The following is a 50,801-nucleotide window of genomic DNA, read 5'->3' as shown; positions in this document are numbered from 1 at the left end:
GAGCCTGCGACCTGAACCTGGTCGCGAGCGGCGGCGGCGCCAGCAAAAGCGACGGACGCGACGAGAGCCGCGACAGTGAGTTTAAGAGCTTTCATAAAAGTTCTCCCGGAATGGGCTTGTGTTGGTGTGCGCCAAGCGTTGCAGCGCTCTTCGCCGTCTCATCGGCTGCCCCTAGTTAGCCGCCGATGGCCACACCTTTTATGTCAGTTCGACGAAACATTTATGACATCTCATGTCATTGAAAATACTAAGAGAAAATGAACGGCCCCAGGTTTTCCCTCGTCAATATATCAAAACCGCACCGTAAAGGTCGTCCCTTTTCCCACCTCGGAATGGATGAGAAGGCGGGCGCGGTGGCGGGTGAGGATGTGCTTGACGATGGCAAGCCCCAAGCCGGTGCCCTTCTTCGAGCGGCTGGCCTCGACATTGACCCGATAAAACCGCTCGGTGATGCGGGGCACGTGCTCGGCGGGGATACCCGGCCCATAGTCGCGCACGATCACTTCGGCCTCCGTCCCCTCGCCGCCGCGCAGGGTCACGTCGACCTTCTTGCCTTCCTGGCCATATTTGCAGGCGTTCTCGACCAGGTTCTCGAAGACCTCGATCAACTCGTCGCGATCCCCCTTAACGACGACCGGATTCTCCGGCACTTCGAGCGAGACCGTGACATCGAGATCCCTTGCCAGCGGCAATAGGCTGTCGCGAACATGGCCGAGCAGCGGCACGAGATCGATCGGATCGTCCGGCGCGATGTGCGAGCGCAACTCCAGCCGCGAAAGTGACAGGAGATCGTCGACCAGCCGGCTCATGCGGGTGGCCTGCTCGTGCATGATGACGAAGAACCGCTCCTGTGCCTTCAAGTCGTTGCGCGCCGGGCCCTGCAAGGTCTCGATGAACCCGCGCAGTGACGCCAACGGTGTGCGCAGTTCGTGGCTGGCATTGGCGACGAAGTCGGAACGCATGCGGTCGATGCGCCGCGCCTGCGAGATATCGCGGTAGGTGATCAGGAAAATGCGGCGCGCAGGTCCTTCGCCGCCGATTTCCGCCGGGGCCACCCGCACGACGTAGACGGCATCGGACGGCAAGCGCTCGGTGTGCTCGATCTGGTTGGCCTTTCCGGTCGCCATGGTCTCGCGGACCATGTCGAGGATACCAGGCGAACGGATGCGCGCCGCCAGATAGGTGTTCGGTGGAATGGTGCCGAAGGCTTTCTCCGCGGCGACGTTCTGAAAGACGACGGTCTCGTCAGAGGCCACCACGATGACCGGCATATCGAGCGCGTTCAGCGCCGGTGCGAGCGGGTCGTTTGCCGGCCCCGCTGCAGCCACGGTCTTTGCCGGGCTCAGGATGACCGACGCCGGCGCGGTGCGATTGAGCAGCGCTGCAACCAGAACGATCCAGAAAGGCAGAACGATGAGGAAGTGAATGCCGGCGAAGGTCGCAAGGATGGCCAAAAGCAGGGTGAGGCTCAGCAACCAGCGTTCTGCTTTCAGTCGCGGCACCAGGTCCCGCCAGAACGCCTTCGAACCGTCCACCTCGACATCCTCATGAATCACTTCGTCTTCCTCCCGGACCTAAATGACCGAGAAATAGCGATGCTTCATGACATGATTTTCACGACCCGCTTGAATCCGCAATGCAATTGTGGCCTCTTCCAAAGAATTCGGGCCTCGCACGCCACCCGCTTTCGGTGAGGGGTTGAGGCCCACAAAGGTTGAAAACGCGCATGATCCTCCGATGATCGAAGCCGGTTTTCGGACCCGTGCGCCAAGCCGGAGGGGCGAGCACATGGCGTCAGGTGACAGCGCGGAAAACATCGAAACCCGCGCGGTGGAACTTTCGATCGGCGGCAAGAACCGTGTCTTCGACATCGACAATCCCGAGTTGCCGAAATGGATCGACGACGAGGCCTTTTCGTCCGACGACTACCCCTACAAGAAGAAGCTCGACGAAGACGAATATGCGGAGACACTGGAGGCCCTCCAGGTGGAACTGGTCAAGGTGCAGCTCTGGCAGCAAAAGACCGGTAAGCGCATGATGGCGCTGTTCGAAGGACGGGACGCCGCCGGCAAGGGCGGCGCGATCCACGCCACCATGGACAACCTCAACCCACGCTGGGCGCGCGTCGTGGCGCTGACCAAGCCGACCGAGACCGAGCATGGGCAATGGTATTTCCAACGCTATGTCGCGACCATGCCGACGGCGGGCGAGTTCGTGCTGTTCGACCGCTCCTGGTACAACCGGGCCGGCGTCGAGCCAGTCATGGGGTTCTGCACGCCCGATCAACACAAGCAGTTCCTCAAGCAGGCGCCGCGATTTGAGAAGATGATCGTGCACGAGGGAATCCAGTTCTTCAAATTCTGGATCAATATCGGCCGAGAAATGCAGCTCAAGCGTTTCCACGATCGCCGTCACGATCCGCTGAAGATCTGGAAACTGTCGCCGATGGACATCGCCGCGCTCAACAAGTGGGACGATTACACCGCCAAGCGTGACGAGATGCTGAAGGCGACCCACACGGACCACGCGCCTTGGACGGTCGTGCGCGGCAACGACAAGCGACGCGCGCGCATCAATCTCATCCGCCACATCCTGTCTTCGCTTGATTATGAAGGCAAAGACAAGGGCGCGATCGGCGAGATCGACGACAAGATTGTCGGCTCCGGGCCGGGCTTCCTAAAGTAGACGAGGCCCTCACGACCGCGGGGCTCAACCCCGCGCGCCGCCATTCGAAAACACCGCAATCTGGCGTGGCCTATTGCCCTGGCAGAACGCGGATGGCGTAGAGGGTGAGGCTCTTGCCTTCGCCGCTGATATCGCTGTTGATCACGATCTGGCCGGGCGAATTCGGCGCCAGGCTTCGGTCGAAGGTGATCTTGAACAACATGTCGAGCCGTTCGTCGTGCACCGTGAAACGGTGGCGGCCACATTCGCCGAGTGAGGAGAAATTGCACTCGACCGCAAACTCGGTAGTCTTGCCCGGCTGCGCCTGCACGGTCAGCGCCAATGTCGAGGTTTTACCCGAAAGCTGCGCCAGGACCTCGGCCGGGATCTCGATTGTGATGTCGCCTTCGGCTTCCCCGACCGACGAGGTCAACAGGACGCGCCGACCGCCCTCGTCATCCAGCGGCTCTGCCTTCGCGTTTGCTCCCGGAACAACTGAAGCCGTATTCGTCGGCGTGAAGACCTCCACCCAATCCCCGGTGAAGCCTTGCTGGGCGCCAAGCGTTTGCAGCCCGGCCGCGCCGTCGAAATCTTCCGAGGCAACTGATGCCGGCGGATTGGCGACATTCGTATCGCGCTCGGCGGCAGATTTCAGGAGATCGTTGGTTTGCACCCACCAGACGGCGGCCCCCACCGCTGCGGCGAGCGTGACAACAACCATGGTGAAGGACAGCAGCCGGCTGCGCTTGCGTCGGCGCTTGCGACCCGTGTCCCCGCGGACTTCGGGCGCGACACCGGCGGCTTCCGTCGTTTTCGCACCACTTTCGGTGGCGGCGCGCGTTGAGACCACCGGTCCGTCCCGGTCAGCGCGCAGACTGCCAAGCCCGCTGTCGCTTGCTTGCTGGCGGGGTGCGTCGCTCGCAAATCCCGGCTCGCGGCGACCGGTCGCCTGCGGTTGAGGCTGGGGCTTGGACTGAGGTTGAGATTGGGGCTGAGACTGAACTTGCGGCTCGACACGCGGCTGCGCGGATGCGCGCGCCTGCACAGCATCGTCGTGACTGGCGACTGGAGGCGCTGGCTGTCGGGCCCTCAGGGCCGCCCTCTCCTCCGTTTCGATCGCGTGAATGACCGCTTCCAGCCGATGCCGCTGCTGGGCGATGACGTTGCCGTCCTCGATCCCCTGTTTCTGCAACCCCGCTTCGAGCGCCTGACGGGCAGACTGGTAAATGCGCGCCCGCGTTTCCGCGTTGGCGCGATCGGAGCGCTCAAGCGCATTTCTGATCGCAGTCTCAAGTCCGCTCACATCAAATCCTTCTGTGTAGGCAGGGCTTTGGACCTGCCGGCATGCCGCAGCTGATCGGTACTCCTCGACTTGTCCGCAAGGGCCTAACGGTTAAATCTGGAGGCACGCCGTTGGTTTTGTTAACAATTGCGTAACCGCTGCTTTGAAAATCCGCAAGCCCGGCGGCCGTGTCGGCGGGCCAAGGCCGGGGAAAACGCCGCGCAGCGCCCGCGATTGGCGTGGGACCGCCGGCGACAAGACGGCCAAACCAGCACTTTGCAAGCCGCCAACTTGCTGCTATCTGTTTTGACGTTTACGCAAACGTCAAAATTTGATGCGACCAATCGAGGGATGGAGAAACCGATGCCGCTTCCGCCAATTCTTTCCGGAACGACGAGACTGCCGGTTGTCGGCGCGCCCCTGTTCATCATCTCCAATCCGCAGCTGACGATCGCCCAATGCAAGGCCGGCGTCATCGGCGCCTTCCCGGCACTCAACGCCCGCCCGCAATCGCAGCTCGACGAGTGGCTGGCCGAAATCACCGAAACGTTGGCCGATCACGACGCCAAGAACCCGACCCGGCGCGCGGCACCCTTTGCCGTCAACCAGATCGTGCACAAGTCCAACGCGCGGCTCGAACAGGACCTGATGCTCTGCATCAAGTACAAGGTTCCGGTCGTCATCTCCTCGCTTGGCGCCGTGCCCGAGGTCAACGCCGCCATCCATTCCTACGGAGGCATCGTGCTGCATGACGTCATCAACAACCGCCATGCCAATTCGGCGATCCGCAAGGGCGCCGACGGGCTGATCGCGGTCGCCGCCGGCGCCGGCGGCCATGCCGGCACGCTTTCTCCCTTTGCTTTGATCCAGGAAATCCGCTCCTGGTTCGACGGGCCGCTGCTTCTCTCCGGCGCGATCGCCACCGGCGGCGCGATCCTGGCGGCCCAGGCGATGGGCGCCGACATGGCCTATATCGGCTCGCCCTTCATCGCGACCGAGGAAGCCCGGGCCAGCGACGCCTACAAGCAGATGATCGTCGACAGCAACGCCGCCGATATCGTCTACTCCAACTACTTCACCGGCATTCACGGCAACTACCTGAAGCCTTCGATCACGGCGGCCGGCATGGATCCGGAACACCTGCCGGAAGCCGACCCTTCGAAGATGGACTTTGCCCAGGCGACCGAGGGCGCCAAGGCCTGGAAGGACATCTGGGGCTGCGGCCAGGGCATCGGCGCGGTCAAGGAAGTCACCTCCGTCGCCCGCATGGTCGACCGGCTCGAGCGCGAATACGACGCCGCCCGCACCCGCCTCGGCCTGCATGCCGCCCCCGCTCCGGCTGCCAACAAGGAATTTTCAAGTTCTCGCAACTGATGGCTTGAAATCTCGGCGCTTTGCGTTTATCAGCGCCTCACATTCGTTCCGCGGTCACCCGCGGAACCGCCTCAGGGCCGCTTTAGCTCAGTCGGTAGAGCACATCATTCGTAATGATGGGGTCACGTGTTCGAGTCACGTAAGCGGCACCATTTCCCTAACAGGGGACTGAGAACCCCACGGGGAATGTTGGCCCAAAACAACAGGCGCCTGACCGACAGAGACGGCATGAAGAACGCATACCGCAGCATCAGCTGACACGCACCGGCTGCCGTTACGCTTTAGCGCTAGCCTCAACAATGCTCGATATTACTGCCTTCATCCCCGCCGGTTGAAATCCGGCATCCACCATTTTGCTAACGATTAGATTTCTCAACGCCTCATATGGGATGGGAAGACGCTGATCGTCAACGAAGGCCTTAAGTATCTCGCGCCCCGGCAGCATTGCCTTCCACTGCCCATTGCCGAATGCCTGCTCGATTTCGGATTTCCACTCGTCCTGCATCGACAAGAGCGCATCTTTTGTCAACTCCCTCTTCGAAGTTGCCTCCAGGCGATCCAACGAGCGTTTGGCGGCCTCTGCAATTGGCCCCGCGATTTCCTCGGCGGCCGGATCAAAGCCCAAGTCGATACACCGCACCATGTGGGTATTAACGTATTCGCGCATACGATGCCGCAGAAGTTTCGAAACCACCTTCCTCGCAGACAGCCGCAACGCCTCAAGCGCGCCATCGGCGTCCAACCGTCTCGCTGGATCAACTGCGTTCACAGCCGACGCAACATAGTCATGCTCGAGCAGGTAATTCTCAATATGATAGACGTCCCATTGGTAGCGCCTGAGACCTTTGGGAGGCTCCTTGTTATCCGCATCCTTGTCGGTGATTGCGAAGAAGCGTATCGGCAAGTCGCCCTTTGTATATGCCCGATTGAGGACATCGTGGAGTGCTTCAACGCGCGCTTTGTTCGTTCCCGACAAGAGGTTAATCCCTGCAACTTCTTTGGCGAACAGTCGCGCGACGATGCCTTGATCAAAATCAGTGTCGCCCCCACCCTCAAATAGAATGGCTGTGCCATCGGGTTTGTAGGCTGCAAGGTCTCCGACGAGGTCGGCCATTGCTAAATCCAGGTCTTCAGAAGCCTTCAATTCGCGAAGCTGCCCCTTTCCACCGTCTTGTCCGCAGGGAAACATATGAAATACGTTGAAGCCGGGCTTGCCAACTGCCTCTCTAAGCAATGCATCCGAGTGCGTTACCAACCAGAGCTGGTTATTCAACGACTCCCCGAGATGCTTCCTGTAAAACTCAGGTAAATTGCGTATCAGACGCGGATTGAGATGAAGCTCCGGCTCATCTAGCAATATTATCGAATTATTTGGGGCAGAGCTCCTAATACGCAAATAACCGTATAATATTTCTTTCTCTCCAGAGGACAACTCATCTAGATCATGTACATTTCCATTGGCCGTTTTCACGGGAAACTCCACTCTCCCGTCCCTCGTTGGAGTGGGACCAAGAAATTCCTTGCCGGGAAAGAAAGTAGTGAAAAGCTCTTTCAGCGTTTCAGTGAGCCCACGCTCACTGGCATCCATCTGACCAGCTTTTTCCGCTAATAGTTCGCGAATAAATCCACTCGCCATCTCACTTTTGACGTTAGCGTATTTATTCGAGTAGTTGTAAAGAGCGTGCTGACTATAGGTCTGGCTATTCTGCTCCAGATTCAAATTGATACCCTGAACCAATTCGCGACCATAGTGCCTCTGAGCACCATGATAATCGATGACACCTAGGTCCTTTGGCCGGAAATTGCTGAAGATCGCCGACAGAAGACGCGACTGATTCAGCTGGAGCCTACCCCCAGGTTGCATTTCAACGTGTCCAATGACTGCTTCCTGTCCAAGCTCCGACAGCAGTTCTGGTAGCTGTTGCGCTACTTGCTCAGCTACTTCGGGCTGTCTCTCGCGAAACTGGGCCGCGAACATCGCCATTCGGTAACCACCCCACTGAAAAGCCTCAGGCAACAACATTCGCCAAACGCTTTCTTCTAACAGCGAGGCAGCGTTCGCATTAATGAAGGCCTTCTCGTTATCGCGGAGCTTGAAATAGCAATCGATCAGGACTGGCTTTTCAGGGTTATTGAAAAAACCCCGCAATTCTTCGCCGCGACTATTGGGGTTTACTTGAAACTCGCCAAACCAATTTTGCCATTCGTTCTGATGATATCCACCATAAACCGATTTTAGCAGTCGTATCGCATCAAAGACGCAAGATTTACCTGAACCATTTTGACCGGCGATAATGATAGTGTCACCTGCCCCGCGTACCTCAGCTTGCTCAATCCCACGAAAGTTCGAGATCAACAGAGTGTCGATGCGCAAAGTCAGGACTCCTTGATTATCAAGGCAAAAGTAGCTGACGAGCCACAATCAAGAAATGCTCAATTTAAGATAATCACAACTTTATCGCGCTCAACCTAAGCGCTTTGCACAATGTGAAAGGTGCCTCGAAGTTTTCGACGCAGCTCAAAAGAGAACAGTATTTAAGCGTTTCGACTTTCGACCTCGAACCGACAAGCTGAAACGGCGATATCAGCGACTCCGAGTAGGCTGCATAGCGATCACCACTAATCCAGCGGCAGGTTTGAGCATGATAACGGATACTCTGCGAACCTGCTCTCACAGCAGCAACAGCTTCTTCAGCACCGAAAACACTTCCTTGTAGGGCAGTCTCGTCGCGCCGGCGACAGCGAAGGGAATGAGGGCCGCTGCGGCGACCGGGATGACGGCATCGCGGCTGATGAGCATGGTCGAGAGTTTCTTGGTCGCATCGAACAGCTTGCCGGGGTCAGCGATCTCCTCGTCCGGCTCCGGGCCGGCATCGGCGGCGACATTGCGGCCGAGCACCTTGCGTTCGGCGGCACGTTGGAAGCGCGTCGCCTGTACGCCGAACATCAAGAGCCCGCTTTCCTTCAGTTTTGCGAGCGGCTTCGAGAAGGCCAACAAGGGATAGGCGAAGAAGGCGATGACGATGGCCAGCCACCCGCTCATGATCATGCTGAAGGTCGTCATCGACAGCGTTTCCTGCAGCAGATGCTTCATGACGGCGGCGGCGATCGCAGCGCTCATGCCGAAGACGAAGAACATGTAGGCGTTCGGATATTGCGACAGGAAGCCGAGCCCGCCCTTGCCATCGGGATGGGCTGCGACGAGACGAAGTTCCAGCTGGGCAATCTTTCGCAGGAGTTGCGCCCAGACGACGTGCCGCCAGACACCGCGCAGGAACAGGAAGACGAAGAACGGCAGGCTGACGCAAATCGACCACCAGCCGGCGGCGGTGATGTGGTTGCCCTCGGCCGTATGTTGAACGGCCCAGAACGACGCCTCGGTCGTGTGAAAGTTGAGGAACGAAAGCAGCGCGGCAAGTGCGGCGAACGCGAGGCAGACCAGTTCGGCCAAGCGCGAGTCACGCTGTTTCAGCGCCGCTGAAATGGCGCTCGCCGCCGCCGGCATCGACGTCGGCGCGATCAGCGGCGCGCGTGCAAACTGTCCGAGCTTGATGCGCAGACCGCGCTCGACCTGCTGTTCCGCCAGCACGAAGGCGGCAATCGCGATGAAGAACTTTGCCCACACGCCCGGATCCGTCAGATACGCACCCTGGCTGTGATCAAGCGACAAGCTGCCTGGCAAACCGAGCAGGAAAGGAATGCCCCAGGCAAGGGCAACGAAGAGCAAGGCCCGCTTGCCCGACTGTAGCGCATTGGCGCGCAACAGCTTCAGCCGGGCCTGCAGTTCGAAGAACGGACCACCGTGGGACGCAAGATATTCGGCGATCTTGCCTTGCCGGGCGGCCGGAGAGGCATCGGCCGTGTCACTGCCAGGCGTCTTGTCCGGGTCCGCGGCGCTCATGAACCTCAGTCCTCCACGACCTGCCAATTGTCGTTCGGGTTGAACTGGCGGATGCCTTGAGCGACGCTCTCGGTCTTGTCGCCGAGATCGGCCTGGTAGACCGTGCCGTTGCGGTTGACGACGAAGGTGTGAACGCCCGTCGCACCGTACCGCACCGGCCAGGCGACGAGCGCGAAGCCGGCGATCATGTTGCCGTTGATGATGTAGTCGAACTTGCCGCCGGCGATGTTGTCGCCCTGGCTCGTCAGCACACGGTAGCGATAGCCGAAATAGCCCTTGCCAGCCTGGGCCCTGGCGAGCACCGCGCCGTCGGCAAGCGCCTCGCCGGCAGGACTTGGCGACTGGCCGTCGGCAGCGGGCCAGTAAAGCCCGTCGGTCTTGCCCTCGCTGCTGATCAGCTTTTGCGCGTATTCGAGAACGCCGTCGCCGTCGTGATCCTCAAGCGCATACTCCTCCTGTGCTTCGACATAGGCACGGACGGTTGCGATGGTGTCGAGCTCGTTGCGCCCCACCAGGCGATTGGCGATCTCTTCAAGCCCGGTATAGGTGTCGAAGGCCCACTTGCCGTCGTCGCCCTTGGCGATCGGGAACGGGAAGGGCCAGAGCACGTCGCCGATCTCGAGCACCTTGCGGTTCTCGACGTCCTCGACCACCACCTTCTTCTTCACACCCGCCTGGATGTCGGCGTAGGCATCCATGACGCCGTCGCTCGCCTTGGCCTTGGCGGCATCGAGACCCACGAGATTGGCGAGCTTGTCGAAATCGCCGGAGCCAACGGCCGCCTTGAACGCGTCGATGGCCTGTTCGGGCGTGTCGAACACGGGCGGATCCGTCGGGGCTGCGTAGTCGGAAAGCGGCGTAGTCGGCTCTTGCGCCGAGACGGGTGCGGACGAACCTCCGGCAACGAAGGCCGCGGCGACCGAGGACAGGAGCAGATTGCGTACGATCTTGATCATTTTCATTCTCCTCCTTTGCTCTATCGATGCCGTCCGCCGCCGCCACCGCGATGGATCTCGCGGTGCGGCTGGCCACCGCCACGATGGCCGCCGCCGAGCGCCTGCCGGCCGCGGTCCGATTGGACCTTGGTCACCCGGCCGCTCTGCACCTGGCCAAGAGCCGACGGCTTGCCGCCGCCGCCACGCTCGATCTTGCCGCCCGGCTTCGGCTTGGCGATCTGGCGATCGCCTGAGGGCCTGGCGTTGCCGATCTTGTCGCCCGCAGGTCTCTGCTTGATCTGGTTGCCAGGCTTGCGGTCGCCAAGGTTCGCGTTGCCTCGTCCGATGTTTTCCCGCTGGCGCGCATCCACCTTGCTCTTGCGCACATCGTCTACCGAGATCCGGTTTGAAGCCCTGTTCGACACCGAACCAATCTGATCGGTGCGCACGGCTTTCGCCCGGTTGGAGATGTTGTTGCCCTTGACCGACTTGAAGTCCCGCTCCATCGAGGTGCGGTCGATCTTGTTGAACTGGTTCTTGTCGAAGCTGATTTTGCTGCGGTCGACATTCTTCCAGTCGATATCGTTGAACTTCACCTTGCCGTTGATGTTGTTGAAGCAATTGTTGCAATCGATGTCGATGTCGTTGCCGTTCCAGCGGCCGCCCCAGACGCCCCAATCGTCCCAGTCGACGACGGCGGCAAAGGCCGCACCGGTGACGACACCGGCAAAGAACGTCGCCGTCGGATAGTAGTAACTCGGATAGGGCTCGGGATAATAGGCGATCGGCGCCGGCTGGTAGCCCGGATCGTAAAGCATCTGCGGTTCGTATTGCGGAACGTAGATCTTTTCCGGGTTCGCCGCCTGGATCACGACATTGTCGTTCTCCTGTTTGACGACCACCTTGTCGTCCGACTTGATCACGCCGTCGGCAACGGCCTTGTCGCGCAGTTGCTGGATAGCGACCAGAACATCCTTCTGCTGGTACTCGAGCGCGTCGCCCAGAGCCTGCGTCCAGTCGAGATCGTCGCTCATCATCTTGACGATCTCTGGATAGTTCAACAGCGAAACGATGCTGCCGTCCCAGCTGTCCTTCGGCTTCAGGTCCTTTTTCGTCTTCGAATCTTCAAGGAAACGCTGCGCCTCGACGACCTGCAGCGGATAAAGCGACGCGGACGTCACCAGCGCCACGAGTTCGTCGGGGTAAAGCGCGATGCGAGCAACGAGCACCTCGAGTTCGTCTTCACTGAGCGGCTGGGGCGCTTCATCGGCAGGCGCCTCAGCGGTCGCCTGCTCCTGGGCGACGACGGCTGTCGTCGCGAATGAACCGCTGAGCAAGGCAAGCAGCGCCAATGTGGGCGCGCACAAGGAACGAGGTCGATGGAACATAGTCACTCCTCTGATCTGCAGCGTTGCTACAGTTTGCATAAGCAGAAACAAATGCAATCGAAAATCGCACGAACGCAGGAGTGCTCGCAGCATCAGCGTTTGCAAATCCTTGCCGAATTCTACCGTATTTCGGCAAGGCAATCGCCAGATTGATCTTATTCTGCCGGTTTTGGGAATATAAAGTCGCGGATACTGAACTATGACCCTGCAGGAGAACAGGTTGTTGCACCCCCCCGTCTGGCGCGGTCCGTCAACCGCTGGGGCGGCAATCGCGAAAACGCGGTCGGCATCGCTGCCGGCCGCTGGATCCGCCTGACCTCAGACCCCTCAGCAGTTACTTCAAGGCACCGTCGCCGCTGCGATCGGCGGTCTTGAAGTCGGCCATGACGCGATCGAGGAACTCTTTCTGGCTGACCTTGCCGTCACTGTTGGTGTCGGTGGCGGCAAACTGTTCAGCATTCAGCGCCTGCTTGGTCTCGTCGGGACTGAGGCTACCGTCCTTGTTCTTGTCCAGGTTGGCAAAGGCGGCCGTCATGAAGGTTTCGTATTCGGACCGGTCGACCGCCCCGTCCTTGTTGCTGTCGAGCGCACTCATCTGCCCCTGGTTCATGGTCGACGCCTGTTGCTGCGCAACCGCCGGCGCGACCTGGCAGAAAATAGCCAAGCTCAAAAGAACGATTTTTCTCATCCCGCACCTTCCACGATCAATAGTAGCGGCAGGTCAGCGCGTTACCGGCTGCCGCGCCAAGCGTCGCACCGCCGCCAACGGCCCAGAGTTGACCGGTTCCCGAACCGATGGTCGAGCCGATCAGGCCGCCGACGATCGCGCCGCCAACGGTTCCGGCGATGCAGCCGAATTCGTTGCCGGTCGGGCCCGACTTGGACACGTAGGCGGATTGGCACCCGGACAAGGCCAGGGCGCCGGCAAGAATGAGAGTTATGGTCTGCTTGCTCATTTTATCCTCCAATATGGCCGTCTGATTGCAATAGAGATCGGCGGAGGCGCCATTGAGTGGCGTCAAATGTAAATAAGCTTCGGAGTATGGCTCTCCAATGCGGAGAGACTGTTCTGATCGAGCTGAGTTCGCTCAAGGACTAATCGGGCATCCGGATAGAAAGGGTATCTGGACCGCGGCCGAATACTACCCCTGAGAGACAGTAATGACAACGTTCCACTTGGAAATCGGTTCCCGTCGATCGTCTTCGTTGGGTGAGACTCGATCGTGGGGCGATGTGGTTCGCCTCCGCCACGCCTTAGTTTTTTTTGGGGCTCCCGCGAAATATCGTCGTTTGCGCCAAGGCACCCGGCAACCTAGGTCTGCCTCGTCCTGTTGATCGCCCGTGCGCCTCTCCCCGACTTGTGGGCGTGCACCTGATGTACAGATCGAGAAAGAACACATCGAATGCATAGAATGACGTCAATCAGATTAGGCCTTGCTACTACAATCCTCGTATCGTCTGCAGCAACCGCGTTTGCCGCAAACGAGGAGAAGGCGCGCATAAGTGCTGCGGCCGACAAGGCGGTCCGCCCGATCATGCGCGAGCACAAGGTGCCGGGCATGGCAATCGCCGTCACCGTCAACGGTCGGCACTACTTCATGAATTACGGCGTCGGCTCCCGGGAAACGAAAGCGCCGGTCACCGAGGACACGCTGTTCGAACTGGGCTCGATCAGCAAGACCTTCGCCTCGACACTGGGGGTCTATGCGCAGGTCACCGGCAAGCTCTCCTTCGACGACCATCCGAGCAAATACATGCCCGCTCTTAAGGGCTCGGCGATTGACAAGGCGACGCTTCTCAATCTCGCCACCTATACGGCCGGCGGGCTGCCACTGCAGTTTCCAGATGCCGTCAAGAGTGACGCCGACATGGCTGCCTATTTCACCACCTTCAAGCCCGAAGCCGCCCCCGGAAAGAAGCGTCGCTATTCCAACCCGAGCATTGGTCTATTCGGCCACGTCGCGGCGCTGGCGATGGGCGGCGACTTCGGCAAGGTTCTCGAAACCGAGCTGTTCCCAAAGCTCGGCCTGAAGCAGAGCTATGTCACCGTTCCCAAGAGCGCGATGAGCAGCTACGCCTGGGGCTACGGCAAGGCGGACAAGCCGATCCGCGTCAATCCCGGCATGTTCGATGCGGAAGCCTATGGGGTAAAGTCATCGGCGGCCGACATGATACGCTTCGTCGAGGCCAATATCGATCCAACGCGGTTTGACACTACCGTTCGGCGTGCCATCGAGGGGACGCATGTCGGCTACTTTGACACGCGAAAGATGGTCCAGGGTCTTGGATGGGAGCAGTATCCCTATCCGGTCTCGTTAGAGAGGCTACTGGACGGAAACTCACGCACAATGGCACTAGATACCCACTCCGTCACCGCTCACAACCCGCCGAAACGTCCGGATGACGCAACGCTCTACAACAAGACCGGCTCAACCAACGGGTTCGGCGGCTACGTCGCCTTCGTGCCGGAAAAGAAGATTGGCGTCGTGATGCTGGCAAACCGGAACTTCCCCAACCCAGAGCGCATCAAGGCCGTTCACGCGATCCTTGCCGCCCTGGCTACCAACGCAGACTAGAGCGCCGGGCATTCATCCGAACGCACAAAAGATGCTCCCGGCATTCTGCTCAAGGCAAAACCGAATGTCGCGTTTCGATACACATCGAACGCGACATCCCTCCCTCTCAGCAACCTGGTCGCGAACCTTCAACCTCTGCCCGCTTGCATATTAGCTCCGAGTGTTGTCATCTTCCCTTCGCGAAAGCGCTGTGTGATGGGGCATGGGGTTGGGTATTCCGGGGACAGTCAATGCTTGAGTGGAGTTTGCGTACGTCCGCGTGCAGCACTGCAAGACGTGGAAATATGACAGTTTGCATGATCGCACTTCTGACAGTGCTCGCCGGTTGCGGCGGCCATGCAAAGGGGGTGATGGCGCCTGTCGCGCTCAGCGCTCCGGTCCCGGGCGCCTCCACGGTCGACATGCTTGTCGCGACCACACGTGAACCCTCGGGGGATCCGGCAACGCTGTTTTCCGGCGAACGCGATGCAAACACCTTCCTCACCGACGTCGCGGTCTCGATCCCGCCAGAGACGGTGCGCAAATCGGGCACGGTGCAATGGCCGAAGAAGCTGCCGCCGGATCCGGCCAAGGAATTCGCCGTCACGCGCGTGCGTGAACTCAGGACGCTCGATGAGGCCAAATCCTGGTTCGTGCAGCACGATGTCGGCGGCAATGCCTTCGTCTTCGTGCATGGCTTCAACAACCGCTACGAGGACTCGGTGTACAGGCTTGCGCAGATCGTCCATGACTCGGACGTCCAGGCAACGCCGGTCCTCTTTACCTGGCCGTCGCGCGCCAACGTGTTCGACTACAACTACGACAAGGAAAGCACGAATTATTCGCGCACGGCGCTTGAAGACATTCTGAAAAAGCTCTCCGATGCGCCGAAGGTCAAGAGCATCACCATTCTCGCCCATTCCATGGGCACCTGGCTGACGATGGAGTCGCTCAGGCAAATGGGCATTCGCGACGGCAACGTGCCGTCGAAGATCGAAAACGTCATCCTCGCCTCACCCGACATCGACCTCGACGTCTTTGCCAAGCAGTTCGTCGAGATGGGCAAGAAACGGCCGAAGTTCACGATCTTCGTTTCGCAGGACGACCGTGCATTGGCGCTTTCGAGCTTCATCTCGGGCGACGTCTCGCGCCTCGGCGCCATCGACCCGTCGGCAGAGCCCTACCGCAGCCAGCTGGAAAAGGCCGGCATCACCGCCATCGACCTGACAAAGGTGAAGTCCGAGGACGGTCTGCACCACGGAAAGTTCGCGGAAAGCCCCGAGATCGTCCAGCTCATCGGCACGCGGCTCGCGACCGGCCAGACGCTGACCGATTCCGACATTTCGGTCGGAACCGGCATCGCGGCGGTGGTCGCCGGCACGGCACGAAACGTAGGCAACGTGGCGGCTGTTACCGTTTCGGCGCCCGTGTCGATCCTCGAAAACCCGCAGCCCGCGAAAAAGAAGAAGGTCGTCGTCGGCGACACGTTGGCGACGGACATGCCAACGCCCGTCAAGATCAAGTGACAGACAGCCGCCGATGCCGATCGGCGGCTCAATCGTCGTCGCCGACGAAGCGGTAGCCGACGCCCGGCTCCGTGCGGATGATCTTCGGATCGGCCGGGTCGCGCTCGATCTTGCCGCGCAACTGCCCGATGAAGACGCGCAGGTAATGCAGGTCTTCGCCGTGCGCGACGCCCCAGACGGAGGTGAGCAGGGTCTTGTGGGTCACCACTCGGCCAGCGTGGTGCGCCAGCATGACCAGGAGGTCGTACTCCTTCGGCGTCAATCGCACCGGCTCACCATCCTTCGTCACCACGCGCCTGATCGTGTCGATCGCCACGCCGTCGGCCGAAAGTTGCGTCTGACCACCGTCCATCTGGACGCGGTGGCGAAGGGCCGTGCGGATGCGGGCGGTGAGTTCGCCGATGCCGAAGGGTTTTTCGATGTAGTCGTCCGCGCCGAGATCGAGGGCGGCGATCTTTTCACTTTCCCGATCGCGCGCCGACAGGATGATGATCGGCACCTGCGACCAGCCACGCAGGTTGGCGATGACTTCCTTGCCGTCCATATCCGGCAGTCCGAGATCGAGGATGACGAGATCCGGCGCCGTCGTTGCAGCCGCCTTCAATGCCTCAGCGCCGGTCATCGCTTCCAGCACGTCATAGCCGGCAGCGCTTAGCGCAGGCTTGAGGAAACGCTGGATCTGGGGTTCGTCGTCGACAACGAGGATGCGCTCCACGCTCATGCACGGTCCTTTTCGGATATTTCAGCTTTGGCGGCGGGAAAACGCATGGAAACACGCGTGCCGCGGCGCCTAAGCGCCGGGCTTTCCGCCTTGATCTGTCCACCCATGGCTTCGACGAAGCCCTTGGCGATCGAAAGCCCGAGACCCGTCCCCGGCGTGCGGCCATCCGCCTTGCCGCGGCGGAAGAATTTCTCGAAGACCTGCTCGAGATCCTTCGGCGGGATCCCCTTGCCGAGGTCGGTCACCGAGAGCACGAGGTCGTTGCCGTCGCAGCGCGCATAGATGCTGATCGGCTCGTCGCCACCATATTTGTTGGCGTTGTCGAGCAGGTTGAAAAGCACCTGGCCCAGAAGCACGCTGTCGCCGCGCATCAACGGCAGATCCGGCGCGATGCTGGTTTCGATCTCGCGCTCGGGGAAATACTTGCGCGCACGATCGACCGACGCACGCACGGCGTCGGCGACATCCACCCAGTCGCGCTTGGCGTTGACGGTGCCCGCCTCGATGCGGGTCATGTCGAGCAGGTTGGCGACGAAACGCGTCAGGCGTCCGCCTTCCTCCTCGATCGATTTCAGGAGGTCGTCGCGGCTTTCCGGCGGCATGCGGTCGCCGAGTTGACGCAGGCTGGTGACGGCGCCGGTGATGGTCGCAAGCGGGGTCCTCAGGTCATGCGAGATCGACGACAGGAGGGCTGCGCGAAAACGCTCGCCTTCAAGCTTTGCCGCCTGGTCGAGGCTTTCGCGCGACAGACGCGCCCGGTCGACGGCAATCGCCGTCTGGTCGAGGATTGCCGACAGCGCCCGCTCCTCGTTGATCTCGAGCGGCTTGTCCGCCTGGACAAAGCCGCAGACGCCGACGACGCCGTGCGGGCTCGTCAACGGGCGAAAATGGAACGGGCTGTTCGGCAAGGTGCCGGTGCCGTTACCGGCCGGCTCTCGCTTGTCCATCGCCCAGCGTGCCGCCATGACGTCGGTAACGTCGAGTTCGGTGTCCGGCGGCCAGGCCGCCTTCAGCTGCAGGTCCCCCTCCTCCGGCAGGAGCAGCGCCGAGCTGCGCTTCAAGGTTGACTGCATCTGCGTGACCGCCGCCCACAGAACATCGTCGGCCTTGGCGGTTCCGGAGAGCTTGCGCGAGAAATCGTAGAGTGCTTGCGTTGCCGCCGCGCGCTGGCGCGCCGTCTTTGCCTGTTCGCGCACCCGCGACGCCAGGCTCCCGGCAAGCGCCGCGGCGACCAGGAAGATGACGAGCGCAAAGACTTCGTGCGGCTCAGCGATGGTGAAGGTGCCGGTCGGCTTGATGAAGAAGAAGTTGTAGGCGAGCACCGAAAACAGCGCAGCCGCGATCGCCGAGATGTGCCCCGCATAAGTGGCCGACGCCAGCACCGCGAGCAGATAGAGCAGCGAGATATTTGGCAGGACGATGAAATGGCCGAGCAGCAGCCCGACTGCGCTCGACACGGTCACCGATCCTGCTGCGATCGCGACTGCGCGCGCGCTTCCCGGTGGCAGCTTCCTCTTGACCACGGATTTCCGCTTGGCGGGCACCGGCTCGCGATCGGTGACGAGATGGATACCGACCCCCGACACGCGCTCGGCCAAAGCGTCGGGAAGCGACTGACGAAACAGCCGCATCGGGAGCGGCTGCCGGCGCGCACCGATGACGATCTGCGTCACGTGCTCGCGACGGGCAAGCTTCAAGATCTCCTCGACGAAGTCGTTGCCGACTATACGGCGCGTTTCGGCGCCCAGCTGCTCGGCAAGACGGAACGTCTCGTCGAGCCGGCGCACATCCTCACCATCGCCGCTCTCGCGGTCGGCGCGTTCGATGAAGACGACGGTCCAGGGGGCGTTCAATCCCTCGGCTAGCCGGCTTGCCGTGCGCACGACCTTTTCGGAGAGCGGATCGGGGCCGATGCACACGAGCAACCGCTCGCCGCTTGCCCAGACGCCTTCGATGGCATTCTGCTTGAGGTAGTCGACCATCTGGTCGTCGACCCGGTCGGCGGTGCGGCGAAGCGCAAGCTCGCGCAACGCCGTCAGGTTGCCGAGCCGGAAGAAGCGGTCGGTGGCGCGTTTGGCGCTGTCGGGCAGGTAAACCTTGCCCTCCTTCAGCCGCTCGATCAGCTCGGCCGGAGGCAGGTCGACGAGCAGCACCTCGTCGGCGCGCTTCAGCACCGTGTCCGGCACCCGCTCGCGCACCGGAACGCCGGCGATCTGGGCAACGATATCAGAGAGGCTTTCGAGGTGCTGGATGTTGAGCGCCGTCCAGACGTCGATCCCGGCGGCGATCAGCTCCTCGATATCCTGGTAGCGCTTCGGGTGCCGGCTTTCGGCAGGGTTGCTGTGCGCAAGTTCGTCGACGACGATGATCTTGGGGCGGCGGCGAAGGGCGGCATCCAGATCGAACTCGGAAAGCACACGGCCGCGATGGTTGACATCGCGGCGCGGCAGAATTTCGAGGCCTTCAAGAAGGGCTGCAGTTTCGCTGCGCCCGTGAGTTTCAACCAGTCCGACGACGATATCGACACCGTCCTGCTTCAGACGACGGGCCCGGGTCAGCATCGCATAGGTCTTGCCGACGCCGGGGGCGGCGCCGAGGAAAACGGTCAGCTTTCCTCGACGGTCCTGCGCAGCAAGGGCCAGTAGCGCGTCTGGGTCTGGGCGACTTTTGGTGTCGCGATCACTGTCGGGCATGCATTGTCTCGGGCGTGTGGTCTCGGGCCTTGATCTTTAGGTGCGGGGCGCATCCAGGGCCAGGTTCAGTTCTAGCACATTGACACGCGGCTCGCCTACGACCCCAAGCAGCCGACCTTCGGTCGCCCTGGCGACCAAAGCCGTGACATCTGCCTCGCTCAAGCCGCGCGCCTTGGCGACGCGTGCGACCTGGGCTTCGGCAAAGGCCGGCGTGATATGCGGATCGAGGCCGGAGCCAGACGTCGTTGCCGCATCGGCCGGGATTTCCCCCGTGACGCCGGCCGCCTTCAGGAGCTCGACGTCGGCTGCGACACGATCCCTAAGCTTGACCGATGTCGTGCCGAGGTTGGAGCCGCTCGATGCGCCGGCATTGTAGGCCTCAGGCCCGGTCGCGGACGGACGCGGCCAGAAGTACTTGTCGGCGGTGAAGTTCTGGCCGATCAGTTCGGAACCGATCAGGGTGCCGTCCTTCTCGATGAGGCTGCCGTTTGCCTGCGCCGGCATCAGCACCTGCGACATGCCGGTGATGGCGAAGGGGTAGGCAAGCCCGGTGATGGCGGTGAGGAGCACGATCATCACGATGGCGGGACGAATTTGGTTCAGCATGGTTACACCAGATTGAGTGCGTTGACGGCAAGGTCGACGAGCTTGATGCCTGCGAAAGGCAGGAGAATGCCGCCGAGGCCGTAGACGAAGAGGTTGCGGCGCAGCAGTGCTGCGGCACCGACCGGCCGGTACTTGACGCCTTTCAGCGCCAGCGGGATCAGCGCAACGATGATCAATGCGTTGAAGATGACCGCCGACAGGATCGCCGATTGCGGCGAGGCAAGACCCATGACGTTGAGGGCTGCAAGCGCCGGATAGGTGGTGATGAACAAAGCCGGGATGATGGCGAAGTACTTGGCCACGTCGTTTGCGATAGAAAAGGTCGTCAGCGAGCCGCGCGTCATCAGCAGCTGCTTGCCGATCTCGACGATCTCGATGAGCTTCGTCGGGCTGGAATCGAGATCCACCATGTTGGCGGCCTCGCGGGCGGCCTGCGTGCCGGTCTGCATGGCGACGCCGACATCGGCCTGGGCGAGCGCCGGGGCGTCATTGGTGCCGTCGCCGCACATGGCGATCAGGCGGCCGCCCTGCTGCTCCCGACGGATATAGGCAAGCTTGTCCTCCGGCGTTGCTTCGGCGAGGAAATCGTCGACGCCGGCTTCGGACGCGATCGCCGCCGCCGTCACCGGGTTGTCGCCGGTGACCATGACGGTGCGGATGCCCATGGCGCGAAGGGCGGCAAAGCGCTCCTTGATGCCGGGCTTCACCACGTCCTTCAGATGGATGACGCCGAGCAGGCGCGGACCGTCAGCGACGGCGAGCGGCGTACCGCCGGTGCGCGCCACCTGATCGACGGCGCGGCGGAACTCGTTTGGCACGTTTTCGTCGCGGATGCCGGTGAACTTCAGGATCGAGTCGACCGCGCCCTTGCGCAGCCGGCGGCCACCGAAGTCGACGCCCGAAAGCCGTGTCTCGGCGGCAAACGGGATGACCGCGTCGATGCGGGTGGCGCCAACGGAGCTTGCGCCACCGCCGACAGCAAGCGCCACGACCTCGCCCTTGCCGGTTGCCGGCAACGAAACCTCAGGTGTTTGGCGGCCGAATTCACCGGTCGCAAGTGCTGCGATCGAGCGGCCCTCCGGCGTTTCATCAGCAAGGCTTGCGAGCAGTGCCGCGTCGGCGAGTTCCGCCTCCGTCACACCCGGAACCGGCATGAAATCGGCGGCCATACGGTTGCCGAAGGTGATCGTGCCCGTCTTGTCGAGCAGCAGCGTATCGACGTCGCCGGCCGCTTCGACGGCGCGGCCGGAGGTGGCAATCACGTTGAAGCGCACCAGTCGGTCCATGCCGGCGATGCCGATCGCCGAAAGCAGGCCACCGATGGTGGTCGGGATGAGCGTGACGAGCAGGGCGGCAAGCACTGTGACCGAGAGCACGGTGCCGGAATAGCCGGCAAGGCCCCAGAGCGTGACAACGGCCACGAGGAAGATCAGCGTCAGGCCCGAAAGCAGGATCGAGAGTGCGATCTCGTTCGGGGTCTTCTGGCGCTGGGCGCCTTCGATCAACGCAATCATACGGTCGACGAAGGTGTTGCCGGGCGCAACCGCGATCCGGACCTTGATCCAGTCGGAGAGCACCTGCGTGCCGCCGGTGACGGCCGAACGGTCGCCGCCGGATTCGCGAATGACAGGTGCGGATTCACCGGTGATGGCACTTTCATTGACCGATGCAACACCCTCGACGACTTCACCGTCGCCGGGGATCAGTTCGCCGGCTTCGACCAGCACGATGTCGCCCACCTTCAGCGAGGTTGCGGGGATCGTCTGGGTTTCGCGGCCTTCGGCAGAGACAAGCTTGCGGGCGGTCAGCTCGGACTTGGTGCGGCGCAGGCTGTCGGCCTGCGCCTTGCCGCGGCCTTCGGCAACGGCCTCGGCGAAGGTGGCAAAGAGCACCGTGAACCACAGCCAGGCGGCGATCTGCCCGGAAAAAAGCGGGCTGCCGGTACCGGTCGTGATGTCACGGATGAAAAACATCGTGACCACGGCGGCAACCACTTCGGTGACGAAGATCACCGGATTGCGCACGAGCTGGCGCGGGTCGAGTTTGACGAACGCCCCCTTGATAGCCGGCAGGAGGATGGCCGGGTCCAGAAGACTGGGAGCGACTGGTTTGGAAGACATGTGTCGAATTCCTTTAGAAGGTCTGACCGGCAAGCATCGAGAAATGCTCGACGATGGGACCGAGAGCGAGTGCCGGGAAGAACTGCAGCCCGCCGAGAATGAGGATGATGCCGACGAGCAGGCCGACGAAGAGCGGCGTGTCGGTCGGGAAGGTACCCTTGGAGGCCGGAACGCGGGTCTTCACGGCAATCGAGCCGGCGATCGCCATGACTGGAATGGCATAGGCGAAGCGGCCGAGCAGCATCGCGAGACCGAGCGTGGTGTTGTACCAGGGCGTGTTGCCGGTGAGGCCGCCGAAGGCCGAGCCGTTGTTGCCGGCGGCAGACGTGAAGGCATAGAGGATTTCCGACAGACCGTGCGGACCGGCAGTACCGACGCTTGCGACGGCGAAAGGCAACATGGCCGAGACCGCGGTGAAGCCGAGGATCGTCACCGGCAGGATGAGCACCGCGAACATCGCGTATTTCATCTCGCGGCTTTCGATCTTCTTGCCGAGCAGCTCCGGCGTGCGGCCGACCATCAGGCCGGCAACGAAGACGGCGAGGATCGCAAAGACCACCATGCCATAAAGTCCGGAGCCGACGCCGCCGGGCAGAACTTCGCCGAGCTGCATCAGGAACATCGGCACGAGACCGCCAAGGCCTGTGAGCGAGCCGTGCATGCCATTGACGCCACCGTCGGAGAGGCCGGTCGTAACCGCCGCATAAAGTGCGGTCATCGCCTGGCCGAAGCGGACTTCCTTGCCCTCCATGTTGCCCTGGGCAGCATCGAGACCAAATGCTGTCAGGATCGAATTGCCCTGCGCTTCCGCCCAGTAGATGACCGCGACGCCGGCAATGAGCAGGATGGCGGTAACGGCAATGAAGGCCCAGCCCTGGCGGCGGTTCCCGACCATCTGACCGAAGGTGTAGACCAGCGCCGCCGAGATCGACAGCATGGCGAAGATGTTGAGGTAGTTGGAAAACGCCGTCGGATTTTCGAACGGATGGGCGGCATTGACGTTGAAGAAACCGCCGCCATTGGTGCCGAGCTGCTTGATCGCCTCCTGGCTTGCGACCGGGCCGAGCGAAATCGTCTGCTTGGCGCCCTCGAGCGTGGTTGCGGTGAGGTCGGCGTTAAAGGTCTGCGGCAGGCCGGTCCAGACCATGGCGAGCGCCATGACGACAGCGATCGGCAAGAGCACATAGAGTGTGGCACGGGTCAGGTCGACCCAGAAGTTTCCGAGGGTCGATGCGTTCGAGCGCGCGAAGGCGCGGGTCACGGCGAGAGCGATGGCAATGCCGGTCGCAGCCGAGACGAAGTTGTGCACCGTGAGGCCGGCCATCTGGCTGAAATGGCTGAGTGTCGTTTCGCCGCCGTAGTTCTGCCAGTTGGTATTGGTGACAAAGCTGACCGCCGTGTTGAAGGCGAGGTCCGACGGCATGCCGGCAAACCCTTGAGGGTTCATCGGCAGGTAGGCCTGCAGCCGGAGGATCGCGTAAAGCGAGGCGAAGCCGGCGAGACTGAAGGCGAGCATCGACATTGTGTAGGCGAGCCAGCCCTGTTCCTTTTTCGGATCGACGCCAGCTGCGAGATAGAGGCCGTTCTCGACTGGAGCGAGGACGGGCGAAAAGATGTTGCGTTCACCGGAGAAGACCCGCGCCATGTAGAGCCCCAGCGGCTTGATGACGATCAGGACGGCGATGAAGAGGAGGCTGATCTGCAGCCACCCGATGATAGACATGAGGATTTCTCCGCTGGATCACAACGACTTTGGGCCGCGTGGGCCCAAACTCACTGTGACCGCTTCTGGTTGGCTAGAGCGTCAGAACCGTTCGGGGCGAACGAGGGTGACGACGAGATAGGCCGCAAGGGCGACGGCGACTGCGAGACCGATCAAGGCTTCGAACATGGCGCCCTCCCCTAAAGACGGCTCAGCGCGCGCGCATAGAGCGCAAACGCGACAAAGCCGCTCATGCCGGCGGCAAGGAAAAGAACATCGGACATGCAAATTCTCCGGACTGTTGAGGTCCGGATTTTGCATCCTTGGCGGGTCAATTATCGATTGGGATGGTCTGACGGGGGTGTAAGGAAAAGATAAGGACCGGCTCAGAGGTCTCCAGCGAAGCGGGCCGAGCCCGCTTCCCCCCGGCGACTGCGCACGCACGCGAGATCATCTTCCTGTTTCAGAGAAACAACGAAGTGATCGAGCCCCGCCACGTCTGGGCGGCCGTCAAGCTGTGGCCGAAGCCGCTCAGCCCTTGATGATGTGGTTGACCGTCGTCTCGGTCGGGGCGGTGACTTCGCGCATCCATTCGCGCCAGATGGCGACGAGCAGCGCCATCAGCACTGGACCGACGAAAAGGCCGAGGAAACCCATAGTCTTCACACCGCCGACGAGACCGAAGAAGGTCGGCAGGAAGGGCAGCTTGATCGGCCCGCCGACGAGGCGCGGGCGCAGGGTCTTGTCGACGATGAAGAGCTCGGTCGTGCCCCAGGCAAACAGCGCGATGCCGTGAACCGGCGAGCCGCTGGCAACGAGATAGACCGAGACCAGCGTGAAGCAGAGCGGTGCTCCACCGGGGATAAGCGCCATCAGGCCGGTAATGATGCCGAGCGTGACCGGCGACGGCACGCCGGCGAGCCAGTAGGCAACGCCGAGCACGATACCCTCGCCGATGGCGATGATGCCCATGCCGGTGACCGTCGAGCTGATCGTCATGGGCACGACGCGCGAGAGCCGCTCCCAACGCATCGGGAAGATGCGCTCGCCGAGGCGATCGAGCTGCCCGGAGAAGGACTGCCCGTCGCGGTAGACGAAGAACAGCGTGATCAGCATGAAGAGAAGCGTCAGGAAGGCGTGGAAGGTCGAAGCCCCGACGACGAGCACGCCGCGATAGATGTTGCCGATGTTGGAACCGCTGACGAGCTGGACGAGTTCGCCGAGCGCGCCCGGATGGCCGACATGCTTGACCCATTGCTCACCGAGCCAGACGCCGGCAACCGGAATGCCCGACAGCCATGCGGGCACGACGGCGCCGTTGGCATTGGTCTCGACGGCCCAGACCACCCAGTCGCGCACCTCGTCCACGGCGTAGACGGCCGCGATCGAAATCGGCACGACGATGAAGGAAACAACGCTGACGAGGGCGATCGTTGCTGCCAGCGTCCGGTTGCCGTTCACCGCGGCGAGCAGCCGGCGGTAGATCGGCCAGCTGGCAAAACCGATGACGACGGCAGCCAGGACCGGCACGACGAAACCGTGGAAGAAATAGACACCGGCCAGGAGAACGAAGACCAGCATCCAGCGCGCGGCCGTCATGGGACCGACGAGGGCATGGCGCGAAATCGCGGTCTGTCCGAGGAGCCGCGGCTCCACGGCAAAGTTTTCTCGTTCGCGATTGCCCAATTGCACCAATGATCCTCCGTCTTTCGACGAGCTTACAACAAACCCGAGGCCTTGCCAGCCTCTCAGGCGCCAAGCGCGGCCCTTTGCCCCTGCTTTACGGTAGTTTCAGGGCGATAACCGACGCTAGCGGCGGGACATGACAGAAAATTTAATGGGGTCCAAGTTCCCGCGGCTTTCTTTCCACCCTGGCGTCATTCCGCCGCAGGGTTCGCGCGCAGACGCTCAGGCTGGGCACGGTCGACGAAGACGGAGGCGAGGAAGATGCCGAAGCCGGCTACACCGAGGACCGCGCCAACGAGGCCCGTGGACGTCCAGCCGTAACCGGCGGCGATCGAGACGCCGCCAAGCCAGGCGCCAAGCGCATTGGCGAAATTGAAGGCCGAGTGGCTGAGGGCGGCCGCCAATGTCTGCGCCTCGCCCGCGACGTCCATCAGCCGCGTCTGCACGCCGGGCACCACCGCAAACCCGCCACCGATAAAGAGTACGTTGACGATCGCCATCCACGGATTGCCCATGGTGAAGTAGAAGAGCACATAGGCGAAGATGTTGAAGCCGATGGCGATGCCGATCGCCGGCATCAACGCCCAGTCAGCCAGCCGCGACCCGACAATGTTGCCAAGGATCATGCCTGCGCCGAAGACCGACAGCATGATCGGCACGTTGGCGAGCGAGACACCCGCCACGTCCGTCAGCGCCGGGGTGATGTAGCTGAAGACGGCGAACATCCCGCCACAACCGATGGCGCAGATGCCGAGCATCAGCCAGACCTGCAGCTTGCCGAGCGCGCCAAGCTCGCGAAGCGGCGTTGCCTTCGGGTTGCCCTTGTCCCTCGGCACGTAGGCGTAGGTCAGCGCCATGGTCAAAAGGCTTATTGCGCCGACGATTGCGAAAGCCGAACGCCAGCCGAGTGCCTGTCCGAACCAGGCGACGAGTGGCGTGCCGAAAAGGGTCGCGATCGTCAGGCCCATCATCACGCGGCCGACGGCGCGGGCCCGCTGGTTCGGCGCGGCAAGTCCTGCGGCGACCAAAGCGGCAACGCCGAAATAGGCGCCATGCGGCAGGCCGGCGAAGAAGCGCGCGGCGATCAATGTGTAGAAATCGGGCGCGACGGCGCTTGCCAGATTGCCGATGGCGAAGATCAGCATAAGCGCCAGGAGCACGCGGAAACGTGAGAAGGGGGCAGCAAGAACCGCAATCAGCGGCGCGCCGACAACAACGCCAAGCGCATAGGCGCTGATGACCGCGCCTGCCTGCGGCACCGAAACCGCGACATCGTCGGCCACCTGGGGAAGCAGCCCCATGATCGCGAATTCACCGGTGCCGATGCCGAACCCGCCGACGGCAAGCGCCACTTCAGCGGCAGATACACGCGACCGGCGCGGCGCAACGGCGGAGGAAAAGGCTTCGTCACACATGGGCTCACTCATGGGCAATGACCAGCGTCATCCGCCCACGCAGAGCGGAGAAAAATCTGGGGGAAATGTCGGCGGGCGTTGGCGTCAACCAACCGGGATATGCTGCAATGCAATACAGGGTTTTCCGGCGGCAGGCAAAGCTTTTGCGGTTCTCGTCATACTTTTTCGAGAACGCCATGGGCGGCGGTTAACCGTAAGCTCGGTTGACGTTTACGTCAAAGTTATATAATCCCGAATCTCAGCTTGAAGAGGTGTCGCAAAAGCATCATCTTCATCGGCGTGAGAAGATCGGGAGGGATTTTCTCGGGCCGCGAGCAGGCCAGCCTGTGGCGACCAGAGGGAGAGAGGTCATGGCGGAAGTCAGCACACAACAAGCGGGTATCAGCCCAGGCAAGATCTGGCTGCAATCCTATCCACCCGGAATAGCTGCCGACATCGGCCCCCTGCCCTACAAGTCGATCGGAGAGTTCTTCGACCACGCCGTTGCGCGCTATTCCAACCGCCCGGCCTTCACTTGCATGGGCAAGACGCTGACCTTTGCCGATCTCAACGCCGAATCGGCGAGGATCGGCGCATGGCTGCAGTCGATCGGTCTTGCCAAGGGCGACCGTGTGGCCGTGATGATGCCGAACATCCTGCAGAACCCGGTCATCGTCTACGGGATCCTCAGAGCCGGCTTCACGGTCGTCAACGTCAACCCGCTCTACACGCCACGCGAGTTGCAGCACCAGCTGATCGATTCCGGCGCCAAGGCGATCTTCGTTCTGGAAAACTTCGCCCATACGGTGCAACAGGTGGTCGACAAGACCTCGGTCAAGCACGTCGTGGTCGCGACCATGGGCGACATGCTCGGACTGAAGGGTGCGATCGTCAATCTGGTGGTTCGCCGGGTCAAGAAGCTGGTTCCGGCTTGGTCGATCCCCGGCCATCTCTCGTTCAAGACCGTGCTTGCCAAGGGCGGCCGCGTCAAGCTGACGAAGCCGAACGTTGCCGCCAGCGACGTCGCCTTCCTGCAATATACCGGCGGCACGACCGGGGTCTCGAAGGGCGCGACACTCACCCATTCCAACCTTCTGTCGAACATGGCGCAGATGGAGATCTGGTTCCAGACGGCGTTCCAATCGCGCGCACGCCCGGAAAATCTCGTCTTCATGTGCGCGCTGCCGCTCTACCACATCTTCGCGCTGACAGTGAATTCGCTGATGGGTCTTGCCACCGGCGGAAGCAACATCCTGATCCCCAATCCGCGCGACATTCCGGGCTTCGTCAAGGAGCTTGGCAAGCACAAGACCAACGTATTCCCGGGCCTCAACACGCTGTTCAACGCGCTGATGAACAATGCGGAGTTCCAGAAGCTCGATTTCTCCTCGCTGATGCTGACCTTCGGTGGCGGCATGGCCATCCAGCGGCCGGTCGCAGAGCGCTGGAAGCAGATGACCGGCTGCTCGATCGCCGAAGGCTACGGCCTGTCGGAGACCTCGCCGGTGGCAACCGCCAACATTCTCGACGCCACCGAGTTCACCGGCACCATCGGCATGCCGATCCCGTCCACCGACGTCGAGATCCGCGACGACCAGGGCAACACGCTGCCGATCGGCGAGGTCGGCGAGATCTGCATCCGTGGCCCGCAGGTGATGTCCGGCTATTGGCAGCGCCCCGATGAAACCGCCAAGGCGATTTCGCCCGACGGCTTCTTCCGCTCCGGCGACATCGGCTTCATGAATGCGGCCGGTTTCGTCAAGATCGTCGACCGCAAGAAGGACATGATCCTGGTTTCGGGCTTCAACGTCTTCCCGAACGAGATCGAGGAAGTGGCGATGACCCATCCCGGCATCCTCGAATGTGCGGCGATCGGTATTCCCGATGAGCACTCCGGGGAAGCGGTCAAGCTGTTCGTGGTGAAGAAGGATTCGTCGTTGACGGAAGAGGAAGTCAAGCGCCACTGCGCCGCCAACCTTACCAACTACAAGCGGCCGCGTTTCGTCGAGTTCCGCACCGAACTGCCGAAAAGCAATGTCGGCAAGATCCTGCGCAAGGACCTTCGCGGCTAAACTACTGCAAATTTCAAACGATTTAAAAAATCCTGAAAACCGCCGCTTTGGCGGTTTTCGAGACTTGATTTGAGCGGCTTAAAGCGAATAGCTACGCAGGCGATTGTCCGACACACCGTCCGACCAAGGAGTCCCGCGATGAAAGCGCTTGTCGACCAACTCAAAGCAACCGCCGCTGAGACCAACGCAACCGATATTCGCGCCGCTTTCGCCAGCGATGCCGGGCGCTTCCAGCGCTTCAGCACCACGCTTGGCGACATGCTGTTCGACTATTCGAAATGCGCCGTCAACGACAAGGTGCTCGATGGCCTGGAAGCGCTGGCCAAGGCCGCCAAGGTCGAGGAGAAGCGGGACGCGATGTTCCGCGGCGACATCATCAACATCACCGAGGAGCGCGCTGTGCTGCACACGGCGCTGCGCAACCGCGGCAACAGCCCGGTTCTGGTCGACGGCAAGGACGTGATGCCCGACGTCAATGGCGTTCTTTCCGCGATGGGCACCTTTGCCGACGGCATCCGCTCAGGCGCGCTCAAGGGTGCGACCGGCAAGAAGATTACCGATGTCATCAATATCGGCATCGGCGGCTCGGACCTCGGCCCGGTCATGGCGACGCTGGCGCTCGCTCCGTTCCATGACGGTCCGCGCCTGCACTTCGTCTCCAACATCGACGGTGCCCACATCGCCGACACGTTGAAGCTGGTCGATCCGGAAACCTCCCTCTTCATCGTCGCCTCGAAGACCTTCACCACCATCGAGACGATGACCAATGCCGCGACCGCGCGCGCCTTCATCGCCGGCAAGCTTGGCGAAGCGGCGGTCGGTCACCACTTCGCCGCCGTCTCGACCGCACTCGACAAGGTTGCTGCCTTCGGTATCGACCAGGCACGCGTCTTCGGCTTCTGGGACTGGGTCGGCGGCCGCTACTCGATCTGGTCGGCGATCGGCCTGCCGCTGATGATCGCCATCGGCAAGGAGAATTTCGGCCGCTTCCTCGACGGCGGCCACGCCATCGACGAACATTTCCGCACGGCGCCGATCCGTCAGAACATTCCGGTTCTGCTCGGCCTCATCGGCTTCTACCATCGCAACGTGCTCGGCTATCCGTCGCGTGCGATCCTGCCCTACGACCAGCGCCTGTCGCGCTTCCCCGCCTATCTGCAGCAGCTCGACATGGAATCGAACGGCAAGGCGGTGACGCTCGACAGCACGCCCGTGGAGTATTCGACCGGTCCGGTCGTTTGGGGCGAACCCGGTACCAATGGCCAGCACGCCTTCTACCAGCTCATCCACCAGGGCACGGACGTCATCCCTGCCGAGTTCATGATCGCCGCCAACGGCCACGAAAAGAACCTGCGCCATCAGCACGAGCTGTTGATCGCCAACTGCCTGGCGCAGTCCGAGGCGTTGATGAAGGGCCGCACGCTCAATGAAGCCAAGGCGCAGCTGACTGCCAAGGGCATCGCAGACGCCAAGGCCGACAAAATCGCGCCGCACCGCGTCTTCACCGGCAACCGCCCGTCGCTGACCATCGTCTACGATCAGCTCGATCCCTTCGCGCTCGGCCGCCTGATTGCGCTCTACGAGCACAGGGTCTTCGTCGAAGGCGCCCTCTTCAACATCAACTCCTTCGACCAGTGGGGCGTCGAGCTCGGCAAGGAACTGGCAACCGGCCTGCTGCCGGTGGTCGAAGGCAAGGAAAGCGCGGCAGGGCATGACAGCTCGACGGCGGGCCTCGTTGCGGCACTGCTGAAGGCAGCGCGCTAGAGAAAAGTCGCGGGAGGGAGACGCGGTTCACGCCTCCCTTCCCGTCAAATCGCGCAGGCCGGCAACGCCGTCACCTTCGCCGATTTAAGCCCCTGCATCAGGTCGTGGTTCGAAAGAAGCGGAAAATAGTCCGTACCCCGAGCAGCCTGCATCCAGGCATTGACCATGACCTTACGCCCGGCCGGAAAGTGGCCGCGCCAGCAACCGCCGGAGACGTTTACGGACAGGCCGTCGCGCTCGCGGGGCCTCCCGTCACTGTTTCGCGTGGCCTTCCCCTGCGCTACCCGCAATCGCTTTGCATCCGCACCTGAGAGGGCGAGGACGTAAAGCGTCTCTCCCGAAGACGGGTGATCCTGCATCGACACATCCGATACGCCCCCTTCGCGCACTTCAAGCGCGTAGTCCTGATTGTCCGAAGATCCCCCATCCTCCCGCCTCGAATGCCCGAGAGACGCATCTCCGCGCCTCAGAACCAGCTCCTTCGGCACGACGAGCGCTACGCGCAAATCCGCCGGATCGGTCTTTGACGGATCAAGCCTCGACAGCTTGTCGATCTGGTCGACGTTCAAGGCGGCACAGGCCGCAAGGGTATTCAACAACAGGGAAAGACAGGGATTTTTGAGAAAGCGAATAGGCACGAACAGAACACCAAAATCACAATTGACGAGAAATACTTATTGTTTTACGATAAAAATACAAGCCAAAACGATAAAGGAAATTTTATGATGGACTCCGCCGAACGGCTGCGCAGGCTCAGCCGTTTCATGAAGCTCATGATCCTTTTGAGCGGAGCCTTGTTCTGCTCGGCCGTGGTCTATGCGCATTGGCAGATTTTCTTCGACCGGCAGGGTTTCGAGCAGGGTGTTCGCGACAACACCTTTCCTCGCGTGGAAATGATCACGCTTTCCTATCGCGCGATCGCAACACTGGTTTTCCTGAGCGCCATCATCAACGCGGTGGTTATCGCCGGTTTTGCCTTCGCCTGGCAGCTTTTCGACAGCTTCCAGCGCGGCGAGATTCTCTCCAGCCGCAACGGCGTGCTGCTCAGACGCGTGGGGCTGACCGCGATGATCGGTTCGATATGCATGACCGTCAGCAACGGCATCGGCATCCTGGCGGTGACCTACGACAACCCAAGCTCTGCCGGACATGCCGTGTACTTCGATGTCAACGTCGGGACCATCATTGTGCTATTGATGGCGGGGCTCGTCGTCGGCCTTGGCCATGTGATGGTGATCGCGACAGGGGTCGAGGACGAAAACAGAGGCTTCGTCTAGCGCATGCCGATCGTTGTCAATCTCGATGTCATGCTGGCAAAGCGCAAGATCCGCTCGCGCGATCTCGCCGAACAGGTGGGTATCACCGAACAGAACATATCGTTGCTGAAATCGGGAAAGGTGAAGGGCGTGCGCTTCGACACGCTGGAAAAGATCTGCGCCGTGCTGGACTGTCAGCCGGGCGATATCCTGGAGTACCGCCCGGACACTGAGGAAGAGAGTTGAGGCTCAAAGGCCGATTTCGTGTTTCCAGGGCGGGTTTGCGCCGGCGCGCGAAACGGTGACGGCGGCTGCCTTGGCGCCGAGCGCCAGCGCGTTGCGAACGGCGGTTTCGCCGAGGTTGGCGACATCGGCCTTGGTCAGGAGACCGGCAAGCTTCAGCGACGCCAGGACACCAGCGTCGAAGGTGTCGCCGGCGCCGACCGTGTCGACCACAGTGACGCGCTCGCCGGCCACCTCGACCTTGTGGCGCGCCGTGTAGCCGACGGCACCGTCAGCACCCTTGGTGATCAGCACGAGTTTCGGCCCACGCTTCAGCCATTCGGCGGCGAGTTCGTCATGGCTGCCTTCCATGCCGAACCAGGCGAGATCCTCGTCGGAGAACTTGATGATATCGGACATCGCCGCCATGCGGTTCATGCGGGCGAGATGGGCCGCCCTGTCCTTGATGAAGCCCGGGCGGATGTTCGGGTCGAAGGAGATCACGCGCTTTTCGTGCTCGCGCGTCATCAGCGCTTCATAGGTCGAGCCACAGGGCTCGGGGATCAGGCTGATCGCACCGAAATGCAGCGCCTCGCAGAAGTCGCCAAGCGCCGGCAGATGCTCTGACGTGATCATGCGCCCAGCGGTGTTCTCGTCGAAAAAGGCGTAGCTCGCATGGCCGTTGACCAGTTTGACGAAGGCGAGCGTCGTGTGCAGCGACAAGGTCGCGCAGGGGCCGAAATCGACATTGGCCGCCTTCAGCGTCTCGCGCAGGATATCGCCGAACATGTCGTCGGAAAGGCCGGTGAAGAAGCCGGTCTGGATTCCGAGGCGGCCGAGCGCAATGGCCGTATTGAAGATCGCGCCGCCCGCATAGGGCGCAAAGGCGCTCTCGCCCGCGGTCGTGTCCCGCGGCAGCATGTCGATCAGCGCTTCACCGCAACATACGATCATCGGCTCTTCCTCCTCGATGAATTTCAATCGATTTAAAAACAAAAGCTCAATCAGTGCGAGGCCCCGGCTCGGCCGGGGCCTCTTCAGTCATTAAGCGAGAGCGCTCACGCCACCGTTGCGGCCCGACCAGGCGAGCGGCGCGTTGAGGAAGGCTTCGACTTCGCTGAGCGTCTTTTCGTCGAACAGCGCCTGCTCGCGGGCGACGGCCAGCACATTGCGCCAGGTGGCGATCCAGTGCAGATCGACGCCCTTGCCCTTCATCTCGCCGACGGCTTCCGGGAAGATATCGTAGTAGAAGAGCGCAATGCCATGGTCGACGATGCCGCCGGCCGCACGAATGGCGTCGATGAACTTGAACATCGAACCGCCAGCTGTCGTCAGGTCCTCGATGACGAGAACGCGCGCACCCTCCGGCATATGGCCTTCGATCTGGGCGTTGCGGCCATGACCCTTTGGCGCCTTGCGGACATAGATCATCGGCAGGCCGAGACGCTCGGCCAGCATCGCGGCAAAGGGAATGCCGGCCGTCTCGCCACCGGCGACGACGTCGAACTTCTCAAAACCGGCTTCGCGCAGGATGGAAGCAGCGGCAAAGTCCATCACTGCCGAACGGATACGCGGGTAAGAGATAAGCTTGCGGCAGTCGATATAGACAGGGCTCGCCATGCCGGACGACAGCTTGTAGGGCTTGTCGGCGCTGAAATGCACCGCCTTGATCTCCCAGAGCATCTTGGCAACCAGCTCGGCCATCACGGCCTTGTCGGTGAACGCGTTGGAAAACATCAAACTCTCCTTCAGACAACAGCCCAGTGCAGCGGGAACATCGGATCGAAAACGGTGACCAGACCGGCGCCGGTCTCGATCTTCTTGGGATAGGTGACAGCGTCCGCCTGCTTCCTGAGCGTGATCGTCTCCTCGTTGACCGGCAGGCCATACCAGGCCGGGCCGTTGAGCGATGCGAAGGCTTCGAGCCTGTCGAGCGCGCCTTCCTCTTCGAACACATGCGCCAGGCAGCTCATGGTGTTGATCGAGGTGTAGATGCCGGCGCAACCGCAGGCGCATTCCTTCAGCGGGTCGACATGGGGGGCCGAGTCCGTGCCGAGGAAGAAGCGCTTGTCACCGGAGACGGCGGCCGCACGCAGTGCCAGGCGGTGGTTTTCGCGCTTGGCGACCGGCAGGCAGTAGTAGTGCGGCTTGATGCCGCCGACGAGGATGGCGTTGCGGTTGATGATCAGGTGATGGGTGGTGATCGAACCGGCAAGGTTCGCCTTCGACGCCTTGATGTAGTCGATGCCGTCCTTGGTGGTGACGTGCTCCATCGTCACCTTCAGCTCCGGCAGGCGCTTGCGCAAGGGATCGAGCACGGTCTCGATGAACACAGCCTCGCGATCGAAAATATCGACATCAGACGCCGTGACTTCGCCATGCACGCAGAGCGGCAGGCCGATCTTCGCCATGCGCTCCAGCACCGGCATCGCCTCGTCGATGTTGCGAACGCCACTGTGCGAGTTGGTCGTGGCGCCCGCCGGGTAGAGTTTCACCGCCTTGACAAGACCGCTCTTGTGACCGGCCTCGACGTCGTCGGGGTTCGTGCCTGCGGTCAGGTAGAGCGTCATCAGCGGCTCGAAGCGGTCACCCGCGGGAAGAGCTGCGAGAATGCGCTCGCGATAGGCGCTGGCATCGGCTGTCGTGACGACCGGCGGCACAAGGTTGGGCATGATGATCGCGCGGGCGAAATGGCGGCTGGTATCGGCAATGACGCCCTTCAGCATCTCGCCGTCGCGAAGGTGAAGGTGCCAATCATCCGGCCGGCGGATAACGAGGTCTTGCATGGTCAGCGTTCTCCTAGGTCGGAGCGGGGTGCCAGCGGAAAGCCACGTGCACTTGTCCCTCTCCGGTGCTCGCGTCCGTTCCGCGCGCGCAGCTTTGCGAGCCGGCAGGTGCGGGTGGCGGGCGGTTACTCATGTGGTGGAACCGCGTCTCGATAACACCAATGCGCCCGGAAACACAATCCGCAATCCGACCATCGCTCAGAAATCCGCAAGCACGAGATCTGCGTGTCGCTGGTGGTCGACCACACGATGCGCATTCGGGATGTCGTTGCCCAGGGCTTTGCGCCGCGCCGCCTCCTCGTCATAGCCGTGGTCGTACCAGCGCTTCAGGAGCCGGCGCTCCAGTTCATCGACGCCGGGATTGATGAACACTGAGAAATCGAACGCCCCCTCGAGCTTGTTCCAGGGCGCCTCGTCGAGCAGCAGGTAGTTGCCCTCCACCAGAACGATGCGCGTCTCGGGTGCGACGATCCGGGCGGACGCGATCGCGATTTCGCGCGATCGATCGAAGACCGGAACCAGCACCTCGCCGTCATGGGCCCGCACGGCTGCGATCGTCGACAGGAAGGCCCTGACGTCGAAGGTCTCGGGCGAGCCCTTGCGGTGAAGCAGGCCCTTCTCCTCGAGCACCGCATTGTCCATGTGGAAGCCGTCCATCGGCAGCACCGCCGCTTTTTCGCCGCGGGCGACCAGGGTCTCGGCGAGAGCGTCGGCCAGCGTCGATTTTCCGGCGCCGGGCGGGCCGGCAATGGCGACGACGAAACGGGCGGCGCTGGCCGCCCGTTTCAAGATTTCGTTTGCAATCGGCTCGACGTTCATGCCGCAAGCGCCTCGCGCGGCGGCTCCTTTGCACCGGTCATGAAGGCAACGGCATCCGACATGGTGTGCTCCTTCGGGTTGATGACGCAAAGGCGCTTGCCGAGACGGTGAACATGGATGCGGTCGGCCACCTCGAACACGTGCGGCATGTTGTGCGAGATCAGCACGATCGGCAGGCCGCGTGCACGCACGTCGAGGATCAGCTCCAGCACGCGCCGGCTTTCCTTGACGCCGAGTGCCGCCGTCGGCTCGTCCATGATCACCACCTTGGAGCCGAAGGCTGCGGCACGCGCCACCGCTACGCCCTGGCGCTGGCCGCCCGAGAGCGTTTCCACCGCCTGGTTGATGTTCTGGATGGTCATCAGGCCGAGCTCGGAGAGCTTTGCCCGCGCCTTCTGTTCCATCGCCGAACGGTCGAGCGTGCGGAAGAGCTTGCCCATGATGCCCGGTTTGCGGATCTCGCGACCGAGGAACATGTTGTCGGCGATCGACAGCGCCGGAGACAGCGCCAGGTTCTGGTAGACCGTCTCGATGCCGGCCGAGCGCGCATCCATCGGCGAGCGGAAATGCACCGGCTGACCCTCCAGCCTGATCTCGCCCTCGTCGGGCGAGACGGCACCCGAGATCGCCTTGATCATCGAGGACTTGCCGGCACCGTTGTCACCGATGACGGCGAGAATCTCGCCCGGATAGAGATCGAAGTCGGCATGATCGAGGGCCGTGACACGACCGTAACGCTTGACGAGGCCGCGTGCGGTGAGAATGGGTTCCTGAGCCATCAGCCTGCTACCTTTCTGATCCATTGGTCGATTGCGACCGCGGTGATGATCAAGACGCCTGTGAGGAAGACTTTCCACTGCGGGTCGGCGCCCATCATGTTGAGCCCCATGGAGACGACGCCGACGATCATCGCGCCGATCAGCGTTCCAAGGATCGAACCACGTCCACCGAAGAGCGAGATGCCGCCGATCACGGCTGCGGTGATGGCCTGCAGGTTGTAGTCGGTGACCGCTGCCGAGGGCGAGATCGATCCATTGCGGCCGATCGAGACCCAGGCGGCAAGAGCCGCGATCAGGCCGGCCAGCGTATAGGCGCTCAAGAGCACGCGGCTGGTGCGGATACCGGACAGCTTGGCCGCTTCCGGGTCATCGCCGACAGCATAGAGGTGGCGTCCCCAGGCCGTATGGTTAAGCGCGTACCAGAGGCCGAAGACGAGAGCGACCATGGTGAGGACGCCGAGCGTCAGCACGGCCGAACCGACTTTGAAACTCACCCCGAACACGTGCAGCATCTGGGTCACGGCAGTGACATCGGCTTCACGGATCGTCTCATTCGCCGAATAGATGAAGTTCGTCGACATGATCACGTACCAGGTGCCTAGCGTGACGATGAACGGCGGCAGCTTGACCCTGGATACGAGGAAGCCATTGAGGAAACCGCAGGCGCCACCGACGACGAAGCCGATGAAGATCGCGATCGGTGCGGGAAGGCCGTAGGTGACGGCGCAATTGCCCATGATGACCGCCGAAAGCACCATGATGACGCCGATCGAAAGATCGATGCCGGCCGTCAGGATCACCAGCGTCTGTGCGGCACCGAGGATGCCGACAATGGCGATCTGCTGCAGGATGAGCGTCAGCGTGTAGGACGAGAAGAACTTGCCCCCGATCGCGATACCGAAAATCAGGATCGCAGCAACGAGCACGATGAACGGCACGGCGGCCGGCGTCGAATGCAGGAAATGCTGGATCCGCTGGATCGCGGTCTTGTCATGCGTATCGAACGACGCGACCTGCGTTGAACTGTTGACCAGGACTTTTTCGAATTCCTGGGATGGCTGTGCGGCTGTGTTGGGCTCGCCCATGGACCTTCCTCCCGTGAACCCCACTCCCAAGGGGTTGCGATGGTGTCGTGCACAGCCCGCCCACCAAGACGCGGGCAATAGCACTCTTTAAAAGCTGCGCGGTTTTCGTCGCCTTGTCAAAGACATCGGCGCTTACGCGAAGGGCGGCCGGGGCCGCCCTTCCGTAGCTGGTACATCTTGGCCGTCAAAGCCGGGCAATCAGCCCCAGCACTTGTCCGTGCCGACCTTGGTGTCGATCGATTCGACGCCGGCAGCCGGCTTGTCGGTGACGAGCGATACGCCGGTATCGAAGAAGTCCTTGCCTTCGGTCGGCTTCGGCTTCTCACCGGTATCGGCGAACTTCTTGATCGCCTCGATGCCGAGCGCCGCCATCATCAGCGGATACTGCTGCGAGGTCGCGCCGATGACGCCTTCGGCGACCGACTTGACACCCGGGCAACCGCCGTCGACCGACACGATCAGCACGTCCTTCTCCTTGCCCACAGCCTTCAGCGCCTGGTAGGCGCCGACGGCGGCCGGCTCGTTGATGGTGTGGATCACGTTGATATCCGGATCCTTCTGCAGAAGGTTTTCCATCGCCTTGCGGCCACCTTCCTCGTTGCCGTTGGTGACGTCGTGGCCGACGATGCGCGGATCATCTTCGTCGCCGATCTTGGCCGGATCCTTCGGGTCGATGCCGAAGCCCATCATGAAGCCCTGGTCACGCAGGACGTCGACCGTCGGCTGCGACGGCGTCAGGTCGAGGAAGCCGACCTTGGCGGTCTTGGCACCCTCGCCCATGGTGGCGGCGGCCCACTGGCCGATCAGCTTGCCGGCAAGCAGGTTGTCGGTGGCAAAGGTCGCGTCAGCGGCGGTTGCCGGATCAAGCGGCGTGTCGAGCGCGATCACGAGAAGACCGGCTTCCTGCGCCTTCTTCACCTGATCGACGATCGCCTTGGTGTCGGAAGCGGCGATCAGGATGCCCTTGGCGCCGTCGGCAATGCAGGATTCGATCGCAGCCACCTGGCTGTCATGGTCGCCGTCGATCTTGCCGGCATAGGCCTTCAGCGTCACGCCGAGCTCCTGGGCCTTGGCGGTCGCACCTTCCTTCATCTTGACGAAGAAGGGGTTGGTGTCGGTCTTGGTAATCAGGCAGGCGCTGACGTCAGCGGCTTGAGCCGGGGCGGCGAAAGCGACGCCGAGCGCCAGTGCGCCGAAAGCTGCGGAGAGAACAGTCTTCTTCATGAAATCCTCCCAAGGATTGAAAATCGTGCCGGCTGGACCGGCCCAGGCCTCGTCTGCGCGGCATTCTCCTCCGCTGCGACAGACGCTTCCGACATAAAAACAATCACTAAATTTCCGGGGTGTCAATAAATAAATCAAATTGAATTATTATTTCGATGTGGCATTCTTCCATTGCGGCGCAACGGGCGACACACTCGGGCGCCAGAGAAATTGACAGCGCCGCCACAAGCGGAAACAAGAGACCTGCGCCAGGCAGGCACATATGCCAACGGGAGGAGACGGTGGCATGTCACTGACAGACGGTCCCGACAAAGGGCCGATGCAACCTGAGGTCATCGACCCGAGCGGCGGGGCCAATCAAACGCGCGTGCGCGCCTATAACGAGCGGCTGGTCATGTCGCTGGTCCGGCGCCATGGCGAACTTTCCAAGGCCGATATCGCCCGTCGGTCCGGCCTTTCGGCACAAACCGTTTCGGTGATCATGCGGGCACTCGAAAGCGATGGCCTGCTGGTCAAAGGAGAGCCGGTGCGCGGCCGCGTCGGGCAGCCCTCGACGCCGATGCGGCTCAACCCGGACGCCGTCTATTCCTTTGGCGTGAAGATCGGCCGGCGCAGCGCCGATCTGGTGCTGATGGACTTCCTCGGCAATATCCGCCTGCACCTGCACCATGTGCACGCCTATCCGCTGCCGGGCGATCTTGTCGACTTCATCATTTCGGGAATGACGAAGCTGGAACAGCAACTTAACCCCGATCAGCGCAAGCGGATCGCCGGCATTGGCATCGCCACGCCTTTCGAACTCTGGAACTGGGCCGAAGAAGTGGGCGCGCCGCGGGAGGAAATGAACAAGTGGCGCGATGTCGATCTCCAGGCGGCAGTCTCCGCCCGCACGACCTACCCGGTCTTCCTGCAGAATGACGGCACCAGCGCCTGCGGCGCCGAGCTCGCCTTCGGCGTCGGCGCCAGCTATCCGGATTTCGTCTATTTCTACATCGGCTCGTTCATCGGTGGCGGAATTGTCCTGAACTCGGCGCTCTTTTCCGGGCGCACCGGCACGGCCGGCGCCGTCGGCCCGCTGCCGGTCTCAGGCAAGGACGGCAAGACCATCCAGCTCCTGAAGATCGCCTCGGTTTTCGTACTTGAGAACCTCCTGCGCGACCGCGGCGTCGACCCCCGCCCGCTCTGGTATTCGGCCGACGACTGGATCGACTTTGGCGAGCCGCTCGATATCTGGATCGAGGACTGCGGCGCGGCCCTTGCCCAAGCCGTCGTGTCGGCCGTCTCGATCGTCGACTTCTCGGCCGTCGTCATTGACGGCGGCTTCCCGCCCTGGGTGCGCGCACGGCTTCTCGCCGCGACGCGAAACGCGCTCAACGACCTCGACCTTCAGGGCGTCACCGTTCCGGAACTGGTGGAGGGTCTGGTCGGCAGTCATGCGCGCGCTATTGGCGGCGCCAGCCTGCCGCTCTTTTCCCGCTACCTGCTCGATACCAACGTCCTGTTCAAGGAGCTCGGCTGATGCTGAAAGGACTAAACCCGATCCTCAGTCCCGAGTTGCTCGCAACGTTGCGGGCAATGGGTCACGGCGACGAAATCGCGCTGGTCGACGGCAACTATCCCGGCCAGGAACATGCGCGCCGGCTGATACGGCTGGACGGGCACGGTTTGATCCCGGTGCTGGACGCGATCCTCAGTCTGTTGCCGATCGATGATTTCGTGCCCGAGGCGATCTTTCGCGCCACGGTCAAACAGGACAAGGACGCGCTCGACCCGGTGCACCGCGAGATAATCGCGTGCTGCGGCCGGCACGAGCCGGCAAGGCGCGTCGTCCCCCTGCTCGGTCCGGATTTCTATCCGCGCGTCAAGGCAGCCCATACGGTGGTCCAGACCAGCGAACCCAGGCTCTATGGCAACGTCATTCTGCGCAAGGGCGTCATCTACCCCTGAGACTGCGGTCAAAACGCAAAAACCCGCCGGCATGCAGCCGGCGGGTTTTGTTTTAGGCAGGATGGGTCTTAGGCGCCGCGCTTGTCGATCGACAGCGCGCCGGGGCCAAAGGCGGCCAGCACGAGGAAGCCACCGGCGACCGAGATGTTCTTCATCATCATCAGGCTGTTGAAGACGCTCAGCAGGCCGTTGGCTTCCGGCGGGAAGCTCGGAATGTTGATCGCGCCGCTATGGAAGACGAAGGCGGTAACAAGCGTGAAGGCTGCCAGCAGGTATGCCGCAATCTTCGTCTGGAACCCGACGAGAACAGCGAGACCGGCAACCAGCTCGAAGGCGCCGGCGAGATAGGCGAGCAGCGTCGGCGCGGGCCAGCCGGCACCAGTGATCATTCCGGCCGTCCCCGACGGATCGGTGAGCTTGCCGAAACCAGCGGTGATGAACATGATGGAAAGCAGGATGCGTCCGACAAGGACGACAACATTCTGAGACATGGAAGACTCCTGTGAGAAACGGTTCGTTGGCAACAGAAGTATCAGTATTTTCAAATTCATCTAGCCGTTGCGCGGGCGACAGATCGTTCACAAAAATGAAACGACCTCCTGAGATCGTCAACCTCGTCATCCCAGGGATTTCTCGCCTACGTCCGCGCGAATACGGAACCACATCGACTGCACTTCGTTCTTTTCTATTGCAAGGACGCAGCGGCTGGGCGAAGAATTTCGGCGCGGCGGGGGACAGCCGCGCGGGGGAATGTCATGAATGAAATCAACAGGAGCCCGGCATTTTGGCGCTCGTTTCCGATCTTTGAAGAATTCGACAAGGACGCCATTGCCGAACTCGCCAATATCGCCACCTACCGGAAATGGCCGGCCGGCACCGTGATCTTCCAGCGCGGCGACGAAGGCAACTATATGATTGTCGTCATCTCCGGGCGCATCAAGCTGTCGCTGATCACGCCGCAGGGCCGCGAGCTGATGCTGCGCCAGCACGAAGCCGGCGCGATCTTCGGCGAGATGGCGGTGCTCGACGGCCAGACACGATCGGCCGACGCGACGGCGATGACTGCGTCTGAAGGTTATGTCATCGCCAAGAAGGCGTTCCTCGACATCGTCACCAACCGGCGGGAAGCGGCCGAGGCCGTCATCCGCTTCCTCTGCGCCCAGCTTCGCGACACCACCGAGCGGCTGGAGACCATCGCTCTTTACGACCTCAACGCCCGCGTCGCACGCTTCTTCCTCGCAACCCTCAGGCAGATCCATGGCAACGAATTGCCGGAAAGCGCCAATCTCCGGCTGACCATGAGCCAGACGGACATTGCCGGCGTCCTGGGTGCGAGCCGCCCCAAGGTCAACCGCGCCATCCAGTGGCTGGAGGAGAGCGGGGCGATCAAGAGGAATGACGGCATCATCGCCTGCAAGGTCGGCCGCCTGCACAGTATTGCCGATCCCGAGGAGGACTAGACCGTATGGCCCCTGCGCCGCGCCGGCAGTTCCGTTTCACTCCGCTTGCCGGCGGGTTCCTGACGAGCGTCATTGTTGCCGTCGCGCTCTACCTCTTTGCCGAACCGGCGCTCGAGACACAGCGCGAGTTGTTCTTTGATAGCCTGACGCAGTGGCTCCCGGCACCGCAGTCGCCTGATGTCCTCGTGGTCGACATCGACCGAAAGGCCCACCAATCTCGCCCATCCGGCGAATGGGACCGCGCGGCGACCGCCGAACTGCTCTCTCGCCTTTCTGCAGCGGGCACCAAAGCGGTGGCGGTCGATTTCGTCTTCAGTGCCGATTGCAATGCCGGCGACAGCGGCAACACCGCGCTTGCCGCCGCACTCGGACAAGTGCCTGTCGTACTTGGCTTTCTCGTCGCCGATACGGTGCAGGAGCGGCCACGCCCGGTGCCGCCACTGGCGCTCAGTCGCCCCTTTGCAGCACCCGAACTCTGGTTTCTCGACGGCGCCGAAACCTCCTGTGCCGCCTTCATGGACAGGTCGGGCGCGGCAGCGGCTTCGTTTCTGGTCGGTGACGAGGACGCACGGATACGCCGGGTTCAGGCCTATTCCATCCTCGGAGACGAGGCCTATCCGACGCTTGCGATCGAAGCCACGCGGTTGATGCGTGGCGGCGGCACGCCGATCCTCGGCGGCAACCCGGCCTGGCTGCGCATGGACGGACAAGTGATCTCGCTCGACGAAACCGGAAGCCTGCGCTTCGTCGCAAGCCCACCGCCGCGTCTTGCCGCGCGGACGGTTTCAGCCGCCGACGTGCTGTCGGGCGACGTTAAGGCCGACCGCCTTGCCGGCAAGCTCGTGCTCATCGGCAGCAGCCTGCCGAGCCTTGGCGGCCTGCGTCCCAGCGCCTCGATGCCGCTCGAACCCTCGGTGCAGATCCATGCCGATATTGCCAATGCGATCCTGACCGGCTTCATACCGCAGCGCGACGGCCGCCTGCCGCTCGCCGAAGCCGCCGTCGCGCTCCTGGCCGGCCTTGGCGTCGCCATTGCCGCCACCCGCCTTCGACCGCTGGCATCGGCCATGCTTGGCCTCGGCGCAATCGCCACCGTTATCGCCGCAGCAGCCATCATCTATGACACAAGCGGTTGGCTGATCGATGCGGTCAGCATTTCGCTCGCGCTTGCGGCGGTACTCTCGGTCACCAGTATCCTGCAATTCGCCCGCGTGCGACGCGCCGAAGCGGCGGCACGCCAGACGTTCTCACAGTATCTGCCGCAATCGGTCGTCGCGCGCTACATCGACAATCCCGGACTTGCGCGCATGGCCGGCGAGGAGCGTCAGGTAACGGCGCTGTTCACCGACATCGAGAGCTTTTCCTCACTGTCGCAAAGGCTGAAGCCGCGGGAGCTCATCGCCCTGCTCGACATCTACTTTTCCGAGGTCAATGCGCTCGTGGCCGAGCACGGCGGCATGGTCGACAAGGTGGTCGGCGATGCGGTCCATGCCTTTTTCAACGCGCCGGAGGATCTTGCCGACCACGTCGACAGAGCGATCGATTGCGCCCGGGCGATCCACGCGTTGACCGAAGAAATGCGCAGACGCCCGCAATTTGCAGCCAACACGTTCGGCCGGACGCGGATCGGCGTCGAAACCGGGCCGGCCGTCGTCGGCGACGTCGGTGCCAGCGGCAAGCTCGACTACACCGCCCATGGCGACGCCATCAACCTGGCGGCGCGGCTGCAGGAGGCGAACAAGTTCCTGGGCACGGCGATCTGCGTCGGGCCGGCGGCGGCCGTGGAAAGCAGACAGCCACTTCGCTCGCTCGGCAGCCACGACATTCGTGGTTTTGCAACAATGGAACTGTTCACGGTCGCGGATGGAGGCAGCCAGCCGCACACTTGATGGCTTGTCCGGGGGCGTGGAACCGGTTCAGGTTCGCTTAGTCAGCGTGTCAGGCCAACGCTGGCATAGGCTTCCTTGATCCGCGCCTCGCCCCAGTTGATGGGCTCGCTCGGGGCGTCGCCGCGATGGTGAAACTCCACCCCCTGCCCCGCAGCGACGATGCGGCTCGTGCCGCCACGCTGGACCGAAACGCTGCCATGTTCGACGAAGACCGCAAATGCGGCGCGGCTCGGTCCGCAGAAGAACTTGGTGCCACGCACGCCGATCATGCCGAAGGCGGTGCGGACGGCCACATCGACCTTCGGCAGCCCCTCGGGTCGATCAAAGACCATGCGGCCGAGCCCGAGTTCGAGCGTACCGCCCTGTCCGGCAATAAACCGGTCAACCAGCAAGTCGGTTTCTGCGCCGAGGAGCACACGCGTGTCCGTGCCGAGGTTCAAGGTCGCGTAACTGTCGGCATTGGTGTGAACGCGATCGTTTTCGAACAGCTGCCCGCCAACGGCAAGCGGCTCTTCCTTTTTCGCCTGCTTGCGCCGCACGTCGCCGCGAATCTCTGTCGCCTGGCCGATGACCGGACTTGCCCAGGACGTGGCGAGGCCGCCACCGGCTGCCGTCAGTAACAGACCGCCGACAACGACCCGTCGGCTCACCAGCATCGGCCGCGTGGGTGTTGTCCGGTTGTCCATGGCTGCGCTCCCTGTTCGAACATGCGTCAGATCGAGGATACCCTCGGCATTCGCGGATGCAAGCCAGCCGGCAGCCGCATGCAATTCCTCATTTCCCAGTTCGCCAGAGCTTACGGTTTCGGGCTGTTACCGCTGGAACAGCCGAATGCTGCAGCGGCCGATAGGTTCAGCGTCAAGAGATGGGAGAGCATCATGGACAATCGCAGCGCATCCGGCACCCGCATCATCAACGCCCTGTTTCTGGGGATGGTCAGCTTGCTGGCAGTTGCTGCAATCGCCCTTCCTTCAGCCCGCGCCGCCGATCTCTCCGCCGCCGAAGTCTGCGACCGCGAGGCAGGCAGCATCTTCGACCTGCAGCGCAACACGGCGTTCCCCGCCGTCGCCTCCGAAGACATCAAGATCGGTGTCGCGCTGTCGGCTTGCCGCGAGGCCTATAACCAGAAGAGCGGCGCCCGCACCGAGTTCCAGCTGGCGCGTGTTCTCGACAAGGCCGGACAGAAAATTCAGTCGGTACGCATTCTCGGCGAAGCGGCCGAACATGGCCATGCACTAGCGATGACCAACTATGCGGTTCTCGTCGGCGAACAGGGCGACACTGCCACCGAATTCGCGCTGAACCAGAAGGCCGCTGCCGCCGGCAACGTCCTTGCCGCCTACAATCTCGGCGTTTCCTATCGCGACGGCATGGGCACGCCGGTCAATGGCAAGCTCGCCATCGAATGGTTCGAACGGGCCTCGCTTGCCGGTGATGATGTGGCCAGCTTCAACCTCGCCGTCATTCTCGACGAAGGCAAGCTGGTTCCGGAAGACAATGGCAAGGCCGCCAAATTCTACCGGCTGGCCGCCGATCGCGGCAACGTCGACGCCATGGTCAATCTCGGCCTGATGCTCCAGAACGGTGAAGGCATCAACAAGGACCTCCCGGCGGCACGTGAGATCTTCCGCAAGGCCGCCAACGAAGGCGACGCCTTCGCTGGACAGAAACTCGCTGAGCTGAGCGCAGGCGACGCGTTTGAGACCGCCATGCTCGGCAAGGGCAACCGCATCAAGTAATCGAACACGCCTCCCAAGGGCCAACGCGGGTCGGAGACATCAAGGTCTTCGGCCCGCGTTTTCGTCTCGGGCTGCTTTTACCGGATTTCGCCCGCCTGCGGGCCCCAGGTATCGGTCAGCGCAAAGCCGTCAGCCAGCGGATCGAACGGATCGAGCGCCACCTGGTGCAGGCCGAAGGTCCAGCCACGGCCGGTGATCGTCGGGATGATCGCCTCGCGGCCGGCAACCGTCGTCACGCCTTCAAGGCCCACTTCGAATTCGGAGCCGATGATCGAGCGCGACTTCAGCACGTCTCCGACCTTGACCTTGCCGCGCGCATGGAGCGTCGCGAGATTGGCAGAGCTGCCGGTGCCGCAAGGCGAGCGGTCGACCCGGCCCGGCCACATGGTGGTGCAGGTGCGGATCGTGCCGTCGGCCTCGACATCGCGGAACATCACATAGGCGACACCCTTGATCTCCGGGATTTCCGGATGGACGACGGGGATGGTGCGGTTGACGATATCCTTGAGGATCATGCCGGCTTCGACGATTTCGCGGGCATTCGCCTTGTCGATCGTCGTGCCGATCTGGCCGACATCGACCAGCGCGTAGAAGATGCCGCCATAGCAGAGGTCGAGCTTGATCTTGCCCCACTTCGGCGTATCGACCTCGACGTCGAGTTCGTGCACGAAGGACGGCACCATCGTCAGCTTCACCTTCTCGCAGCGGCCGTCGCGGCAGGTGGCGGTCGCCTTGACGAGACCGGAGGCGGTGTCGAGCATCACCACGGTCTCCGGCTCCTTCATCTCGATGATGCCGGATTCAAGCAGCGCGGTCGTCACGCAGATCGAGTTCGAGCCGGACATGGCGTGCGCCTGGTCGGCCTGCAGGATGATGAAGCCGGCATCCGCTTCAGGACGCTTCGGCGGCACGAGCAGATTGACAGAGCCGATCGAGCCGGAGCGCGGCTCAAGGCACAGGAACCGGCGCAGGCTGTCATCGACCGTGTTGATGTGGTTGAGCTGCTCGGCGATCGAATTTCCCGGGATCTTCGGCACGCCGCCGATTGCGACCTTGCCGATCTCACCCTCGCAATGAACGTCCAGCAACTGGATCGTGCGCTTCCACCGCATGCCGTGTCTCCAACTCGCTTGCCATCTCCGCCCCATCGGCGATCCGGCTGATATATCAGATAGCGGGTCTTAGCGCTTTCGGCCGCGACCCGCAAGAAAAACCCAATGACGCCTTTCGAGAACCGCCCCAAAGTTGCCGCTTGACCGGCCACACGCGAAGCGACAGCTTGGCACGAACACCCGCCCCGTTTCCCTGGATCTCCATGACAAAGCTGATCATTTTTACCGACCTGCACATGGTGCCTGAAGGCACGACGATCATCGGCCTCGACCCCCATCAGCGCCTCGCCGCCGGCATCGAACACGTCAATCGCTATCATGCGGACGCCGATCGGGTGATTTTTACCGGAGACCTTACCCACTACGGCGATCGCGCTTCCTATGTGCGCCTAAAGCAGCTGATCGACCAGCTTGTTCCTCCGGTCGCCATCACCATCGGCAATCACGACCGGCGCGAGGTGTTCCTCGACGTCTTCGCGGGCACCGAAACGGATGCGGACGGCTTTGTGCAGCAGGCAATCGATTTTACTGATTGCCGCGCCATCCTGCTCGATACGCTGTTTGCGCCGCCCTACGACTACCCGAACAGCCATGCGGGCCTGCTCTGCGCCAAACGCCTCTCATGGCTCGACCGTCAGCTGACCGAGGCCGGCGACAGGCCGGCGCTGCTCTTCATGCATCACCCGCCGCATAAAACAGGCTTCACCGGCATGGACATGATCCGGCTCGCCAACGAGACGGAATTCTATGACCTCATCAAACGGCACTCCAATGTCCGCCATATCTTTGCCGGCCATGTGCATCGCACGATAAGCGGTTCTTCCCGCGGCATTCCGTTTTCGGTCTTCAAGAGCCCGGTGCACCAGCAGCCGATGCCTTTCGACGCACCTGACGCGTCCCTGTCTGTCGATGAACCGGCCGCCTATGGCATCGCCGTCGTCACCGAGGACGGCGTGCTCGTGCACACGGAAGACTACGAGATTGCCCGCCGCGACGCCGCCACCGCTTAAGGGCCATTTCGAACCGTTGGCCTTCATGCTAGTTTGACGCATGACCGAGCCCGCATCCATCGACGAAACCTTCGACTGCCAGAGCTGTGGCGCCTGCTGCGCCTACTCGGCCGAGTGGCCGCGCTTTTCGCTGGAGACCGACGAAGAGCTCGATCTGATCCCGGCGGAATACGTCTCGGCCGATCTCGGCGGCATGCGCTGCGAGGACGATCGTTGCTCGGCACTCGGGGGCAAGCTCGGCGTGCATGTCGGCTGCAAGATCTACGCGATCCGGCCGATCGTCTGCCGCACTTGCATGCCCGGCGACGACGAGTGCCTGATGGCCCGTGAGAAGCATTTCGGCAAGGCGGCCTGACACCGGATCATCCGGAGGTTTCGCCAACATTCCGCATCCTCTGCGGCGCCATGCGCGTGGAACGGTGAAACATTCCGCCAAAGACAAAATTTGCCGGATGGATGTACGGCGGAAGGAAGCGTATTTTCCGCCCATGATCGGGCGCGCGCCGCGCCCTTGAAAAACCGCGTCCCGGAGGATAGCGCTCGATGAGCCAGACACCGCTTCACAAGACCATTGCAGAGACGAGCGCGCCGCAGGCTCCGTTTGCCGAGTTCGCCCCGCCAGTCCGGCCGCAGAGCACGCTGCGCCAGGCGATCACCGCCGCCTACCGCCGGCCGGAAACCGAAGCACTTCCGGCACTCATCGAGGCGGCAACGCTGGATGCCCGGACGCGCGAAGCAGCAGCAAAGACCGCCCGCAAGCTGATCGAGGCGCTGCGCGCCAAGCACAAGGGTTCCGGCGTCGAGGGTCTCGTGCAGGAATACTCGCTGTCTAGCCAGGAAGGCGTGGCGCTGATGTGCCTGGCCGAAGCGCTGCTGCGCATTCCCGACACCGCGACGCGTGACGCCCTCATCCGCGACAAGATCGCCGACGGCGACTGGAAGTCGCATATCGGCGGTGGACGCTCGCTGTTCGTCAACGCCGCCACCTGGGGCCTCGTCGTCACCGGCAAGCTGACCTCGACCGTCAACGACCGCAGCCTTTCGGCAGCGCTGACCCGCCTGATCGCCCGCTGCGGCGAGCCGGTGATCCGGCGCGGCGTCGACATGGCAATGCGCATGATGGGCGAGCAGTTCGTCACCGGCGAGACCATCGACGAGGCGCTGCGCCGGTCGCGCGCGCTTGAGCAGAAGGGCTTCCGCTACTCCTACGACATGCTCGGCGAAGCCGCGACCACCGCTGCCGACGCGGAACGCTACTACCGCGACTACGAGCAGGCGATCCACGCGATCGGCAAGGCCTCGGCCGGCCGCGGCATCTATGAAGGCCCGGGCATTTCGATCAAGCTCTCGGCGCTGCATCCGCGCTACGCCCGTTCGCAGGCCGCGCGCGTCATGGCCGAACTGCTGCCGAAGGTGAAGGCGCTCGCCGTCATCGCCAAGAAGTATGACATCGGCCTCAACATCGACGCCGAGGAAGCCGATCGCCTCGAACTCTCGCTCGACCTGCTTGAAGAACTGTGCCTCGACAAGGACCTCGCCGGCTGGGCCGGCATGGGCTTCGTCGTCCAGGCCTATGGCAAGCGCTGCCCTTACGTGCTCGACTTCATCATCGACCTTGCCCGCCGCGCCGAGCGCCGCGTCATGGTCCGCCTCGTCAAGGGCGCCTACTGGGATGCCGAGATCAAGCGCGCCCAGCTCGACGGCCTGGAAGACTTCCCGGTCTATACCCGCAAGATCTACACCGACGTCTCCTACATCGCCTGCGCCAAGAAGCTGCTGGCTGCGACCGACGTGATCTTCCCGCAGTTCGCCACCCACAATGCGCAGTCGCTGGCGACGATCTACGAGATGGCCGGCAAGGACTTCAAGGTCGGCAAGTACGAGTTCCAGTGCCTGCACGGCATGGGCGAGCCGCTCTATGACGAAGTGGTCGGCAAGGGCAATCTCGACCGTCCCTGCCGCATCTACGCGCCCGTCGGCACGCATGAGACGCTGCTCGCCTACCTCGTTCGCCGCCTGCTCGAAAACGGCGCCAACTCCTCCTTCGTCAATCGCATCGCCGACCCGAAGGTTTCGGTCGACGAGCTGATCGCCGATCCGGTCGAGATCGTGCGGGCCATGCCGGTCGTCGGCGCGCCGCACGACCAGATCGCGCTTCCCGACAATCTCTTCGGCGAGACGCGCCGCAACTCCGCCGGCCTCGACCTTTCCAACGAAGCCGGCCTCACCTCGCTGACCGCCGCACTCCAGGCGAGCGCCGCGATCGACTGGAAGGCCGTGCCGCTGCTGGCAACCGGCCCTGCCTCCGGCGAAACCCGTGCGGTTCTCAACCCCGGCGACCACCGCGACGTTGTCGGTTCGGTCACCGAGGCTTCGGAAGCTGATGCCCGCCAGGCTGCAAGCCTTGCCGCCAAGGCTGCCGCCAGCTGGGCCGCCGTCTCGCCGAGCGAGCGCGCCGCCTGCCTCACCCGCGCTGCCGACCTGATGCAGGCGCGCATGCCGACGCTGCTTGGCCTGATCGCCCGCGAAGCCGGCAAATCGCTGCCGAACGCGATTGCCGAAGTGCGCGAAGCGATCGACTTCCTGCGCTACTACGCCGAACAGACGCGCCGCACCCTCGGTCCGGCCCACAAGGCGCTTGGGCCCATCGTCTGCATCAGTCCGTGGAACTTCCCGCTGGCGATCTTCGCCGGCCAGATTGCCGCGGCGCTGGTTGCCGGCAACCCGGTGCTGGCAAAGCCTGCCGAAGAAACACCGCTGATTGCCGCCGAAGGCGTGCGCATCCTGCACGAGGCCGGCATCCCGGCCGACGCGCTGCAGTTGCTGCCCGGCGACGGCCGCATTGGTGCTGCCTTGGTGGCCGCCCCAGAAATCGCCGGTGTGATGTTCACCGGTTCTACCGAAGTCGCCCGGCTGATCCAGGCGCAGCTTGCCGACAGGCTTTCGCCAGCCGGCCGGCCGATCCCGCTGATCGCCGAGACCGGCGGCCAGAACGCCATGATCGTCGACAGCTCGGCGCTTGCCGAACAGGTCGTCGGCGACGTCATCGCCTCGGCCTTCGACAGCGCCGGCCAGCGCTGCTCGGCGCTG

General features: G+C 62.5%; 43 protein-coding genes, 1 tRNA gene and 1 pseudogene. 18 read left to right on the top strand and 27 right to left on the bottom strand.

Going from position 1 to position 50,801, the window contains the following annotated elements:
* Nucleotides 1-290 precede the first annotated feature (290 nt).
* Nucleotides 291-1,556 (bottom strand): phosphate regulon sensor histidine kinase PhoR, encoded by a 1,266-nt coding sequence (phoR, locus tag VGO04_RS32150; RefSeq protein ID WP_327500044.1) that lies wholly within the window; start codon nt 1,554-1,556, stop codon nt 291-293.
* A gap of 232 nt (nt 1,557-1,788) precedes the next feature.
* Between phoR and ppk2 the strand changes: the two genes are divergently transcribed.
* Nucleotides 1,789-2,685: a polyphosphate kinase 2 gene (gene ppk2 / locus VGO04_RS32145; RefSeq protein ID WP_327500043.1), complete on the top strand. Its 897-nt coding sequence runs from the start codon at nt 1,789-1,791 to the stop codon at nt 2,683-2,685.
* A gap of 70 nt (nt 2,686-2,755) precedes the next feature.
* Here the strand turns inward: ppk2 and VGO04_RS32140 are convergent, their stop codons facing one another.
* Nucleotides 2,756-3,967: a biotin transporter BioY gene (locus VGO04_RS32140; protein ID WP_327500042.1), complete on the bottom strand. Its 1,212-nt coding sequence runs from the start codon at nt 3,965-3,967 to the stop codon at nt 2,756-2,758.
* A 342-nt stretch (nt 3,968-4,309) separates the two neighbouring features.
* Here VGO04_RS32140 and VGO04_RS32135 point away from each other — a divergent pair, with 342 nt between their 5' ends.
* Nucleotides 4,310-5,320, top strand: coding sequence for a nitronate monooxygenase family protein (locus tag VGO04_RS32135; protein WP_327500041.1), 1,011 nt, complete (start codon nt 4,310-4,312; stop codon nt 5,318-5,320).
* 76 nt (nt 5,321-5,396) lie between these two features.
* Nucleotides 5,397-5,472: transfer RNA gene (locus VGO04_RS32130), tRNA-Thr, on the top strand.
* 122 nt (nt 5,473-5,594) lie between these two features.
* Here VGO04_RS32130 and VGO04_RS32125 read toward each other — a convergent pair.
* From VGO04_RS32125 to VGO04_RS32100, 6 genes are all read right to left on the bottom strand, one after another.
* Nucleotides 5,595-7,694 carry an ATP-dependent nuclease gene (locus VGO04_RS32125; protein WP_327500040.1) on the bottom strand — a complete coding sequence of 700 codons (2,100 nt, stop codon included), beginning with the start codon at nt 7,692-7,694 and terminating at the stop codon, nt 5,595-5,597.
* Between the two features lie 297 nt (nt 7,695-7,991).
* Complete coding sequence (locus VGO04_RS32120; protein ID WP_327500039.1) at nt 7,992-9,221, bottom strand: hypothetical protein; 1,230 nt, start codon at nt 9,219-9,221, stop codon at nt 7,992-7,994.
* A 5-nt stretch (nt 9,222-9,226) separates the two neighbouring features.
* Nucleotides 9,227-10,177, bottom strand: a complete 951-nt coding sequence (locus tag VGO04_RS32115) for a DUF2950 domain-containing protein (protein ID WP_327500038.1) — start codon at nt 10,175-10,177, stop codon at nt 9,227-9,229.
* A 20-nt stretch (nt 10,178-10,197) separates the two neighbouring features.
* The gene (locus VGO04_RS32110) at nt 10,198-11,544 is read right to left on the bottom strand and encodes a DUF3300 domain-containing protein (RefSeq protein ID WP_327500037.1); all 1,347 of its coding nucleotides are present in this window, start codon (nt 11,542-11,544) and stop codon (nt 10,198-10,200) included.
* A gap of 334 nt (nt 11,545-11,878) precedes the next feature.
* A complete protein-coding gene (locus tag VGO04_RS32105; protein WP_327500036.1) occupies nt 11,879-12,232 on the bottom strand; it encodes an EF-hand domain-containing protein in 354 nt (117 codons plus the stop codon).
* A gap of 16 nt (nt 12,233-12,248) precedes the next feature.
* A complete protein-coding gene (locus VGO04_RS32100; protein WP_065773500.1) occupies nt 12,249-12,500 on the bottom strand; it encodes a glycine zipper 2TM domain-containing protein in 252 nt (83 codons plus the stop codon).
* Nucleotides 12,501-12,947: 447 nt separating this feature from the next.
* Here VGO04_RS32100 and ampC point away from each other — a divergent pair, with 447 nt between their 5' ends.
* Together ampC and VGO04_RS32090 are read left to right on the top strand one after the other, a co-directional pair.
* Complete coding sequence (gene ampC, locus VGO04_RS32095; protein ID WP_327500035.1) at nt 12,948-14,120, top strand: class C beta-lactamase; 1,173 nt, start codon at nt 12,948-12,950, stop codon at nt 14,118-14,120.
* Between the two features lie 296 nt (nt 14,121-14,416).
* Nucleotides 14,417-15,625, top strand: a complete 1,209-nt coding sequence (locus VGO04_RS32090) for an alpha/beta hydrolase (protein WP_327500034.1) — start codon at nt 14,417-14,419, stop codon at nt 15,623-15,625.
* Between the two features lie 28 nt (nt 15,626-15,653).
* Here VGO04_RS32090 and VGO04_RS32085 read toward each other — a convergent pair whose 3' ends face one another.
* The 8 genes from VGO04_RS32085 to VGO04_RS32055 all read right to left on the bottom strand — a co-directional run bounded on the left by VGO04_RS32085 (nt 15,654) and on the right by VGO04_RS32055 (nt 26,580).
* Nucleotides 15,654-16,346, bottom strand: a complete 693-nt coding sequence (locus VGO04_RS32085) for a response regulator (RefSeq protein ID WP_327500033.1) — start codon at nt 16,344-16,346, stop codon at nt 15,654-15,656.
* Nucleotides 16,343-19,039, bottom strand: a complete 2,697-nt coding sequence (locus tag VGO04_RS32080) for a sensor histidine kinase KdpD (protein WP_327500032.1) — start codon at nt 19,037-19,039, stop codon at nt 16,343-16,345. Before VGO04_RS32080 ends, VGO04_RS32085 begins: the two co-directional genes overlap by 4 nt.
* A 36-nt stretch (nt 19,040-19,075) precedes the next feature.
* Nucleotides 19,076-19,645 (bottom strand): potassium-transporting ATPase subunit KdpC, encoded by a 570-nt coding sequence (kdpC, locus tag VGO04_RS32075; protein WP_327500031.1) that lies wholly within the window; start codon nt 19,643-19,645, stop codon nt 19,076-19,078.
* A gap of 2 nt (nt 19,646-19,647) precedes the next feature.
* Complete coding sequence (gene kdpB / locus VGO04_RS32070; RefSeq protein WP_327500030.1) at nt 19,648-21,765, bottom strand: potassium-transporting ATPase subunit KdpB; 2,118 nt, start codon at nt 21,763-21,765, stop codon at nt 19,648-19,650.
* A 13-nt stretch (nt 21,766-21,778) separates the two neighbouring features.
* Complete coding sequence (gene kdpA / locus VGO04_RS32065; RefSeq protein WP_327500029.1) at nt 21,779-23,488, bottom strand: potassium-transporting ATPase subunit KdpA; 1,710 nt, start codon at nt 23,486-23,488, stop codon at nt 21,779-21,781.
* An 81-nt stretch (nt 23,489-23,569) separates the two neighbouring features.
* Nucleotides 23,570-23,656 carry a K(+)-transporting ATPase subunit F gene (gene kdpF / locus VGO04_RS33025; protein WP_057248082.1) on the bottom strand — a complete coding sequence of 29 codons (87 nt, stop codon included), beginning with the start codon at nt 23,654-23,656 and terminating at the stop codon, nt 23,570-23,572.
* 342 nt (nt 23,657-23,998) lie between these two features.
* Nucleotides 23,999-25,159 carry an AI-2E family transporter gene (locus tag VGO04_RS32060; RefSeq protein ID WP_327500028.1) on the bottom strand — a complete coding sequence of 387 codons (1,161 nt, stop codon included), beginning with the start codon at nt 25,157-25,159 and terminating at the stop codon, nt 23,999-24,001.
* Nucleotides 25,160-25,344: 185 nt separating this feature from the next.
* Nucleotides 25,345-26,580 (bottom strand): MFS transporter, encoded by a 1,236-nt coding sequence (locus tag VGO04_RS32055; RefSeq protein WP_327500027.1) that lies wholly within the window; start codon nt 26,578-26,580, stop codon nt 25,345-25,347.
* Nucleotides 26,581-26,918: 338 nt separating this feature from the next.
* On the opposite strand from VGO04_RS32055, the gene VGO04_RS32050 reads away from it, so the two are divergent.
* Nucleotides 26,919-28,619, top strand: coding sequence for a long-chain fatty acid--CoA ligase (locus VGO04_RS32050; RefSeq protein ID WP_327500026.1), 1,701 nt, complete (start codon nt 26,919-26,921; stop codon nt 28,617-28,619).
* Between the two features lie 138 nt (nt 28,620-28,757).
* A complete protein-coding gene (gene pgi, locus VGO04_RS32045) occupies nt 28,758-30,383 on the top strand; it encodes a glucose-6-phosphate isomerase (RefSeq protein ID WP_327500025.1) in 1,626 nt (541 codons plus the stop codon).
* 44 nt (nt 30,384-30,427) lie between these two features.
* Here the strand turns inward: pgi and VGO04_RS32040 are convergent, their stop codons facing one another.
* Nucleotides 30,428-31,021 (bottom strand): hypothetical protein, encoded by a 594-nt coding sequence (locus VGO04_RS32040; protein ID WP_327500024.1) that lies wholly within the window; start codon nt 31,019-31,021, stop codon nt 30,428-30,430.
* A 39-nt stretch (nt 31,022-31,060) separates the two neighbouring features.
* Between VGO04_RS32040 and VGO04_RS32035 the strand changes: the two genes are divergently transcribed.
* Together VGO04_RS32035 and VGO04_RS32030 are read left to right on the top strand one after the other, a co-directional pair.
* Nucleotides 31,061-31,660: a DUF2975 domain-containing protein gene (locus VGO04_RS32035; RefSeq protein ID WP_327500023.1), complete on the top strand. Its 600-nt coding sequence runs from the start codon at nt 31,061-31,063 to the stop codon at nt 31,658-31,660.
* 3 nt (nt 31,661-31,663) lie between these two features.
* Nucleotides 31,664-31,885, top strand: coding sequence for a helix-turn-helix transcriptional regulator (locus VGO04_RS32030; protein WP_327500022.1), 222 nt, complete (start codon nt 31,664-31,666; stop codon nt 31,883-31,885).
* Between the two features lie 3 nt (nt 31,886-31,888).
* On the opposite strand, the gene VGO04_RS32025 is transcribed toward VGO04_RS32030, so the two are convergent.
* The 7 genes from VGO04_RS32025 to VGO04_RS31995 form a co-directional block, all read right to left on the bottom strand.
* Nucleotides 31,889-32,815 carry a carbohydrate kinase gene (locus tag VGO04_RS32025; RefSeq protein WP_327500021.1) on the bottom strand — a complete coding sequence of 309 codons (927 nt, stop codon included), beginning with the start codon at nt 32,813-32,815 and terminating at the stop codon, nt 31,889-31,891.
* Nucleotides 32,816-32,905: 90 nt separating this feature from the next.
* Nucleotides 32,906-33,598, bottom strand: a complete 693-nt coding sequence (locus tag VGO04_RS32020; protein WP_327500020.1) for an orotate phosphoribosyltransferase — start codon at nt 33,596-33,598, stop codon at nt 32,906-32,908.
* 11 nt (nt 33,599-33,609) lie between these two features.
* Complete coding sequence (gene pyrC / locus VGO04_RS32015; RefSeq protein ID WP_327500019.1) at nt 33,610-34,647, bottom strand: dihydroorotase; 1,038 nt, start codon at nt 34,645-34,647, stop codon at nt 33,610-33,612.
* 198 nt (nt 34,648-34,845) lie between these two features.
* Entirely contained in the window at nt 34,846-35,466 is a 621-nt protein-coding gene (locus VGO04_RS32010; protein WP_327500018.1) for a nucleoside triphosphate hydrolase, read from the bottom strand.
* Complete coding sequence (locus VGO04_RS32005) at nt 35,463-36,245, bottom strand: ATP-binding cassette domain-containing protein (protein WP_327500017.1); 783 nt, start codon at nt 36,243-36,245, stop codon at nt 35,463-35,465. Before VGO04_RS32005 ends, VGO04_RS32010 begins: the two co-directional genes overlap by 4 nt.
* Entirely contained in the window at nt 36,245-37,330 is a 1,086-nt protein-coding gene (locus VGO04_RS32000) for an ABC transporter permease (protein WP_327500016.1), read from the bottom strand. The genes VGO04_RS32005 and VGO04_RS32000 overlap by 1 nt, the downstream gene beginning before the upstream one ends.
* A gap of 198 nt (nt 37,331-37,528) precedes the next feature.
* Nucleotides 37,529-38,554: a sugar ABC transporter substrate-binding protein gene (locus VGO04_RS31995; RefSeq protein ID WP_327500015.1), complete on the bottom strand. Its 1,026-nt coding sequence runs from the start codon at nt 38,552-38,554 to the stop codon at nt 37,529-37,531.
* A gap of 286 nt (nt 38,555-38,840) precedes the next feature.
* On the opposite strand from VGO04_RS31995, the gene VGO04_RS31990 reads away from it, so the two are divergent.
* Together VGO04_RS31990 and VGO04_RS31985 are read left to right on the top strand one after the other, a co-directional pair.
* A complete protein-coding gene (locus VGO04_RS31990) occupies nt 38,841-40,073 on the top strand; it encodes an ROK family transcriptional regulator (protein ID WP_327500014.1) in 1,233 nt (410 codons plus the stop codon).
* On the top strand, nt 40,073-40,501 hold the full coding sequence (locus VGO04_RS31985; RefSeq protein WP_327500013.1) for an RbsD/FucU family protein: 429 nt from the start codon (nt 40,073-40,075) through the stop codon (nt 40,499-40,501). The genes VGO04_RS31990 and VGO04_RS31985 overlap by 1 nt, the downstream gene beginning before the upstream one ends.
* A 68-nt stretch (nt 40,502-40,569) precedes the next feature.
* Here VGO04_RS31985 and VGO04_RS31980 read toward each other — a convergent pair whose 3' ends face one another.
* Nucleotides 40,570-40,992, bottom strand: a complete 423-nt coding sequence (locus VGO04_RS31980; protein ID WP_327500012.1) for a DoxX family protein — start codon at nt 40,990-40,992, stop codon at nt 40,570-40,572.
* Between the two features lie 264 nt (nt 40,993-41,256).
* Between VGO04_RS31980 and VGO04_RS31975 the strand changes: the two genes are divergently transcribed.
* Entirely contained in the window at nt 41,257-41,961 is a 705-nt protein-coding gene (locus tag VGO04_RS31975) for a Crp/Fnr family transcriptional regulator (RefSeq protein WP_327500011.1), read from the top strand.
* 5 nt (nt 41,962-41,966) lie between these two features.
* Nucleotides 41,967-43,850 (top strand): CHASE2 domain-containing protein, encoded by a 1,884-nt coding sequence (locus tag VGO04_RS31970; RefSeq protein ID WP_327500010.1) that lies wholly within the window; start codon nt 41,967-41,969, stop codon nt 43,848-43,850.
* Between the two features lie 41 nt (nt 43,851-43,891).
* On the opposite strand, the gene VGO04_RS31965 is transcribed toward VGO04_RS31970, so the two are convergent.
* Nucleotides 43,892-44,536, bottom strand: coding sequence for a FecR family protein (locus tag VGO04_RS31965; RefSeq protein ID WP_327500009.1), 645 nt, complete (start codon nt 44,534-44,536; stop codon nt 43,892-43,894).
* A gap of 246 nt (nt 44,537-44,782) precedes the next feature.
* On the opposite strand from VGO04_RS31965, the pseudogene VGO04_RS31960 reads away from it, so the two are divergent.
* A pseudogene (locus VGO04_RS31960) lies at nt 44,783-45,274 on the top strand (sel1 repeat family protein); the annotation flags it as partial.
* A 15-nt stretch (nt 45,275-45,289) separates the two neighbouring features.
* On the top strand, nt 45,290-45,589 hold the full coding sequence (locus tag VGO04_RS31955) for a tetratricopeptide repeat protein (RefSeq protein ID WP_327500045.1): 300 nt from the start codon (nt 45,290-45,292) through the stop codon (nt 45,587-45,589).
* A gap of 77 nt (nt 45,590-45,666) precedes the next feature.
* Here VGO04_RS31955 and VGO04_RS31950 read toward each other — a convergent pair whose 3' ends face one another.
* Nucleotides 45,667-46,701, bottom strand: coding sequence for a proline racemase family protein (locus VGO04_RS31950; RefSeq protein WP_327500008.1), 1,035 nt, complete (start codon nt 46,699-46,701; stop codon nt 45,667-45,669).
* Nucleotides 46,702-46,904: 203 nt separating this feature from the next.
* Between VGO04_RS31950 and VGO04_RS31945 the strand changes: the two genes are divergently transcribed.
* The 3 genes from VGO04_RS31945 to putA form a co-directional block, all read left to right on the top strand.
* Nucleotides 46,905-47,711, top strand: a complete 807-nt coding sequence (locus VGO04_RS31945; RefSeq protein ID WP_327500007.1) for a phosphodiesterase — start codon at nt 46,905-46,907, stop codon at nt 47,709-47,711.
* A gap of 40 nt (nt 47,712-47,751) precedes the next feature.
* Entirely contained in the window at nt 47,752-48,066 is a 315-nt protein-coding gene (locus VGO04_RS31940) for a YkgJ family cysteine cluster protein (protein WP_327500006.1), read from the top strand.
* A 188-nt stretch (nt 48,067-48,254) separates the two neighbouring features.
* Nucleotides 48,255-50,801, top strand: a 2,547-nt coding sequence (putA, locus tag VGO04_RS31935; protein ID WP_327500005.1) for a bifunctional proline dehydrogenase/L-glutamate gamma-semialdehyde dehydrogenase PutA, incomplete at its 3' end; no start/stop codon positions are given.

The sequence above is a fragment of the Ensifer sp. genome (assembly GCF_035999185.1).
In the GTDB taxonomy this organism is placed as follows: Bacteria; Pseudomonadota; Alphaproteobacteria; order Rhizobiales; family Rhizobiaceae; genus Ensifer.
This window is presented reverse-complemented; position numbering and strand designations above follow the sequence as displayed.

Bases quoted from the DNA above. Each gene is read 5' to 3' on its own strand.
- ppk2 (WP_327500043.1), top strand. From the start codon at position 1,789: ATGGCGTCAGGTGACAGCGCGGAAAACATCGAAACCCGCGCGGTGGAA.
- VGO04_RS32135 (WP_327500041.1), top strand. From the start codon at position 4,310: ATGCCGCTTCCGCCAATTCTTTCCGGAACGACGAGACTGCCGGTTGTC.
- VGO04_RS32120 (WP_327500039.1), bottom strand. From the start codon at position 9,221: ATGAGCGCCGCGGACCCGGACAAGACGCCTGGCAGTGACACGGCCGAT.
- VGO04_RS32115 (WP_327500038.1), bottom strand. From the start codon at position 10,177: ATGATCAAGATCGTACGCAATCTGCTCCTGTCCTCGGTCGCCGCGGCC.
- VGO04_RS32110 (WP_327500037.1), bottom strand. From the start codon at position 11,544: ATGTTCCATCGACCTCGTTCCTTGTGCGCGCCCACATTGGCGCTGCTT.
- VGO04_RS32105 (WP_327500036.1), bottom strand. From the start codon at position 12,232: ATGAGAAAAATCGTTCTTTTGAGCTTGGCTATTTTCTGCCAGGTCGCG.
- VGO04_RS32100 (WP_065773500.1), bottom strand. From the start codon at position 12,500: ATGAGCAAGCAGACCATAACTCTCATTCTTGCCGGCGCCCTGGCCTTG.
- ampC (WP_327500035.1), top strand. From the start codon at position 12,948: ATGCATAGAATGACGTCAATCAGATTAGGCCTTGCTACTACAATCCTC.
- VGO04_RS32090 (WP_327500034.1), top strand. From the start codon at position 14,417: ATGATCGCACTTCTGACAGTGCTCGCCGGTTGCGGCGGCCATGCAAAG.
- VGO04_RS32085 (WP_327500033.1), bottom strand. From the start codon at position 16,346: ATGAGCGTGGAGCGCATCCTCGTTGTCGACGACGAACCCCAGATCCAG.
- VGO04_RS32080 (WP_327500032.1), bottom strand. From the start codon at position 19,039: ATGCCCGACAGTGATCGCGACACCAAAAGTCGCCCAGACCCAGACGCG.
- kdpC (WP_327500031.1), bottom strand. From the start codon at position 19,645: ATGCTGAACCAAATTCGTCCCGCCATCGTGATGATCGTGCTCCTCACC.
- kdpB (WP_327500030.1), bottom strand. From the start codon at position 21,765: ATGTCTTCCAAACCAGTCGCTCCCAGTCTTCTGGACCCGGCCATCCTC.
- kdpA (WP_327500029.1), bottom strand. From the start codon at position 23,488: ATGTCTATCATCGGGTGGCTGCAGATCAGCCTCCTCTTCATCGCCGTC.
- kdpF (WP_057248082.1), bottom strand. From the start codon at position 23,656: ATGTTCGAAGCCTTGATCGGTCTCGCAGTCGCCGTCGCCCTTGCGGCC.
- VGO04_RS32055 (WP_327500027.1), bottom strand. From the start codon at position 26,580: ATGAGTGAGCCCATGTGTGACGAAGCCTTTTCCTCCGCCGTTGCGCCG.
- VGO04_RS32050 (WP_327500026.1), top strand. From the start codon at position 26,919: ATGGCGGAAGTCAGCACACAACAAGCGGGTATCAGCCCAGGCAAGATC.
- pgi (WP_327500025.1), top strand. From the start codon at position 28,758: ATGAAAGCGCTTGTCGACCAACTCAAAGCAACCGCCGCTGAGACCAAC.
- VGO04_RS32030 (WP_327500022.1), top strand. From the start codon at position 31,664: ATGCCGATCGTTGTCAATCTCGATGTCATGCTGGCAAAGCGCAAGATC.
- VGO04_RS32025 (WP_327500021.1), bottom strand. From the start codon at position 32,815: ATGATCGTATGTTGCGGTGAAGCGCTGATCGACATGCTGCCGCGGGAC.
- VGO04_RS32020 (WP_327500020.1), bottom strand. From the start codon at position 33,598: ATGTTTTCCAACGCGTTCACCGACAAGGCCGTGATGGCCGAGCTGGTT.
- pyrC (WP_327500019.1), bottom strand. From the start codon at position 34,647: ATGCAAGACCTCGTTATCCGCCGGCCGGATGATTGGCACCTTCACCTT.
- VGO04_RS32010 (WP_327500018.1), bottom strand. From the start codon at position 35,466: ATGAACGTCGAGCCGATTGCAAACGAAATCTTGAAACGGGCGGCCAGC.
- VGO04_RS32005 (WP_327500017.1), bottom strand. From the start codon at position 36,245: ATGGCTCAGGAACCCATTCTCACCGCACGCGGCCTCGTCAAGCGTTAC.
- VGO04_RS32000 (WP_327500016.1), bottom strand. From the start codon at position 37,330: ATGGGCGAGCCCAACACAGCCGCACAGCCATCCCAGGAATTCGAAAAA.
- VGO04_RS31995 (WP_327500015.1), bottom strand. From the start codon at position 38,554: ATGAAGAAGACTGTTCTCTCCGCAGCTTTCGGCGCACTGGCGCTCGGC.
- VGO04_RS31990 (WP_327500014.1), top strand. From the start codon at position 38,841: ATGTCACTGACAGACGGTCCCGACAAAGGGCCGATGCAACCTGAGGTC.
- VGO04_RS31985 (WP_327500013.1), top strand. From the start codon at position 40,073: ATGCTGAAAGGACTAAACCCGATCCTCAGTCCCGAGTTGCTCGCAACG.
- VGO04_RS31980 (WP_327500012.1), bottom strand. From the start codon at position 40,992: ATGTCTCAGAATGTTGTCGTCCTTGTCGGACGCATCCTGCTTTCCATC.
- VGO04_RS31975 (WP_327500011.1), top strand. From the start codon at position 41,257: ATGAATGAAATCAACAGGAGCCCGGCATTTTGGCGCTCGTTTCCGATC.
- VGO04_RS31970 (WP_327500010.1), top strand. From the start codon at position 41,967: ATGGCCCCTGCGCCGCGCCGGCAGTTCCGTTTCACTCCGCTTGCCGGC.
- VGO04_RS31965 (WP_327500009.1), bottom strand. From the start codon at position 44,536: ATGGACAACCGGACAACACCCACGCGGCCGATGCTGGTGAGCCGACGG.
- VGO04_RS31950 (WP_327500008.1), bottom strand. From the start codon at position 46,701: ATGCGGTGGAAGCGCACGATCCAGTTGCTGGACGTTCATTGCGAGGGT.
- VGO04_RS31945 (WP_327500007.1), top strand. From the start codon at position 46,905: ATGACAAAGCTGATCATTTTTACCGACCTGCACATGGTGCCTGAAGGC.
- VGO04_RS31940 (WP_327500006.1), top strand. From the start codon at position 47,752: ATGACCGAGCCCGCATCCATCGACGAAACCTTCGACTGCCAGAGCTGT.